This window comes from Desulforhabdus sp. TSK, from assembly GCF_022836495.1.
Taxonomy (GTDB): Bacteria; Desulfobacterota; Syntrophobacteria; order Syntrophobacterales; family Syntrophobacteraceae; genus Desulforhabdus.
In genome coordinates this window covers 57672-115342 of sequence record NZ_BQXM01000005.1, presented here as the reverse complement: position 1 = coordinate 115342, position 57671 = coordinate 57672, and the positions used below count along the sequence as shown (strand labels likewise).

Genomic DNA, 57671 nt, shown 5'->3' with positions numbered 1-57671 from the left:
CGGGACTTCCGCTTCCAGACTACGATATGGCTGTCCTCTGCCAGCATATGGTGGACGCCAGGACCGCAGGCGTGCTTTTCACCGTGGATCCCACAGCCCCGGAAGCCAATCGCATGCTCATCAGCGCCGTTGCGGGGCTGGGCATCCTGGCGGTGGGAGGAGAGGCCCCCGCGGATCTTTACAGGCCCCTCCGTGATGGAGCGGACCGGGAAGACCCTGGACAATGGAGGCACATCGCACGGAAGACGCACAGAGTCGTCCCTCTTGGCAGTGGAGGAGTTTCTGAAGAGGAAATTCCCGCTTCAGAAGGAGAGACGGCCCTGCTTTCTCCGAAGGAAGTCCTCTCTCTGGTGGGATATGGCCGCGCCATCGAGAGCCTCAAAGGCCTGCCGCAGGATATCGAATGGGCCATTGATTCCGAAGGCCAAATTTCCATCCTCCAGGCCCGCCCGGCCCATCTCGTCCACCGGGAAGGAAGAGGAAGAACGGTGGTACGGGAGAAGATTCTCATTGACAGCGGAGTATGCGCCTCCCCGGGACGCTGCGTCGGGAAAGCAAGGATCATCCAATCCCTGGACGATTTCAAAACGATATCAGAGGATAGCCGAAATCCGTTTATTTTGGTCTTAAGGCGAAGCATGGTCGACGCCGTCCGATGGCTTCCGTCTGTTGAAGGGGTGATCGTAGATTTCGGCAATCCCGCGGATCACCTGTCCTGTGTCGCTCGCGAATATTCCCGCCCCATGCTCACAGGAACGGGAAAAGCCACGGAAGTGATCCAAGACGGCCAATGGATTGTTCTGGAAGCCGACAGAAGCCTGGTATCGGAAGCCCCGGAGAGCGCCTGGTCCGATATCGCTCAGCACCAGAGTACGACTTTGCCCAAGATTACGAAGCCCGCGAAAGGAAACAGCTCCATTCATCCCAAGCTGGCCCAACTGAAGGAATGGATCGAACCTCTCCATCTCACGGACGCATACGGACCCACGTTCTCCATCATGGAATGCCGATCCATCCACGACCTCATTCGCTACGCCCATGAAAAGGCTGTCTTGGCCATGTTTACCGCTGGGGACGAAGTTTTGGAGCGGGCGTCGAATGTCGTGCTGCGGTTCGGGGATGAAGTTCCGTTCTATTTCCACATCATCGATCTCGGGGGCGGGGTCATTCCGGGGCGCAGCCGAAAGAAGACTTCGCCGGAAGACATCCTCTCCACCCCTCTGCGGGCACTGTGGAGGGGCATTTCCACTCCGGGATTGCCCTGGCAGAAAACCGTGCCTTCGGGAGGCATGTCGAACCTTTTCAGCAGATCTTTGCTCGACAGCGGCAGCGCACGCCCTGTGGGGTCACAAAACTATGCAATGATCACCCGTGATTACCTGAACCTCAACGCAAGAATGGACTACCATTTCACGATGATCGACACGGTCTGCGGACTGAATTCACGGGCCAATTACATTCGCTTTCGTTTCAAGGGAGGAGGGACCAGCCCGGTTCAGCGTCAAAGGCGGGCTCGCTTCATTGGCGAAGTGCTCCAATCCCTCGATTTTTTTTCGGATCAGCGGGATGATCTGGTGACGGGATCCCTGGTCGAAGTTTGCCAGGACGTGATCCAGGAACGCCTCGTCACTCTGGGGCGTCTCCTCGGCTTCAGCAGGCTCCTGGACGCAGCCATGCTCGACGACAGCGTGCCCCATAAAATCGCACAGGCCTTTCTGGCAGGAGATCATTCACGGGTAGCTCAGTGGCCGAAAGAGGGAGAGGATGGACCTCAGGCGTGATAGAAGCGCAGGCGTGGCAGTTCAACGGCGGTGAGCATGTTTCCGTAGACCGCACCCGTATCGATGCCGATCTTGTCCAGCGTGACGAAGGGCATTTCGAAAGGCGTATGGCCGAAAACCACAATCTTCCCAATGGTGACGGGGTGGCGGAGAAAGGTTCCCCTCAGCGTCAAAAGGTCTTCAAGCCGGCATTGCTCCAGCTCGGTTCCAGGTGGCACGCCGGAATGCACGAACAGGTAACCTCCCCGTTCGTAATAAGGGAGAAGATGTTCCAGGAAATCCTGATGGTCCGCGGGGAGAAAAGACAGATCGGCCAGGGTTCTCACCGGCTGGTTTGCATAACTTCGGAGGGTTTCTTCGATGCCCATCGACCGGAGTATCCGCAGGTATTCCTCGTCTCCAGTCCGAGCATATTCCAGGAGCGCATGCTCGTGGTTGCCTTTGAGAAAGATGATATTGCCGCCACGCCGGCTTAAATTCAGGAGGTAGGAAATGACTTCACGGGATTCAGGACCTCTGTCAATGTAATCGCCTAAAAAGACCAGAAAATCCTCGAAGGGATCGAAAGGGAGACGGTCCATCAAATCCACGAGCCGCCTGTAGCATCCGTGAATATCCCCCACCGCAAAGATTCTTTCCATGATTTCTTTCTGCCTGGCAGGTTCTTATACCCGTTAGGGGATGAAATGAACCCCAGTTCATGATGTGTCAGGGATTCATACCCACATTCCGCACCCCCCTTTGAATTTATTGGATATTTTGCTTGTTTATAAATATAAAACATCAATAAATTCAGAGTATTACATTATGGTTGCGGGATGTGGGTTCATAGCTTTGTCTTTGTAGGAGCGGCATCCTGCCGCGACCGGCCCGCTATCGCGGCAGAAGTCTCCCTTCGAAGGGGGATAGAGGGGATGTGCCGAGGTCTTCACACCCCCCTGCCCCCCTCGAGGGGGAATCGCACGCTCTCATGGGATGAAAACTTTCGCCAACCTCTATACCACCGGTGTACTACCGGTTTGATTTCCCTTTTACCGAAAGCATGAAGTAACTTTTGTTCGGATCGTCGGTACGCACCAGGGCCGTCTTGGTGCTCTCCCCGATGCAGCTCTCAGGGTTCAGTCGGATAACAATGCTTCCCTCGCGTCCAGGAGGGATTTCCCGATCATATCGGGGAACATAGGTCCCTCAGCCAGGCAAAACCTTGGTGATGCGCAAGGTGCGGGAGCTTCCATTCCTGACCCGAAAGGCGTGCACGTATTCCCCGCCCTTTTCCACCAACCCGAAGTCATAGCTCGTTTCCGGAATTTCGATGCCGGAAGTCGCCCCGGGTTGAGGGGGTGTCTGTACTGTGGTAGCAGCGCTCATGATGGTCTGTTGCGTTGAGAGGTCACAGGTTTTTTCCTCGGTGGTGTGAGCGCATCCGACGCACAGAAATGCGGTCAGGAGCCAGAAAAACGGTTTGAAGGATCGATTCATGCTCTACTTTTTCTCCAAATGTGGACAGCAAAAATACAAACAATACCGACAAGATCACTAGAACCAAAGAATACGGATTTCGAGGTATATTAATCAAACCACCATGGCAAATCAATGCCCGAATCCATAGCTGCGTGACTTGCCTGCTGCCTGTGTGCTCCTGGAAAAAAGAAGGGGCGACCCAAATGGTCGCCCCGTTTTCATGCCTTACCTGTTCCTGTCACGGCTGGAAGCCGTTCCTGCAAAGAAAGAGCCGCGTATTGACGATCTTCGGCAGTTAGCTGTTGAGGATCGCTTCCGCCTCTTCCCTGTAGGCATCCATCACATAAGGAATGCCTGTGACCTTCGTACATTCTTCCGTCAGGGACATGAGCTCCCTGCGGCTCACGGCCCCCAGGTTGAAGCAGCGGGCCCCGGCCATCAACTGCTGCAGGCCCACCTTGATCTTGTCGGAGTAGCTGTAGATACCGATGGCTCCCAGGGGAATGTTCTGAATTTCGGAGCTTCCCACCAGATCTTTAACCGCTTCGTAGTTCACGAAGATCTCTTCCACCGTGGAGCCGAAAGCGCTCACGGTCTTGGGGAGATCGTTCTTTTTCATCCATTCGGCGACATTCTTGCCCACCATGCCCGGAATCATGAGGGCACGACCCATGCAGATGGCCTTCACGAAAGGCGATCCCAGGGCAAGGGCCTTGAAGACACCGTCTTCACTGGAGAAACCGCCGGCGAAGGCGATGTCGGGCACTCGCTCGCCCCTGGCCGCCAGCTTGGAGCAGAACTCGTAGGCTGCAGAGTGGATATAAATGCTGGGAATTCCCCACTCTTCCATCATTCTCCAGGGGCTCATACCCGTCCCGCCGGGAGCGCCGTCGATGGTCAGCAGGTCGATCTTGGCCTTGGAGCCCCATTTAATGGCCATGGCAAGCTCACGCAGGCTGTAAGCACCGGTTTTCAGCGTGATACGCTTGAATCCCAGCTTGCGGAGCCTTACCACTTCGGCCATGAATCCCTCTTCGCTGACAAAGCCGAGGCGGCTGTGGCGTTCGAATTCCTTGATGGCGCCATCTTTGTAGGCGGCCTGAACGACGGGATCCGTGGGGTCCGGCGTGACGATGTAGCCCCGCCGCTTCAGTTCCTGGGCGCGCTCGAGCTCGTGGACCTTGATTTCGCCGCCGATGCATTTTGCACCCTGGCCCCATTTGAGCTCGATGGTCTGGAGACCGTGCTTGTCGATGACGTATTCGGCAACTCCCAGGCGCGTGTCCTCGACGTTCATCTGCACCAGGAGCTCACCGTAGCCCTTGTGGTAGCGCTTGTAGACTTCCACGCGGCGATCCATTTCCGGGGACTTGGAGATCTTGTTGTTGGCATTCAGCTCGAGTCCCGGATCGATCCCGCAGACGTTTTCCCCGCACACCAGGGTCACACCGCTGATGGCAGCGCCGATGGCGAAGTGCTCCCAGTTCTTGCGGGCAATTTCCGTGGAGCCCAGGGCGCCGGTGAAAATGGGAGCCTTCATTTTGACTTTGATGTCCCACCCATATTCCGTTTCCGTGCTGACGGCGGGAAATACCGCTGTGTCCGGCCCTGCCACGACGCCGGATGGAAGCCCACTGGCGCCGAGGGCATAGCCCTGAATGTTCAGATGCGAATAATCGACGGGGTATTCCTTATCGGCTCCCGCGGTGACTTCTCCGAACGGACCGGGATAAATCACCTCGCGGCCCCTGAAGGTCGATTTGAACACTTCGCAGTTGCCGCGGCAGCCGTCGACACAACGGGAACAAAGGCCGCTCATGGGGACCACGCTCTTGGAACGGTTGAAGGTCAATGTGGCGTCATTGGAATTGGGCCTGGACAAGTTCATCTTGTTTCACTCCCTGTAAAAATGATGGATTTTTCTGGTTCTGGTTCAACCGCGGCACTGCATTGGGACACTGTACAGACTCCCGCCTCCGGACTGAGGGAATCCTCCCTCACGTACCCACTGTAGACAGGCGCCCCGGCACATGAACGGATCGTTCTCTTCTACCGTTCCAAGGCAGGAGGGTGCGGGATCGCCAGACCCGAAGCAGCCTCCCTCGTGCAAAATGGCCTCCCAAAACATTTAACATGTAATTTTAACTGCATATTTTTTGATTGTGTTAGCTTCACTTAAGCCAACTAGGGTCATCTATTAGCCACACTTACTGCTCTTGTCAAGAAATTTTAGAGAGGCTGGAGGAGCTATTTGAATTTTAAAGATATAATGGCATTATTTATTGGATATTAAAGCCTATTTTGAAAAGCATCACAAGGCACATCGCAAAATACTTTAAGTGCTTTTAAGTATAATTGAAATCGGTATTTTACTCAGCAGTATTCCTCGTTCCCCAAATTCGCACTCACATGTGGGTGGAACAGATTCGATCAGTCCCTCTCCGCACCTCGAATCGGCCAACTTCCGGCTAAGCCCTCACACCCCTTGCCGCCTGGAATTCTTCAATTGTTTTCACTCTAGATTTTTGCTGCGGACTTCAAATGGAATCTGACGCAAAGGACTTTGGTATATTATTATAAATATTTGGATTCTCATCGAATTATGGATATTTAATATCTTCTCGCATCGCAAATTGAGAATAAGGAAAGATGGAGTCGATTAAAATTGTGACAGCTCACAGCCACAGACTGTTCAGGAAAGGTTCTATGGAAGACGGCTGCCCTCGGCTGTAGAGCTGAGGAAAGCACATCTACAGATCCCCCAATCAACTCCAGTGTAGTTAGAAAATGGTCCCGCCTCTCGTTGAAAGAGACTTTCACGTGCCCCAAAAGCTCCACTAAATCCTGGCTATAATAAGCACCGGCTCTAAAGAGTCGGGAGATGTTTTCCCTTTACAAAGCTGGAGCGAGAAAGCACCATAGATTACAGCAAGCTGCGTTTTCCCATGAAGACACCGTTCACGCGCTTAAACAGTGGAGCAGTTCATGAGAAGATTCTGCAAGGAAGTGGGTTTGGCCTTCTTCATCATCATCTTTGCCGGCTGCGCATCTGTTCCCAAAAAAGATGCACAGCTGATAAGTGACCAGGCTCTATGGGAAAAAGAGGTCTCGCTCTCGGAATCCCCGGAGGAAAAGCTCCCCGAGCTTACCGAGAAGTCGACTCTGAGCGATTATATTGCCTACGCAGCACTCAACAATCCGGGTCTCAAGGCAGCTTTTCTCAACTGGAAAGCCGCACTGGAAAAAATCCCCCAAGTCACGACCCTGCCTGATCCGCGCTTCACGTACGCGTATTACATCCAGGAGGTGGAGACCCGCGTAGGCTCGCAGCGCCAAAGCTTTGCTTTGACCCAGACCTTTCCGTGGCTGGGAAAGCTCCAGCTGCAGGGAAATGCCGCAGTGGAAGCGGCCCGGGCGGAGAAGGCGCGCTACGATGCCGCGAAGCTGAAGCTTTTCTATCAGGTTCAGGAAGCCTTTTACGAATACCACTACCTGGCGCAGGCCACAGCCGTGACGCAGGAAAATCTCAATTACGTGCAGTACCTCGAAAGCGTAGCACGGGCCGGTTACTCAGCGGGGATGACTCCATACGCAGATGTTGTTCGCGCCCAGGTGGAACTGGGAAGGCTCGAGGACCGGCTCAAAACCCTCAATGATGAGGCGGAGCCCATTGCCGCAAAACTCAATGCAGCCTTGAACCGGCCGTCTGGCGCCCAGCTTTTCTTTCCCGAAAAACTGGAAGAGGAAAAGGTGTCCTTTACACAGGAGCAACTGCTCACCTGGCTCAAGGAGAACAATCCGGACCTGAAGGCCATCAGTTCCCAGGCTGCCCAGGCAAAATGGAATATCGATCTGGCAAAGAAAAACTTCTACCCCGATATTACTCTTGGCATGCAGGGCATCGACACCAGCAATGCTCTGCTGCCAGACACCCCCGACAGTGGGAAGGACCCCATTATCGCCACTGCCTCCATCAATGTTCCCATCTGGTGGAACAAATACCGCGCGGAAGGGCGGGAAGCCTCCGCTCGGTACAAGTCATTCTTAAGAGATCGAGAGGACAAAGAAAATCGCCTGGTGGCAAACATCAAATGGGCCTTATACAAGTACCGCGACGCCGAGCGAAAAATCGCCCTCTACCGCGATGCCCTCCTTCCCGAAGCGAAGCAGGCCTTCGAAGTATCCATTCAGGGCTATGAGACCGGCAAGGGAACCTTCCCCAATGTGGTCGACTCCATCAGGACTCTCCTGGAATTCGAACTCTCTTATCAGCGTGCCTTTACCGACCGGGCGCAAAGACTTGCCGAGCTCGAGATGCTCGTTGGCAGATCATTTCCGAGCAGCGAATGATGCAGGTTGCGAGTTCCGTGTTGCGGGTGAATCGGTGGGTCTTTGTGGGGTAGGGGCGTTTCTACCCGCTCCAACCCGCAAGCCGTATCTCGCACCTATTCAAACTCGACCACCTCCTCCCTGGACGTCGGCTCCAAGGTGGACTCCAGGTGCGACCCCTTGAGGTAGAAGTAGAGAACGGGGTAGATGGTGAGCTCCAGGAGGAGCGACGTGACCACACCGCCTACCATGGGGGTCGCGATGCGCTTCATTACCTCAGATCCCGTCCCTGCACCCCACATGATGGGCAGAAGTCCTGCGAGGATGGCGCCTACGGTCATCATCTTGGGCCGGATTCGCCTGACGGCTCCGTGATAGATTGCCTGCATGAGGTCCCCATGAGTGTTCATGCGCCCCATCCGCTCCCAAAGTGAGTGGGATAGATCGAGGTAGAGAAGCATCACCACCCCCGTTTCCGCATCGAGACCAGCCAAGGCGATGAGTCCCACCACAACGGTAACCGAGACGTTGTAGTGCAGAAGGTAGAGCAGCCAGAAGGATCCCACCAGGGAAAAGGGTACCGCCAGCATCACCAGCACCACCTTGGAGAAGGACTTCGTGTTGAAGTAGAGCAGCAAGACAATGATCATGAGGGTCACCGGTATGGCGATCATGAGTCTTTGGCGAGCCTGCATCATGTATTCAAACTGACCGCTCCAGACGATGTTGTATTTGGAGGGAAGGTGCACCCTTTCGCTTACGATTTTTTTGGCCTGGGCCACATAGCCCCCGATATCTGAGGTGTTTAGATCCACATAGAGCCAGGCGGTCTTTCTCGAACCCTCTGTTTTGATGGAGGGCGGCCCCTGGTGGATGCTAAATTGGGCGAGCTGGGAAAGAGGAATCTGCGCTCCTGTAGGAGTCGGCACCAGCACCCGCTCGAGAGCCGGAATGTTGCTCCTGTAGTCTCTCATATAGCGGATGTTTACGGGGTAGCGCTCGAGCCCTTCCACTGTCTGGGTGACGTTCATGCCTCCAAGAGCGGATTCGATGACGTCTTGTATATCCGCAACAGTTAGCCCGTATCTCGCCGCCGCATCCCGGTCGATCTTGTAGTCCATGTAGTAGCCGCCCATGACGCGCTCGCCAATCACCGAACGGGTGCCCGGGACGTCTCGAACCACAGCCTCCACCTCCCTGGAGAGCGTGGCAAGGGTGTCAAGGTCCGGTCCCAGGATTTTTAAGCCCACAGGAGTTTTGATCCCCGTGCTGAGCATGTCGGTTCGGGTCTTTATCGGCATGGTCCAAGCGTTTACAAGCCCCGGGAAGTGGATGGCGCCGTTTAGCTTCTCCACCAACTCCTCCTGGGTCATTGGCCTCTCCTCGGGCCATATGTAGCGCAGGGGCTTTTTCGCCCACCCGGGCGCCCACGAGGAATACCAGCGATCTTCTTTAACCGTTCGCCACTTGCTGTGGTCCTGATGGAGCTGGATGACTGTTTCCAGCATGCTTAGAGGCGCGGGATCGGTTGCGGTCTCGGCCCGGCCGACTTTTCCGAACACAGACTTAACTTCGGGGAATGTCTTGATGATCCTATCCGTTTGCTGCAGCAGCTCCTTTGCCTTGGTGATGGAAACCCCGGGGAGGGTTGTCGGCATATAGAGAAGGTCCCCCTCGTTGAGTGGGGGCATGAATTCCGATCCCAGGTGCATGAGCGGGTAAACCGCGCTCGCCAGTATGAGGACTGCTGCCAGAAGGACCGTCTTTCGGTGGTGCAGCACCCACTCGGCCACCGGGTGGTAGCCCCATATGAGAAAGCGCGTAACCGGGTTTTCCTCGTCGGATCTAATACGACCGCGAATGAAAAAGCCCATGAGCACAGGAGCCAGCAGCACGGCCAGGAAAGCAGAGGCTCCCATGGCGTACGTCTTCGTGAATGCGAGGGGCTTAAAGAGCCTCCCCGACTGGCCCGTCAGTGAAAAGATGGGAAGGAAAGAAACCGTAATCACCAGGAGAGCCCAGAATAAGGCCGGCCCCACCTCCTTGGAGGCGGAGGCGATGATCTCCCAGTGGCGCGCCCTGTCATAGCCATGCTCCATCTTTTTATGGGCGTTCTCAATCATGATGATGGCCGAATCGACCATTGCCCCCATGGCGATGGCGATCCCTCCGAGGCTCATGATGTTGCTGTTTAAGCCCTGGAAGTACATGGCAATCAGTGCCGCCATGACCCCCAGAGGCAAGATGAAGATGGCGACCAGAGCGCTCCTGAAGTGGAACAAAAAGAGCATGCAAACCAGGGAGACGATGACCAGCTCCTCAATGAGCTTCTGGCGCAGAAATGAGATGCTTCGCTCGATGAGGGAGGACCTGTCATAGACTGGCACAATTTGGACTCCATCGGGGAGCCCCGCCTTCAAGTCTTCGAGCTTTTGTTTCACCGCCTTGATGGTCTCGAGCGCGTTTCCTCCGAAGCGCATTACCACAACCCCTCCGGCAACGTCCCCTTGTCCGTTGAGGTCGGCAACACCCCTTCGAAGCTCGGGGCCCAGGTGAATGTTTGCCACCTGGCCCAGAAGCACTGGAATGCCTCCCTGATCGACTCCAATGACAACCTTTCTAAGATCGTTAAGCCCTTGTACGTACCCGAGCCCCCGCACCATGTATTCCATCTCGGAGCTCTCCACCAATCCTCCACCCACATCCATGTTCGAGCGTTGGACGGCGCGCTTCACGTTGCTTAAGCTTATGCCGTAGCCGGCTAGCTTATTGGGATCGACCTCGATCTGGTACTGCTTTACGTAGCCGCCAATGGAAGCGACCTCCGATACGCCTGGGACGGTTTGGAGCTGGTACCGAAGGTACCAATCCTGAAGAGATCTCAGCTCATCAAGAGAATGCTTGCCCGATTTGTCGACGAGAGCATACTGGTAGACCCAGCCGACACCCGTGGCATCGGGGCCCAGTTGGGCCGAGACTCCACTCGGGAGCCGGGCCGAGACATAGTTGAGGTACTCCATCACCCGGCTTCTCGCCCAGTAGAGGTCCGTGCCGTCTTCGAAGATGACATAGACAAGGGAGAAGTTGAAAAACGAATAGCCTCGCACCACCTTGGCCTTTGGAACCGAGAGCATGGCGGTGGTAAGAGCATAGGTCACCTGGTCTTCCACCACTTGAGGGCTCTGCCCCGGATACTTGGCGTAGACGATCACCTGGGTGTCCGAAAGGTCAGGAATGGCATCGAGCGGGGTGTGATAGGTAACCCAGATTCCGGTCAGAACGAAAAGCACCGTCAGAACGAGTACGAGATAGCGGTTTCGGATAGACCAGTCTATGGCTGAAGAGATCATTTCGAATGGTCTCCATGGGACAGCATAGACTGAATGGCCGCCGTGAGCTGGCTTTCGGAATCAAGAAGAAACTGGGCTGAGGTCACCACACGATCCCCGGCCTCGAGGCCACCCTTTACCATGACTTTCCCGTCGTCACCCACTGGCCCCAGAACGACTTTCCGGCCGGCAAAGCGGCCATCGCCAAGGGCTATGAAAACCACGTTGTCAGTCGCCGATGCACGAATGACGGCATCTCCGGGTATCTGGACAGCCTTTTCGGCCACGGGGGCCTGAAGCCTGACGGTGCCGTACATCTGGGGAAGGATATGACCCTTCGGGTTCGGCAGGACGATCCGGACCTGCCCGGTGCGTGACTTTCCCTCAACGTAGGGATAGACATAGTCCAGCTTGCCTTCGAAAGACTCACCCGGAAGGTTGTCGAACACCACGGTTGCCTTCATCCCTGCTTTCACGAGCGGGATATCTTCTTCATAAATCGAGCCCATGACCCAGATAGGATTGAGTCCCGCGATTCTTACCAGGTTCGTGCCGGCCTTGACATAATCTCCCGCCATCACGTCACGGTGAGTCACAATGCCGCTGATAGGAGCATAAAGGGTAAGTGTTTTAAGCACATGGCCCGTCCTTCGCAGCTCTGCGATCTGCGCGTCACTGATGTCCCAGAGCTTAAGCCGCATGCGGGCCGCCTCGGGAAGCTTCATCGCGGCTTCGGCCATGATGTGCGATGGGCTGTTCCTCAGCGCCCGAGCATTCTCGAGGGCAGACAAGTACTCTTGCTGTGCGCTCACCAGCTGGGGGGAATAGATTTCGACGAGGGGCTGTGCTTTTTTCACCAGCTGCCCGGTTTCGTTGACGTTGAGCTTCTCGATCCACCCGTCTATCTTGGCGTTGAGAGCTGCCAGAGTAGCTTCGTTCCAGGAGCTGGTCCCATAGGTTCGAATCGTTTTGGTGAAGGGGCCGACCGTCGCTTCGGTCGTGGTCACTCCGATTTCCTGGACTACGGAAGGGCTGATGCGCACCTCACCCGATGAAACCTCGTCCTCGTACACTGGGACCAGATCCATTCCCATGGGTGACTTGCCGGGTTTGTCCCTGATGTAGTTAGGGTCCATGGGAGCGCGCCAGTAGAGTATTTTGCGCTCACCCCTGAGCTTTTCGGCGGTTGGTGCGGGAGCCTTGGAAGGCTCCTCATCGGCGTATACCGGAACCAGGTCCATCCCCATGGGTGACTTGCCGGGTTTGTCCCTGATGTAGTTGGGGTCCATGGGAGCGCGCCAGTAAAGTATTTTGCGCTCACCTTTGGACTCCTCGGAGGATGCCGCAGGTTGGGACGCCTCCATGGCCGGGGAGCCATCCTTTCCAACAACGGCCTCAGACGAACCGGATGCAGCACTCATTGCAGCATGCTCCGCGGCTGAATGGGTGCCTTCATCCATTTTCACCGTGGCGCGGCCCGCAATGAATGCAGCTGCTCCACCGAGGACGCATAGGACCATGAGCATTGCAAGACGAGTTTTCTTCACGGCATTGTTTCCTTACCGAGTCTCAGTGGGACTGTGCAGGCGGCAGCGGCTCAGGGTGAGGAACTAGGAACGCGTTCGGCCGAACAGGATTGCTACGCCTCAATCCTGAAGCCATTTTGCTCCCTTCTCCTCTCCGATAGAGCGTTCGTTCTAAACTCCTATGATTTCACTATCTAAATATAAATTATGCCAGAGAGCGGCGACCGGAGTCGCTACATTTTCTTCAATATAAGCTCACTTGATTTGATGATCATCCATCACCCCGGTGAAAGTTTCTTTCAGATTGGCCTGGATGCTTGATACTGGACGAAGAAGTGCTGCTGAGCATTCACTCCGGGAGTTCATGAAGGCTATATCGCCTTGCAAGAATACGAGGACACCCGCCGCAATCGGCACAGCCCCATCGGCGGGAGCGCACGAAGAGTCCCCCCAGAGAGGGAAATGCTCTGCTTCAAGTCATCGTGGTCTGCGGCTTGTGCATGAGCGTTCACTATCTCGAGCGACAAAGCGGACCCCTTATATTTGCCACCGAGCTGTAAAGATTTTTTTTCAACCACTCTCTTTCCACCTCCAGTTGCCCGATCTTCTGGTACAAAGAGGCAATGAGTCTTTCCGATTCCGCGACTGACTCACTATCGCAGCAGGATGCCACTCCTACAAGAAAGAGAGAGCTATCAAATCGAAAGTTTTATGCTTTGACTACACCTTTTCACGCACCTTCAACCATCAAACAAGGAGAACCAGATGGCAAAACGCGTCTTTATCCTACCGGTACTGGTATTCAGTGCTCTAGCCCTTTTTGCGAGCACCGCCATGGGCAAGGTAGCATGGCAGGCACTGCCTGACATGAAGATGACAAGCGGATTCAAGGACATCGCTGTCACTCTGGATGGGCGGTGGACATTTGTTCTGACCGCGAAAGGCGATGTTCTCATCTACTCGCCGGATGGAAAATTGGAAGACACCCTTGAAATAGGGGGGAGTTTTGACAGCATCACTTGCTCAACCGTTGGGGACAAGATCTATCTCGGCAACCGGAGCGAAGGAACGCTCCAGGCGCTCGAACTGGAGTTTCTCAAACAGATCGATACACAGGGCGCGCCTGTAGAAGGTGCCCCTGATGCACCCATCGAGATCGTAGTCTTCACTGATTTTCAATGCCCCTATTGTGCGGCACTGGTGCCTGTTCTAAAGCAGGTACTCGAGAAGTATCCAGGCAAGGTGAAAGTTGTTTTCAAGAACTTTCCACTGGAAATGCACCGCATGGCAGCCCCTGCAGCAATTGCGTCCCTGGCAGCCCAAAAGCAGGATAAATTCTGGCCTTATCACGATAAGCTTTTTGAAAATCAAAAGGAGTTGAGCGAACAGAAATTCACGGAAATTGCGACTGAGCTGAAGCTCGATCTGACCCATTTCAACGCCGATCTGAAGGCCCCTGAGCTCCAAATGAAGGTGAGGCAGGACATGCAGGATGGCCGTAATGCGGAAGTGCGCGGCACGCCGGCTGTCTTTATAAACGGCAAGCTTCTCAAGGACAGAAGTCTAAAGGGCTTCAGCGACTCGATCGAAAAATTGCTGCAGGCCGGCGAAGAGCAGAAGAAAAAATGAGATCCGGTTCCGAGTCTGCTGGAATATAGAGCTGAGCTCCACTGTAAAATCCCCCCTGCCCCCCTTTGCCAAAGGGGGGAAAGCGCAACTCCCCCTCTTTTGCCAGAAGGAAAAAGGGAAACTCTCCCCTTTGGCAAAGGGGGATTGAGGGGGGGGTATTGGTAAATCTTTCGGGAATCACGAACGGATAGTCGAAGAGCATGCCCAATTCTTGCCTGGTGCCTTAACAGCCCGCACCATCTCCCTGGCAACCCTTCCCCTGGGTGCAGCCATTTCTGCGGGCCTTGAGCCCCTGGAGGTTGCCGCCGCTGAAGACTGCTTCCAGCCCCATTTCTATGAATCCGCTCATTTCCACCGGCAGGATACCTGCCTGTGTCAGGATTTTTCTGGGGAATTCACCGATCCCGCTCACCAGGACGGCACGGCAGTCCATCAGGGTCCTTGCCAGTTCCTCCCACCTTTTGGGACCGCCTCCCGTCGGCGGAGCGCTCCTTTCGCCGACCTTCATGAAGCCTTCGGGCGTTTTCTTCCAGATGTGAAAACGGGAGGCTTCCCCCAGGTGCTGATTGACCAGCAGACCTTCCATGGTGCCCACGGCGACATAAGGCCTTTCGTCCGATGAGGGCAGCGATGTCGCACAGGTGGAAAGGCAGCTGCGAAACTCGCTGGTCTTGTCGTCATCCAGAAGCCCCACGGCATCAGCACGGCAACGGGTACAGTGGCGCATCTGGGGCAGGTGCTCTTCCGCCTTTTTGCGAATTGCCGTCATCTGTTCCCGACTGGGCTCCGGGACGGACTCGAAGGGTGTGTCTGCGTTGGGAAACATGGGCATGCAGTTGAGCAAGTCCACCCCGAGCTCCGCCATCTTTCTCGCCACATCCTCGATGTGATCGTCATTCACTCCCGGGATCACGATGGTGTTGATCTTGACAACGATGCCCTTCGCTTTGAGGGCCTCTATGGCTTCCAATTGGCGCTCCAGGAGGAGCTCGGCGGCCTGCAGCCCACGGTAAATCACTTTCCCATCCCGCACCCAGCTGTAGATTTTCCGACCGATTTCAGGGTCCACGGCATTGACGGTCAGGGTGACATGGGAAACGCCGATTTGAGCCAGTTCATCCACATGGGGCGCCAGGTTCAGCCCGTTGCTGGCCAGGCAGAGCAGCATTTCGGGATACTTTTCCCGGATGAGGCGGACGGTTTCCAGCATCTCGAAGGCGTTGGTGAAAGGATCGCCCGGCCCGGCGATGCCGGCCACCGTGATGCGCGGCTCCTTTTCCAGGACGCTTTCCATGTATCGGAGTGCCTGGACGGGGGAAAGCACGGCGCTCGTTACTCCCGGACGGCTTTCATTGACGCAGTCGTACTTCCGATTGCAGTAGTTGCATTTGATATTGCACTGCGGGGCCACGGGCAGATGGATTCGGCCGCATGCTCCCTTGACATCGGCATTGAAGCAGGGGTGTCGATCGAGATTCAGCTGGGTTAACATGGTCTTTGTCCTCATTTCTATGTTGCAGGCCACGGCGCCGCTAGATGTATCCATACCCCACAGGCGAATCCGCCTGTTTCTTCTCGATGAGCGCATTCACGATGCGATCCAGCAGGTGCTGCGCTCCCCTGTAGCCCAGGTGCAGAATGCGCTGACCTCCGAAGCGGTCGTGAATGGGAAACCCTACGCGTACGAGGGGGATATTCCATCGCTTTGCCAGGTGATACCCCTTGCTGTGCCCCACCAGGAGCTCCGGCGAGAGGGTCTCCGCCTCCTCAGCGAGCTCGTAGAAGTCCACTCCTTCCCGCACCAGGGGAGTCAAAGGAAGAATGTCCCGTGTCACTTCCTCGATGGCCTCTCTGAAGTGGCCGCTGCGTCCTCCCGATGCGCAGAGGACCGGCTGGATGCCGATTTCCACCAGGAACGCCGTCAAACCCACCACCAGGTCTTCTTCGCCGTAGACCACCGCCCGCTTTTCGCTGACGTACTTGTGGCCGTCCACGTAGGCATCGATGAGCCTCCCTCGTTCCGCACGATGTTTTTCAGGGGTTGGGACGCCCCGGATCTCTTCCAGAATTTGGAAGAATCCATCGGTTTCGCGCAGTCCGATGGGCATACCGACACCATGGAGAGGCACTCCGAAGCGCTCCTCCACCAGCTTCCCCGCAGTGGCAGACTTGCTCAGGGTTCTTCCCAATTCCACCGTCGCTCTAGAGCCTCCCATGTTCCGTATCTGCTGAATGGGTGTCCCTCCCGGCGGGATCTTTTCGTAGTCCTGGGCGGCAGGTCCGTCCAGGGTCTCGGAAAGGTCCGGGAGAATGATCCCTTTCAGGCCGAAGTCCTGGAGAATTTCCTTCAGGTAGCGGAGGTCCGCCGGAGAAACGAAGCCCGGCATCAGATTGACCGCTTCCGTCCTCTCGCGGAGGTCCGCCAGTTGGTCCGCCACCGCTCTGACTGCGGCCTGAAAACCCTCCATGTGTGTCCCCGAATAGCTGGGAGTAGCCACATTGACCAGGGAAGGAATCGCTTCACTGCGCACGGCTTCCCCCATTTCCTTACGGAAAGCTCTCACGATCATGGGGACATCGTCCCCGATGGTTTCCGTCAGGCAGGTAGTGGCGATACCGATGAGCCCGGCCCCATACTTGGCCATGACGTTCTGAAGTCCCTGTTTGAGATTGGCTTCCCCGCCGTAGACCGCATGCTTTTCGCCGAGGGATGAAGAAGCGATGTCCATGGGCTCCCGGTAGTGGCTGATGATGTAGCGCCGCATGTAGGTGGCGCAGCCCTGGGAGCCGTGCAGGAAGGGAACGGTTCCTTCGATGCCGCGAAAAGCGAGGCAGGCGCCCATGGGTTTGCACAGCTTGCAGGCGTTGGTGGTGGATACGTAGGGTGCAGGTGATTTTTTCATGGGTTTAGCCTCTCCTTCCAGCTGTCTTCCGGGGCACGAAGCGCCATACGGGACTCACGACGGATGCGTGGATTTCTTTGGCGAAGTTGAGCATCCCGATGAAACCTTCCAGGGGCTCCTTGCGCTCGTGGTTGTGATCGCAGAATCCCACTCCCAGCTTGTAGGCGATGGGCCGTTCCTTGACGCCCCCCACGAAGACGTCCACATCCTTTTCTTTTAGAAACGAGGAAAGCTCGAGGGGATTGGAATCGTCCACGATGATGGTTCCGTCGTCGGTGATTTCATGGAGCTCCTGGTAGTCCTCTTCCGTGCCTGTCTGGGAGCCGACCAGCACCACCTGCATGCCCAGGAGGCGAAAGGCCTTGACCAGGGAAAATGCCTTGAACGCTCCGCCCACATAGATGGCCGCTTTCTTCCCCGAGAGGGCTTTACGGTACTTCTGCAGCTGCGGATAGAGGATCGAAAGCTCTTCCTTCACCAGGGCTTGGGTGCGGGCCATTATTCCCGGGTCCCTGTCGCCGAAGAAGCGCGCCACAGCGTAAAGGGATTCGGCCATGTCTTCCACGCCAAAGTAAGACACCCTCTGGAAGGGGATACCGAAGGCTTCCTGCATCATTTTGGCCAGGTCCATGGTCGCTCCCGAGCACTGCACCACGTTGAGGGCCGCTCCATGAGCGCGGCGAAGGTCGTCGACCCTGCCGTCTCCCGTGACGTTGGCTACCGTTTCAATCCCCATGCGCCGGTAGTACTCCTGGATGATCCAGATTTCACCCGCCAGGTTGAAATCCCCCAGGATATTGACGCTGAGGGGGGAGATGCCCGTCGTATCCCCCGTCCCGATGAGCCGGAACATGGCATTGCAGGCGGCATGGTAGCCTTCACGCTTGTTCCCCTTGAATCCTTCCGACTGCACAGGAATGACAGGGATTCCCTTTTCACCGCTCACCCGCTTGCACACGGATTCGAGGTCGTCTCCGATGATTCCCACGATGCAGGTGGAATAGACAAAGGCGGCGTTGGGGGAGTGGCGGTCGATGAGCTCCACGAGGGCCCTGGTGAGCTTTTCCTCCCCGCCGAAGATGACATCCTTTTCCTGCAGATCGGTGGAAAAGCTCAAGCGGTGCAGCTCCGGCCCCGAGGAGAGGGCTCCACGGATGTCCCAGGTATAGGCGGCGCATCCGATGGGACCGTGAACCAGGTGCAGCGCATCGGCTATGGGATAGAGCACCACGCGGGAGCCGCAAAAGACGCAAGCCCTCTGGCTGACGGCTCCTGCCAGGCTTTCCTTGTTGCAGGAGATCTCGAAAGGCTCCTCTCCCTTGCGATGGATCTGGTCTTTGCGTTCCTGAAAGATGACGGAGTGGTCGGTATTCATGGCTTTCCTCTTTTCCACCGCCCGTTGCGGCATTCATCCCGTAAGCACCCGGTTGTGGCACGTCTCCCTGACCGTGCCACAGCCGAGCCATCAACACAGGAGATATTCAGTTGCTGCCTCTCCTGCCTCGAGGGCATCCAAAATGGCGTCCACAGCCTCTTCGCCCGCGACCCCCCTGTACCAGTGCCCCTGGGGGTAGACGATGACGACGGGGCCTTCTTCACAGAGCTTCAAACATCCCGTGGTGGTCACCATGGCGTTGATGCCCCGATCGGCAAGCTCCTCCTCCAGGTACGGGACCAGCCCCATGGATTCCTTCTTGATGCATTTTCCCTTGGCTTCCGTGCCCCTGAAGCTGGCACAGACAAAAATATGATGATCCGGCTTCTGCATGGCTTGTGTCCTCCCTACATGACCAATTCGAATCGCTCTTCGGGGGCATCCCGATCCTGGCGATCCAGGAGCGCATCCAGGATCTTTTCCAGGAGCCGCATCCCGCCCCTGTAGCCAACGGTGGGGAAGTAGGCGTGGCCGATGCGGTCGAGGATGGGAAACCCGAAGCGCACGAAGGGGATGTCCTCATCACGTGAAATGTATTTGAGGTAGGTGTTTCCCATCATGAGGTCCACCGGTTCGTTCTTGATCCACTGGTGCAGGAGGAACATGTCCCCCTCGGCACGGACCTTGACCTCGTGGGGCACCTCTCTCGTGAGCTCCCGGATCCTGGATTCAAACTTCTTCCCCGGCGTCCCTGTCACCACGTAAACCGGCATCATATCGATGGAAACCAGGAATTCCACGAGGGAGACCAGCTGGTCGGGGTCTCCCACGAGGGCCACTTTTTTGCCGTAGAAGTACTGATGCATGTCCGTGATGATGTCGAGGAGCTGCCCTCTTTCCAGGTTGATGGAGTCCGGAACGTGCACTCCGCCCAGCTTGCGCAGGGCATCCACAAACCGGTCCGTGGCGCTGAGTCCGATGGGCAGATCCAGGATTTCGCACGGCACCTTGCATTTGGTGTCGAGGGCCCGGGCCGCCGGACCGGACGCCATGGGACCGAGCGCCACAGTGGCTTTGCTGTCGCCCGTGCCCATCAGAGCGTCGACGGTGACTCCCCCACGCGGATACATCTCGAACTTGCCCGTTTGAGGACGGTTCAGCACGTTGGACGTGTCGGGAAAAAGGATCGTCTGTATGCCGAGCCTCCCGGCCATGCGCTTGATCTCCTCCATATCGGCGGGCTCTACGTAGCCGGGAATGATATTGATCCGGTCTTCCTTTTTGCCCGTCGAGGCTGCAAAGTAGTCCACCATAGCTTTGGTCATATTTGCAAAGCCCGTCACATGCGAGCCCACATAGCTGGGGGTGTTGGCATGGATGACGTATTTCCCCCTGGGAATCTTGCCGTCGGCCTCCGCCTTCCGCGCAATCTGGGGAATGTCGTCCCCGATGGTTTCCGAAAGGCAGGTGGTATGGACCGCGATGACTTCGGGCTGGTAGACCGTAAAAATATTGTCGATGGCCTGCACCAGGTTTGCCTGGCCACCGAAGACGGACGAGCCCTCCGTGAAGGAGCTTGTGGCGGCCATGACCGGTTCCTTGTAATGCCGTGTCAGGGTGCTGCGATGGTAGGCGCAGCATCCCTGGGAGCCATGGCTGTGGGGAAGACAACCGTGAATCCCGAGAGATGCATACATGGCACCGATGGGCTGACAGGTCTTGGCCGGATTGATGGTCAAAGCGCTGCGTTCTTTAACTTCTTTGGGGGTATGTCGGAGCAGCATGGGCCTTATCCTTCCTCATAATGTTCAATCACACGCATATTTTGCGGAGAGCTCGGGGGACTTCTGCCAGGGGGCCTTGAGGCTGTTCCACACCTTGCTGTTCACCATGCGATCGATTTCTTGGTAGAAATTTACGGCGCCCTTGAATCCCGCATAAGGTCCGCCGTAATCGTAGCTGTGAAGCTGCTTCAGGGGGATTCCCTGCTTCTGTACGACGTATTTTTCCTTGATGCCCGCACAGAAGATGGAAGGTTTATAGATTTCCAGGAGCTTCTCCGTCTCGTACTGGCTGATGTCGTCGATCACGAGGGCCTGGTTGTCCATGTCCCGCATCATTCCCTCATAATCCTTGAATTCAAACCCTTCCTGAGCAAGCCGCTCCAGTTCCTCCGGACTCTTCCTCGGGCGGAATCGTTCGGGATCCGGTGTGACTTCAAGCTCCTCAATATTACGGCTATCCGCATCGACTTTGATGGTGGGCAACACTTTTCGGCCTTCATAGTCGTCCCTGTGTGCAAATTCATACCCGGCGGAAATCGTCTTCATTCCCATCTCTTTGAAGAGCTCCTGGTAATGATGGGCGCGGGAGCCTCCCACAAAGAGCATGGCTGTCTTGCCCTGGCACCGCGGGCGGACTTCCTCTCGGACCTTCAGGATCTCCGGCATCTCTTCAGCGATGACGGCTTCCACCCGGTCGCTGAGCTCCTGATCCTGAAAATAGTGCGCGATCTTCCGGAGGGATTTCGCCGTAGCTTCAGCCCCGATGAAGTTGATCTTGATCCAGGGAATTCCGAATTTTTCCTCCATCATTTCGGCGACATAATTAATGGAACGATGGCACATGACGGTGTTGAGGTCCGCCGTGTGGGCATTGGCGAACTGATCGTACGTCGAATTTCCGCTGAAGGTGGAGACCACAGTGATGCCGCATTTCTCGAGAACTCGATCGATTTCAAAGGCATCCCCTCCGATGTTGTATTCTCCCAGGAGATTGATCTTGTACTTTCCTTCCTTCACGGAGTCATCGAGCCCCACCACGTGGGTGAATATCCCGTTGTTGGCGATGTGGTGGCCCGCGGACTGGCTCACTCCCTTGTAGCCCTCGCAGCTGAAGCCGAAGACGTTGATGCCCAGGGCCTCGCGCATCTCCCGCGCCACTGCGTGGACATCGTCTCCGATGAGCCCCACGGGGCACGTGGAGAAGATGCTGATGGCCTTGGGCTTGAAGAGATCGTAGGCTTCCTGAATGGCTGCCTTGAGCTTCTTTTCCCCTCCGAAAACGATGTCTTTGTCCTGCATGTCCGTGGAGAAGCAATAGGTCATGAAGTTCTCATCGTTTTCCGTCGGGGGCCGGGTCTGATTCCTGCGAGTCAGCCAGCTGTAAAAACCGCACCCGATGGGACCGTGGGTGATATTGACGATGTCGCGGGTCGGCCCCAGGATGACCCCTTTGCAGCCGGCATACGTGCAGCCCCTTTGAGTGATAATCCCCGGGGTCGTTCGCACATTGGCACCGATTTCCAGGCCTTCACTGCAGGAGGCGAGCTTGTTGACGACAATCTGCTTGGCCCGTTTGCGCGCCACCTTGGTAGGGTATTTTTCCAGAAGCTCCTTCTTAAGCACCTCTGGATCGACTCCTTCAGTTTCCTCTTCGAGATTCAATTTCTCTTCACATATGGAGGACATCGTATTTCTCCTCATGTCCAATCAACCGTTTCAAACCTCGTCCAGCACGCTGTCGCCGCCCTCGCCCGTCCTCACGCTGTAGGAGTTGTTTGCCGGCATGACAAAAATCTTTCCGTCACCGGATTTCCCGGTCTGATTGACCTTGATGATGGTTTTCACCACCCTGGGAACCAGCCTGTCGGGCACCACCACAAGGATCAGCCTCTTGGGAATGAGACGCTGACTCTGCCCCAACTGGGCGATGGCTTCTTCGTAGCCCTTTTCGGCGCCCTCCAGCAGCTTTGTGTCCACCAGTCCCTTGCCGCGCCCCAGAACGTCCTTGGCGGTCATGGAAGAGATGCCCGCGTCTGAAAGGGCCCGCTTGGTCTGGTTCATCATGTTCAACCGCACGATGGCCATGACTTCTTTCATATCTTCACCTCTTCGGGTTCCGCTCCCGTTCTTTCCTTGATCCCGGAGCTGATGGTGTAGACCTCTTCGACGGGCGTGATGAATATCTTGCCGTCCCCGAAGGCCCCTTTCTCCCCTGTCCTGGCGGCCTTCATGACGGTCTTGACGACAAATTCCTTGTCTGATTCCTTCACCACGGTCAGCAGCAGCTCCTTGGGAATCTCGTCATAGGTGACCTCACCGATCTTGATTCCTCTCTGCTTGCCCCGGCCGACCACGGACATCTTGGTGACGGCCGGAAATCCCGCCTCCATGAGAGCGGCAAGGACGTTGTCCACCTTTTCAGGTCTTACGATGGATCTGATCATCAACATGGGGTGCTCCTTCTTGCTGGGCTTGCGTTAATGTCCTGAAGGCTTCATCCGGCCAGGCCGTATTCGATGAGCAGCTTCTCCAGTTCGTCCGTGTGCATGGGCTTGGGGATGACGTGCATGGTATTGTCTTCCACCTTTTTGGCCAGGGTCCGATATTCATCGGCCTGGGCGTGCGCCGGGTCGAAGGAGATAACGGTCTTCCGGTTGATTTCCGCTCGCTGAACCATATTTTCCCGCGGCACGAAATGGATCATTTGGGTGCCCAGCTTCTTAGCGAAGGCCTCGATCATTTCCTGTTCGTTGTCCACGTTGCGGCTGTTGCAGATGATTCCCCCCAACCGCACACCACCCGCTTCAGCAAACTTGACAATCCCCTTGCAGATGTTATTAGCGGCGTACATGGCCATCATTTCACCCGAGACGACGATGTAGATCTCCTGGGCCTTGCCCTCGCGGATGGGCATGGCGAACCCACCGCACACCACATCCCCCAGAACGTCGTAGAACACGTAATCCAGGCTCTCACTTTCTGCGTACGCTCCCAGCTGCTCCAGCAGGTTGATGGAGGTGATGATCCCGCGTCCGGCACAGCCGACTCCCGGCTCGGGGCCTCCCGATTCCACGCAGATGGTGCCGGCGAACCCGATTTTCCGAATGTCGTCGAGCTCCACATCCTCGCCTTCGGCACGCAAAGTATCGAGCACCGTGTTCTGGGAGAGCCCCCCCAGGAGCAGGCGGGTCGAATCGGCTTTGGGGTCGCACCCCACCACCATGACCTTCCGCCCCATTTCCGCCAGCCCCGCCACTGTATTCTGAGTCGTCGTGGACTTGCCGATCCCGCCTTTGCCGTAGATTGCGATCTTTCTCATGGTGCTTCTCCTTTTCAGTTTCATTCACTTCAGTTGACCGCTTTATTGAGCAGGGAGCATGCCAGGCATTGAAAGAGGAGGGGCAATGGACGCCAAGATTCCGTAATCAATGGTTTTATCGTATGTACATCTCTCGATGAAGGTGGGACGGCGAAGAGAAAAGGTTCACAATAATGTAAACATGTACCTTTCCTTTCTGTAACATTTTGGAGGCGTGCCTTCTCCGGAGTGGGAAGCCACCGGATCAATTTCATTCAGATGTTTCGGAAGTGGTGGTAAAGTACGATCTTTAGGCTGGGAGGATTTTCCCATCGGGAAGAACCGGCCCCCCTGACAACAATCCGGGAGAAATGCCTTCGATGAGAATCATGCTTTACAGCCAACACGTTTTGGGAATCGGACATTTTTTCAGAAGCATGGAAATCGCCAGGGCGCTGGATCGGCATGAAATCCTGTTCGTGGAGGGGGGAGACCCGTTGCCGGGATTTGTTCCCCCTGCCCATGTCAGGCGGTTCATCCTCCCGTCCATCATGATGGATGCGGACTTCAAAGCCCTGGAAATTCAGGAGGGCACCCTCCAAGAAACCAAGCTCACGCGACGGCGGATGCTCATGGAGGCTTTCCGGGATTTTGCTCCCCATGTCCTCCTCACGGAGCTTTTCCCCTTTGGACGGAAGCAATTTCGTTTTGAACTGGAGCCCCTGTTGGAGAAAATCCAGCAGGAGAAACGGCGCACCAAGGTAGTTTGCAGCCTGCGGGACATCCTGGTGGAGAAAAAGGATCAGGCGGCTTACGAACAGGGAGTGCTCGCGCTGTTGAACCGCTATTACGACCTGCTGCTGGTCCATTCCGACCCGCACCTGATTCCCCTGGAAGAAAGCTTTGAACGGATCCATGAGATCCGCATACCGGTCCGGTATACCGGATTTGTCGTGAGGGATTCGGAACCGCAGCGGAGAAAATCCGGAGCGGAAAAAATCATCGTGGCGAGCAGTGGCGGCGGCAAAGTGGGAAGGGATCTCCTGGCAGCCACCATCCAGGCGGTTCAGAAGCTGACGTCGGTAAATCTCCAGCTAAGAGTTTTTACCGGTCCGTTTATGGAGGAGGCGGACCGGGAGCTTCTCTCGGCTCTGGCAGCGGAAGATTCCCGGGTCCAGTTGTTCCCCTTTTCCCTGGACTTTCTGCAGGAGCTGGCCGAGGCCGACCTTTCCATCAGCATGGCGGGATACAATACCTGCATGGATATTCTCAGCACGGGAATTCGCGCCCTGGTCCACCCTTTTCCACAAAACCGCGAGCAGGCTCTACGCGCCGGGAAGCTGGCAGGGTTAGGGCGCCTCAGGATCCTCCCTTCCCTGGATGTTTCCACACTGTCTGGATGCATCGCCGAAGAACTGGACGGCGGAGGAATAACCGCTCCGACAGGGATCGACCTTCAAGGAAAGGCAAACACAGCCCGTTGGATAGAGGCGTTTTTCGAGAAGGGGAAATGCACATCCCGTTTCCCTTGAAAAATTGCAGCGCAATCATTAATATCTGAGTTGTTCTTGCCTGATTGAAAATACTCGCACTGTTGGCCTGATTCACTTTTCACTGGATTCCGAAGCGCCCCGTACGGGGTATGACCGCTGTAGAGCACCACAGCGGGCGGACGGTTCTTCCTTTGCTCATTTGACTTTTATGGGTGAACGCCGGTGCCGAAATCTGTTCAAAGACAAGTTGTTCTTCCCTGGAAGCAGGTTTTGAAGATCTCCTTCAATTCCATCAAGGTCAGGTTCTTTCGATCGCTCATCACCACTCTGACACTCACTCTTGCCATCGCTTTTGTGGCTTATATCCGGTCCGGTTACGAGCTCTTGAACGCCATTTGGACTCATGCGGATCTGTCGCTTCAGGAACGGATTCTCGCCGGCGGCTACGAGGCAGTCGACGGCCGGTTCGGCACCAGCCCCAAGGACACCTGGCTGGCGATCCTGTCCCTGATCGTCTGTGTCGTGGGCATCGTCAACGCGCAGCTCATGGCCGTCACCGAAAGGTTCCGAGAGATTGGGACCTTCAAATGCCTTGGGGCCTTGAACAGCTTTGTCGTGCGGATTTTTCTGGTCGAAGCGTTTTACCAGGGGCTTCTGGGGGGGCTTTCGGGAAGTGTTGTGGGAATAGTCGTCTCCACGGTCTCCATTGCCTGGAAGGTCGGCTGGCCTGCCTTTCGATGGTGGCCCTTCACGGGAATGCTCCTGACCCTGGGCTGGGGCCTGTTCATGGCGGCATCCCTCTCGCTGCTGGGAGTCATTTATCCGGCCCTCGTGGCTGCGCGCATGCAGCCGGCAGTGGCCCTGCGCACGGAGCAATAGAGGCCGTCAAAAGACTTCTTCTCAGGTGCTCCAGACATCGGGCTCTCTTATACTCTGCACGGATGAGATCGTGACTTTTTGACGGCCCTGTAGGAGCGGCTTCCAGCCGCGACAAAACAGCCGACTCCCAAGAGAGTCGCGGCTGGAAGCCGCTCCTACGAAAGTGCAGATTTCAACCGTTTACAGTATAACTTCCCGGAGGTTGCAGCATGGATCGGGAAATTGTGCATAACGTGGTGCGACTTTCGGAAGTGACGAAGGTCTTCAAGATGGGAGGCCTCCAGGTGGAGGCGCTCAAAGGGATCGACTTCGCCATCAAGGCGGGGGAATATCTTTCCATCATGGGTCCGTCGGGATCCGGGAAGTCCACTCTTTTCAACATGATCGGCGCCCTGGACAAGCCCACCACGGGGCGGGTCTTCATCGACGAAGTGGACGTGGCCCAGCTCGATGCCTATGAGCTGGCATGGCTCCGCTGCCGGAAGATCGGGTACATCTTCCAGACCTTCAACCTCATCCAGGTCATGACGGCCATCGAGAATGTGACGCTGCCCATGATTTTCGCGGGAATGAGTCGGGATGAATACCTGGAGAAGGGAATGGAGCTCTTGAGGCTTGTGGGGCTGGCGGAACGCTACCACCACAAGCCCTCGGAGCTCTCGGGCGGGCAGCAGCAGCGCGTGGCCGTGGCAAGGGCTCTGGCCAATGATCCGGCCATTATTCTGGCGGACGAGCCCACCGGAAACCTGGATCTCACCACGGGGGAGGAAATCATCTCCCTGTTGAAGCAGCTCTCCACCGAGCGCAAGGTCACCATCATTTCCGCCACTCACGACATCAAAATGTTGAATGTTTCCGACCGGGTGGTCTGGATTCGGGACGGCCGCATCGACCGTGTCGAGGAGCGGGCGAAACTGAAAATATCCGTGGGCGAGGTCGTTTGAAGCCATGGGAAAAAGACGGAGTGTCTTCCCGGGTTTTGTCGTGTTCATCCTGCTGCTGGCAATCCTGCCGACGTTGGGGTGGACCGGTGAAGCACCCCCTCAGCAGGTGCTCGATGACCTGACCTTTTTTGGAAGCATCCCCGATCGATCCACGGGGACTTCAGGCAGTGAGCGGGCGGCCGATTATATTCTGAAGGCCTTCGAAGAGGCGGGTCTCTCCAACATTGGGGTTCAGAAGTTTATGACCCCGGTCCCCGAAATGCTTTCAGCCACCCTGGAAATCGAAGGTCAAACCCTGGAAATCCACCCATGGGGTCCCAACCTGGTGTACCTGCCCATGACCCCCGAAGCGGGGCTGAGAGGCCCCCTCGTCTATGTGGGGACGGGGGACCTGGACGAGTTGAACGGCAAGGAAATAGAGGGGGCCATCATCCTCATGGACATGGCGTCCTTTGACAACTGGCCCAGGCTCTACGGCCTGGGGGCGCACGCTCTCGTATTCCTGGGAAATGAGGAGGCCAACATCGGCGAGTTCCGCGAGAAGGAAACCCCTACTCCCCTGGCCTTTCCCAGGTTCTGGGTCCCTCCCGAAACGGGGGAGAAGCTCAAAGCCATGGCTTTGGACCGGACGGTGGAAGCCGTCGTCAAATCCAGGTCCCAATGGCAAAACAAGATCGTGCGGAACTGCTACGGCTTCATCCCCGGGAAGGACCCGAAGCTCAGCAAGGAGCTGGTTGTTCTGGACGCCTTTTACGATGCGTCTTCGGCAGTGCTCGGCGCAGCCCCGGGAGCCGATGAAGCAACGTCCATCAGCGTTTTCCTTGCGGCCGTCCGCAGGTTGGCTCAAAACCCACCCGATCGCTCTGTGCTCTTCCTCGCCACAACGGGGAACGGACAGAGCCTGGCGGGCATGAGGCAGTTCATCTGGTCCATCACCACCCGCAAGAAACGGCTCCGCAACGAGGCGAAAGAGCTCCAGGCCAAGAGGAGGGAGGTGGATCGGCAGTTGGATCTCATTCGGTCGGCCGACCCCCTTTCCGTCCAGGAACCGCAGGATCGGGCACTCATGTGGGAGCTGCTCCTGGAAAAAGCCAAAGACAGAACGGACGCTCTCACTCGGGAGAGTCAATACCGCAAAATGCTCGGAGAGGATGTCGCCCCTGAGGACATCGAAGCCGCCCGCGCTTTTCGACGCCTCTCATGGCTCAACGACATGGAGTCCATGACGCCTGAGCAGCGCCCCCTGGCCATCCAGCTCCTGAAGGAGGCCGCCCCGGATCTCAAGAAAGTCCGCAAGGAGCTGAAAGACCGGAGGGATGTGTTCAATTCCACCCTGTCCCTGAGAAACATCGTGGATGAATACACTCCCATCTTTTTCCTCAGTCTCTATCTCTCCTCCCATTCACCCCATGTGGGACTGGTGGAAATGGGGGACACCTATCCCGTTCGCGGGAACGTGAGGCGCACGATGCGGGCGGGCAGGCTCGTCAACCTGCTCAATGCCATGGGGCCGAGAATTGCTCGAGAAAGCGGGCTCCCGAACATCCTGCGGGATACCTCCCGTGGAGGCGGCCAGGAGGGCGGCCTGGGCAAGTCTCCGGCAGTCCATCATCCGTGCTGTGACGTGGGGGCCCTGGCCGGTCTGCCCGCCGTCTCCCTCATGACCCTGGACGATTACCGGACACACTGGTCCACGCCCCAGGATACGCTGGACCGCGTCCACAAGGGCAATGTGAAGATGCTGGCTCAGTTTTTTCCGCCCCTGCTGGAAGAGCTTTTTTCACATCCTGCGCTGGCCACTCTGTCCGAGGGAGGAATCCGTGGGCTGGCCAGCCTGGAGGGACAGGCCAAGTTCATCCGCCAGGGAGAGCTCTTTCCCGACCAGCCAGCCCCCAATACCGTCATTTCCATCCTGCAGGGAGATTCGATTTTCAGGGCCATGGTGCACCAGGATGGGACCTTCTTCATCCCCGGGTTGGCCAACTCGCGGGTCGCTCTCGAAAAGCTGATCCTGGAACCGTACGGTCTCGATCCGGAAACGGGCCGGGTGGCATGGACGGCAGACAAGGCCCAGACGGGAAAAACCAACTACCGCATCAAGGTGAAGAGCGACCTGGCCAGTACGTCCCTCGTCATGTTTCACTGCCTTCAGACAGACGTGATAGGGGCCTTCAATCCCCGCAACCTGGGCCATCTCACCAAGGTACAGCTTCTCGACCGATCGACCGAAGCCACGCCTCTCCGCTACTGGTATTCCAGGATCGACGGCCGGAATACCAATGCCATTTCCATTTTTCTGGAAAAGGGAACCCGCTTCAAGCTCATTTTGTCTGAAACCCTTCTCGGAAAGGACTTCTTCCTCCTCAACAGCACTCCGGAATTCCCCACGGGCAAGGGTTTCCTCATCGGCAGCCCCCCGCAGATTTTTTTCCCGCCCGCTCAAGTGGCAAAAGACCTGAGTCTGCTGCTGGGGGAACGCCTCCAGAACCTGTTCAAGCACGGAATCACCAACCGCCACCTTCAGAACCTCTACGCCACGTCCATCGATGAACTGGAAAATTCCCGGAAGGACCTGGAAAAGAAGCAGTACGGCGCGTACTGGGAGCGGATACAGTCCGCCTGGGCCAAGCTGAACGTCGTCTACGCCGAAATTGAAAGCACTCAGCGGGATGTTCTGACGGGGGTCATGTTCTTCATTGCCCTCTTTGTGCCTTTTGCGTATTGCATGGAGCGCTACCTGTTCTGCTTCCGCGGCGTCTATCAGCAGATCGCTGCGTTCCTCCTGATTCTCATCCTGACCATCCTCGTCATCCGCGCCCTCCACCCGGCCTTTTACCTGACGTACAGCCCCATGGTGGTCATCATAGCCTTCTTCATTGTCGGCCTGTCCTTCCTTGTGTCCTGGATCATCTTCATGCGGTTCGAACATGAAATGGCCGGCCGGCACTCTCCCCTGGGAGGAACCCACCCGGCAACACCGCAGGCGAGCAAATGGCAGTCTTTCGGAGCGGGATTTTCCATCGGGGTATCCAATCTCAACCGCAGAAAGCTCCGAACGGGGCTGACCTGCATCACCTTGATCATCCTGACCTTCACCGTCATGTCCTTCACCAACGTCAAGAGTCTCCACACCACCACCCGCACGCGCATCGCCGACGTCGCCCCCTACCCCGGTGTGCTGGTGCGCCATCAGTATCGCCTCCCCCTGACGCTGCTGACACTGGAATATCTGCGCGCCCGCTTCGAACCCACCGCGACGGTCTGGCCCAAGGGCTGGATCGATCGATCCAACAATTCCGATCGCAGCCTTGCACGCATCTATCGGGACGGTGTCTATTCCTCCCTGGAGGGCATTCTGGGCCTGGGATCAAATCCCCCTGAAATCTTCAAGGACATTGTCCGGCACGGGCGGTGGTTCAACCCTCGTGAAACCCGGGTGGTGATTCTGCCCCTGGCCCTCGCGGAAAAGCTGAAGCTCCATCCGGAAAAGGACCTGAATGTGCCCGTTACGCTCCTGGGTGACACCTTCAAAGTCATCGGGTACTTTGACGGCAATCGTGTGGAAACCCTGAAGGACCTGGACCAGAATCCCATCACGCCCGCCTACATGGAGATGAGCCATAGCGAGGAGCTTTCCGAAGTGGAGATCGAGGCCATGCAATCAGGGGAAGAGATGCTGCCCCAGTCGGAGCGGTTCCGATTCGCCAACCCCAACACGACGGTCCTCATCCCGTTCCACGATTCCATCGATTATGGAGGGGAGCTCCGGACAGTGACCGTCCTGCCGTTTGCCGGAACGAGTCCCGTGGACATTGCCGACCAGCTTTCGTCCTGGCTCACCTATCCCCTTTTCGTGGGGGACAACGGCTCATGGTACCAGAGCGCCAGCAACACGCTGCGCTACCAGGGAGTGACCAACCTCTTCGTTCCCATTTTGATCGTCATCTTCATCACCCTCAACACCATGATCGGCCATGTGCATGAAAGGCAGCGCGAGATCTCGACGTACACGTCCGTCGGACTGGCTCCGACTCATGTGGGGTTCCTCTTCATCGTGGAAGCCCTCTCCATGGCCGTCATTTCGACGGTCATCGGGTACATACTGGCCCAGCTGAGCGCCCGCTATCTCGGGAACACCGCCCTCTTCTCGACGCTCACTTTCAATTATTCCTCTCTCGCCAGCGTCGCCTGCATGTTCCTCGTGTTTTCCGTGGTGTTCCTTGCCGCGCTCTATCCCGCGCGCATGGCCGCGGAAATGGCCATGCCCGACGTGGAGCGCACCTGGTCGCTGCCTGAGCCCGATGGGGACACACTGTTCATGAACCTGCCCTTCCTTCTGAAATACGAGGAGGAAAAAGGCATCATGGGTTTTCTGAACACATTCTATCTCGCTCATCAAGACATCACCCACGGGGCTTTTGCCGTGGACAGCGTGAGCCTCGACGAGGATGCCCCCCTCATGGAGCCCGGTGAAATGCCGGCACCGGTCTGCCTGATGATTCGAACCAACGTGTGGCTCGCTCCCTTCGACTTCGGCATCAAGCAGAGAATCCAGCTCTACTGCTGCCCCTCCCCGGATAATCCGGGATACCTGGAAATTGCCATTCGTATGATCCGCCTTTCAGGAGAACAGTCCGCATGGGTCAGGGCCAACAAAAATTTCATCAAGGCCTTGCGCAAACAGATGCTCCTGTGGCGCTTGATGGACCAGGAGGCCAAGTCGGCCTTCAGTGTATAGAAGCCGTTCCAACTGATGCGCTCCCCTCGCCGCCTCTTCGTATCCTATTATTTGGACACCGGCGGCACGATCGAGGATAATCCCGCATGCGAGAGACACACGTACGCTTGCCCGCCCTGCTGACGGGCTTCCTGCTGGCCGGTCTGGTGTGCGCCTTCACGCCTTATAACAACATCAAGATCCTGAACAGTCCCCTGGCGGGAGGGCATTTCCCCCTAGCCGCCTTTGGGTGCCTGCTCCTTCTGCTACTGGTCTTCAATCCTGTCCTGACTCGGGTGAGGCGGAGCTGGCGCTTCCATTTCGCCGAACTGCTCCTCATCTGGTCCATGATCACGGCCGCCTCCGGGATCGCTTACACGGGACTCCTCCGAACCTTCATCATCAACATCACGACCCCCAAGTGGTTTACAACCACCGCAGGCAACCTGGGAGAGATCCTCGTCCCCCTCACCCCGCCCTCCCTCTTTCCACAGGATCCCGAAATGCTTGCCGACCTTTACAGCGGCATGGACGGGGGGCTTGACATGAGCTGGTGGGAAATCCTCACCCGTATCCCCTGGTCCGCCTGGATGGTCCCTCTCTTCTGGTGGGGCCTGTTCGTTCTGCTGCTGTACACGGCGATGCTCGGCATGGTGGGGCTCTTCTCCCACCAGTGGATCGAAAATGAAAAGATGAATTTCCCGCTCCTGCGCGTTTTGGAGATGATGGGGGAGGCCGTCGAGGAAGGGGGCCTCTGGAAATTTTTTACTCAAAACCACTTCATCCTGGGGTTCAGCATTCCCGTCGTCCTGCACCTTTTCAACGGGCTGCACACCTATTTTCCAGAAGTACCCCAAATCCCCACCCTGATCCTCGCTCAGCCCTACATCCCCAAGGAAGGCCTGCTGTCGGGATTTTACAAGGCGAAAATCTACATTTACCCGGCTTTCATCGGCTTCGCCTTCCTGGCATCGAAGCAGGTTTCCTTCAGCTTCTGGTGCTTCTTCATCCTGGGCGGATTCCTGCCGGGGGTTTTACAGTTCGCAGGCTGGAGACTCCCGGCTGCAGCCCTGGGGACCACTTTCAGTCCGGTGCTGTCCCGCGTGGAGGAAATGCAGATGATGGGCGCCTTCGCCATTTTCTTTTTCTTCATTGTCTGGCTCGCCCGGGACCATCTGCGACTGGTCCTGCAATCCATCTTCAGAAAGCAGCCTCTGGCCGATGACTTTCGTGGACTCCTGGACCCACGAACGGCGTTTTTTCTTTTCGTGGGGGGCATTCTGGGAATGACCGGATGGCTCTGCTTCATCGGCATGGATCTCCTTCCGACCCTCCTGTTCCTGGGGGTCTGCTTCATGGTACAGCTGGTGATGACGCGACTGGTCTGTCAAGGGGGATTGCCGTACTTTACACTGGCCTTGGCCCCCTCGGATGGATTCCTGGCTTTTCTCAACACGCGCATCCTCTCCCCTGTGACCCTCTATATGTCCGTTGTCGTTCAAAAGGTGGCGTTTCTCGATATGCGGGAATCTCTCATGCCCTCACTCTTCCATGCCTCCAAGCTGTCGGAGAGGGCTGCGCCCAGGCGCCGGTTTCTCTGGGGTGTCCTGGCGTCGGTTTTCCTGGGGCTGGTCGTATCGTTTGCGGCCCTGCTGGCGGTCTACTACAAATACGGCATCAACACGCTCCCGGACGACTGGGCCTTGGAGACCGCCCGGCGCGTCCATGAAAATGCCGCCCAGCTCCTGAGCCATCCCGAAGAATACAAGCAATGGAGCATGACCTTCTGCATCATCGGTGCAGCCGTCATGGGATTCCTGGTTCTTGGATATCACCGCTATATCTGGTGGCCCCTGCACCCCATCGGTTATCTCACCGCCTACACGTCGGCCATGCAGGTGCTCTGGTTCGGCTTTTTCATCGGCTGGCTCTGCAACACCCTCGTCCTGCGCTATGGGGGAGTGAAGCATTATAAGGAAGTGCGCGGTCTTTTCTTCGGGTTGATCGTGGGGGACATGGTGATGGCCTTGATATGGCTGGTGGTGGGGTTTTTCGCTTCCATCAGTTATCACGTTCTCCCTCTGTGATGCAGCAGGGTCCATGGCGAAGTCTCTGAAGGCTTTCCTTCAACGGCAAGCCATTCCGGAAAGGTCTGAGGATGTACGAGGATAAAGAGCTCAAAGAATATCGAGATCTTTTACAGCCCCCCGAGAAATTCGAGGAAGGGTTCGGATGGAAATCCATCATCGGGGCAATCTTCATAGGATTCCTGATGATGCCCGGATCCATGTATCTGGGCCTGGTGATCGGCACAGGGGTAGGTCCCGCGGCTCGCTGGGTCACCATCATCATTTTTGCCGAAATTGCCAAGCGATCCTATACCCGGCTTCGCCAACAGGAAATCTTCGTCCTCTATTACATGGCGGGCGCGGCCATGGCCTCCCCCTTTTCCGGACTCCTTTGGAACCAGTACCTGGTGCAATCCGAAGCCGCGCGCATGCTGGGACTGACGCAGTTCATCCCCGCCTGGATAGCGCCTCCTCCCGGATCCGAATCCCTTGTGGATCGCACCTTTTTCCACCGAGACTGGATGGTTCCCATCCTTCTCATGATGGGCTTCGAAATCATATCCGCCGTCGACCATTTCGGTCTGGGCTATGCCCTCTACCGCTTGACTTCGGATGTGGAAAAGCTCCCTTTTCCCATGGCCCCTGTGGGAGCCCTGGGCAACATGGCGCTGGCGGAATCGGCGGACCGGGCGGAAACGAGCTGGAAATGGCGCGTTTTTTCCATCGGCGCCATGATAGGGCTGGCATTCGGAGCGCTTTATGTGCTGCTCCCGGCGGCTTCGGGGGTGATCCTTTCGGAGCCCATTCATCTCTTTCCCATCCCCTGGATCGACCTGACTCCTGTCACGGAAGATTTCCTGCCTGCCGTAGCCACGGGCATTCAGCTGGATCTGGGGCTCCTGTTCATCGGCATGGTCCTGCCCTTCTGGGCGGTCATCGGAGGGGGAATCGGGTTCCTCATCACCCTCATCGCCAATCCCATCCTTTACGAGCACGGCATTCTCCACCGCTGGCACAAGGGGATGGGGACGGTGGATACGGTCTTCGCCAACAACTTCGATTTCTATATGAGCTTCGGGATCGGGCTGGGTCTGGCCATTGCCGCCATCGGCATCTTCCACGTTTTTTTCAGCTTTCGCCAGAAATTCCAGGAATCCCTGAAGGAACGCTTCAAGATATTGTTCACACCGCCTCCAGGCCGCGGCGACTTCAGCATCTGGATCGCCATTGGCATCTATATCGTTTCCACGACAGCCTATATCCTGTTCTCCGCCTGGCTGGTGCCGGGCTTTCCCTGGATCTTTCTCGTGGCGTACGGTTTCATTTACACGCCCATCATCTCGTATGTTTCCGCGCGAATGGAGGGCATTGCGGGGCAGTTTGTGAGCCTCCCCATGGTGCGTGAAGCGAGCTTCATCGCCGCGTCCAAATTTTTCGGATACACGGGAATCGGCATCTGGTACGCTCCCATCCCTTTCCACAACTACGGAAAGGCCACCCAGCGGTGGAGGGAAATCGAGCTCACGGGCACGAGCTTCCGGAGCATCGTCAAGGCGGAAATCCTGGTCATTCCGGTGGTGCTCATCGCCAGCCTGCTTTTTTCTCAATACATCTGGCGCCTGGCTCCCATCCCCTCCACCCAGTACCCCTACGCCCAGGAGCTCTGGCACCTCCAGGCCCTGAACACCCTCCTGCTTCAAAGTGCCACCCTGGAGGGGAATTCGCCATTTTTCCAGGCCCTCAATGTCGACTACATGGCCCTGGGAATGGGGCTTGGCGTTCTCACCTACTGGGCACTCGCATCCCTTAAGCTCCCCGTCATGCTGGTGTATGGAGTCACCCGGGGACTGGGGCAATCCACTCCCCACGGCATTTTTCTTGAAATCATCGGAGCGCTGCTGGGACGGTATTATTTCATGAAAAAATACGGTGTCGCCTGGCGGCAGTATGCCCCGGTCCTGCTGGCCGGGTTCTCCTGCGGAATGGGCCTCATGGGCATGCTGGCCATGGGATTCACCCTCATCATGCGCTCGCTGGGAAGCCTTGCCTACTGAGGCAGGGAAGCCGGCCGGTGTCTTCATCCGTTTCAGACGCTCGATCCCGGGATATGGCCGCCACAGCAAGGGCAGTCCTGGTTTTCATGCGCGTACCCGAAGCAGGGCAGGTGAAATCGCGCCTGGCCGCCGGGGTGGGCGTGGAAGAGGCGGCGCGCATCTACCAGATCATGGTACGAAGAACCCTGGGGGTTTTGTCGGACTTCAAACGATCCAGGCCCGATGTGACGCTTTTCGTCTTTTTCACGCCGGCGGACAGAGTCGAGATCCTTCAAAAACATTACCCCGGCCCCTGGAGTTTTCTTCCCCAGGTGGGGCACCACCTGGGAGAACGGATGGACCGCGCCCTGCGTCAGGTCTTCGCCCTTGGATTTCAACACACCGTGCTGGTGGGTACCGACCTCGCCCACCCGGAAGGTGCAATATTGGAGGACGCCTTCCATGCTCTGGAAAAGGGGCTGACTCCCCTGGGGCCGGCCAGGGACGGCGGTTTCTATCTCGTGGGATTGCACCGACCCTGCTCCGCCCCGTTCCAGTTCGAGGAATGGGGAACCGATACCGTGTACGGGAGGACGGAAAAATCTCTCGCCGCCTCCGGACTGCAGGTCCTAAAGCTCAAGGAAAAGCAGGATGTCGATCGCCCCGAGGATTTCGAGCCTCTCCGGGACCATTTTTTCTTCAAAGAAAAGCTTTCCATCGTCATCCCCACGGTGCGGCCCCCCGAAGCCGTCAGCTCCTTCCTTCACCGCCTGGAACCCCAGCTCTGGCCCGGAGATGAAATCGTCGTGGCCCTCTCCGAAGGGATAACACCTCCCCGGAATGAGGAAGAAAGTGCCTCCATCCGTTGGATTGTCTCACGCAGGGGGCGTGGAATGCAACTCAATGCAGGCGCCCGGGCGGCAGAAGGAAGCATCCTCCTGTTCCTCCACGACGACTCGGTGCCCCCCCACCAGTTCGCCTATCATGTGCGCAAGATATCGCAGGACCCCGCCGTGAGCGTCGGCTGTTTTCAGCTTGCGTTCTCTCCATCTACACCCGCCCTGGATTTGATTGCCAGGTGGGCGAACCTTCGGGCGGGCCTGTTTGGGCTGCCGTACGGAGACCAGGGACTTTTCTGTCGCCATGCCGTCTTTTGGGAGGCAGGGGGATTCCGAAATCCCTTTCTCATGGAGGATGTGGACTTTGTGCGGCAATGTAAAAAAAGAGGGCGCGTGCTGAAGATTCCCGAAAGCATCCACACCTCCCCCCATCGGTATTTTAAAAGAGGCCTGCTGCGGGCTTCGCTCCAGAATCATTGCCTCATGCTGCTGTATTTCCTGGGAATGAGCAACCGGGGATTGTACAGGCTCTATTATGGGCGCGATCCCCAAGAGCCTGATGCACATCGGGATGGCATGGGCTGAGGCAGCAAAGCATAAACCGCCATCCTCCACCTCACGCGTACTTGGCAGAGAAAATCATCATCCAGAGCGGAAGGTTTTGAAGCCCCCCTTTGAAGGGGGATCAAGGGGGATGTGCAGCGGCTTTCACTGGATATGATACCTGGGGTCTTGCAGGTGCTCACCTTTGCAGCGGGGGCAGCGGCCTGGCTTGGAAAAGCGTCTCCGGTCTTCAAAGGTGAAGCCGCATTCCATGCAGCGCGCAGGGATGACTTTCAATTTTCTCTTCTGCCCCTGAACGGACCGGGCAATGTGCTCGAGATGGTACACCACGTCTTTTTCCGAAATCCCAAGGAACTGCGAGAGATCCCGGTCCGTATATTCCCCGCCGGCGAGCAGTTCTATCATCCGTTGCCGTATGGTTTCGTCCATGGAACGACTTCCCCTCCCCACTTTAGACTCATTTAAACTGATCCATCTTTACCCTTCGACGCAGGCTCCCTTGCTTTATCGTTCGTGCATGGCTAATTTGCAAGATACGTCTGAAGAATCACACTGTTCTCCTGCATCGTGATGGCCCATTTGAAACGATACAGTCTGTCTTGCGGTGGACGACACTTTTGAAGGAGTGATTGAGCTTATGCTGGAATTCATCAAGAAAGGGTTGCTGGCGGGGATTGGAGCGGTGGTGCTCACGAAGGAAAAGGTTGAAGAGGCCACACGGCGACTGGTGGAAGAGGGGAAGATTTCAACGGAAGAATCCGAAAAACTGACTGAAGAGCTCATCAAGACCGGGGAAAAGCAGTGGGAGGAAATCAACTCCAAGACCTCCGATACCATGAAGAAATGGGTGGAAAACCTTGAATTTGTCCGTAAAAAGGAATTGTCTGAATTGCAGGAACGGATCGAAATCCTGGAGCGTCGCCTGGCAGCCTTGGAATCGCGTGACAAGGAAGCCGGTACATCATGAGTTGAGGTGACACGCTCATGCAGCATTGTCCCCCACAGTGCACACCGTGTGCCTCATTCATCCAGAATATCATGCACCGAGGAGCTCATCGTGCAACCCAACGACATTTCCATGAGGCTGTTTGGAAAAACCGGAAGCGAAGTCACCTGTGTGGGGCTCGGAGGCGAGGGGATCCTGAGGACCTACGGGCAGGAAGAAGCTGCGGAGGCTGTCATACGGGAAGCGCTGGACCAGGGCATCCAGTATTTCGACTGTGCACGGGCCTATGCGGGCAGTGAGGGCTATTATGGCCGTGCCTGGTCGAAGAATCCCCACCAGCGGGCAAAAGTGTTCCAGGCGGGCAAATCGGCGCAGCGGTCCAGGACAAAGGCCATGGAAGATCTGGAGGGCACCCTCAGGACCATGGCCATAGACCATCTGGACCTGTGGCAAATCCACGATGTGAGGACCGAAGGCGATTTACAGGCCATTTCCGGGTCCGAGGGCGCCCTCGAAGCCTTCATCCAGGCGAAGAAAGAGGGAAAAACGCGCTTCATCGGAGTCACCGGCCACCATGATCCCGCCATTTTGAGTCGTGCTGTCGCAGAATGGCCGGTGGATTCCGTCATGATGCCCATCAACCCTGTGGAAGGGGTTCTGGGAGGGTTCATGGATTCCACCCTTCCCCTGGCCGTGGAAAGGGGTGTCGCCGTCATTGCCATGAAGGTTCTGGGTGCCTCCCACTATCTTTCACCGGAGATCGGGCTGACGGCGGACCTCCTCATCCGATTCGCTCTCTCCCAGCCCATCACGGTGGCCATCGTCGGCTGTTCCCTGCCCGAGCATGTACAGGTGCTGGCCAACGCCGCGCGAAACTTCACTCTTCTCGACCGCGAAGACCAGACGGACCTCATCGATCTCTTCAGCCCTTACGCTCGCAGACTTGCCTACTATCGCGGGGTCCTTTGAGCGGCAGAACACCGTCTATTATTCCCGTTGGCAGGGCAACCTGGAGGCCCATTGCCGGCGGGTCTCCACCCAGAAGATCACAAACGCCAGCACCAGGGCCATGCCGGCGGTCAGGAAAAGGCTGGGAAATCCAGCCCATCGCCCAATATAGCCCAGCGCGATGGAGCCCACGAACACCCCCGCATCGATGCTCCCAGTGAACACGCCCGTGATTTTGCCTTTCATGTGAGCCGGCTCCCCTCGAATGGCAAGAACGTTGAGAGAGGGATAGAGGAGGCCATGCCCGCAGCCTCCCAGGAACCCTGACAGGAGGAGCATGAGCTCTCCTCCCGGTAGGGTCAGCGACAGCAATCCTGCGCCCACCATGAGGAGGGCATGGGGAATGATCCGCTCCTCGCCCAGGTGATCCCCCATTTTGCCCCCGAAAAACCGCGTCAGAACCGCGGCGGATGAATAGGAGACATAAAACAACGAAATGAACACCAACCGTTTCTCTTGAGCGAAGGGCGCTATGAAATTGTTAGACGCCGCGATGCCGAAGCCAAACAACAGGGCCAGGATCCCCACGAAAAGAATCCGCTTCATTTTGAACACCATGAAAAAAGAGCCGGACGGGATTTTGGAAACATGTACATAGGTTTCAGAAAGGGGCAGATGAATGAGCAATCCGATGCAGGCGATTCCCGCGGCAAACCCGAACAGGATGGGAAAACCGTAATGCTTCAGAATCAGCTCGGCAATGACGGGTCCGACAGCCGACCCCACGAGCCCCGAGACCCCAAAAATACCGACCCCTTCATTGAGCCGCTTGGGGGGTACCAGGTCCGCCACAAAGGTGAAAGCGGACGTGATGCAAATGGCAAATCCCACCCCATGGACGATTCGGGCGACGAGGAGCGGATAATAAAAGTTGGCGAGATCTCCGCGAAAGAGCAGATAGAGGAGAGGACAGGCCGTCATACACGCCGCCCCGACGGTATAGCTCTTCTTCCGGCCGATGCGGTCGATCATTCCGGAAATGAAGGGACGGCAGAGGACGGACGCGAGAGCAAAGGCCCCCATGATGACCCCGATATCCGCTTCATTGCCACCCCGCTCGGTGATGAAAAGGGGGAAAAGGAAAAAAGTCCCGAAGCTGGACAGCATGCACAGATTGGCGACGGCCATGGCGAAAAATGCAGGAGTATAAAGTGCGGGCGTTGCGATGGGCTTCCTCTACTGTTAAAGATCCGGAAATTTTTGCCAGGCACACACATAACACAGGGATTTCCATTCGGACAAGGATCAGTTAACCAAAATAGGATTGCCATTTTTCTCTCGAACGGTAAAAATTTGTGCATTCGCCGCCTCCCCGGTTCCTTGAAAAGGGGAGCCCCTCCAACTGAGAGGCATGTGAAACGCTTCGGAAAATCTCGGCTCTGCAGGGGGGCGACAATGGCATCGCCCAGGTATTCCCGAATCACCCCACTTCATTCAAGAGCATGACGGTCGATCTATGCAAGATGAGCTCAAGACCAAAGCACAACTCATAAAGGAATTGAAGGACCTGCGGCTCAGGGTCTCGTTGGCCGAGTGTCCTCCAGGTGGAAAATCGGTTGCATCCCGCACCGGTGCCGAAAGCCCTGGCGAGGACGCAGAGGCGCTCCTTAGAGGTACGGTGGAATCCTGCGTGCAGGAATGCCGGGACCAAGAGGCCTCGGCAACTGCTCCCGCCCAGGCAAACTCCCTCATGCCGGCACAGACCGAATTCATCCGGCTGGCCCAGTTGCTCCTGGACACCCTGCCCCATCCCACCATGCTCATCGACAAGGATCGGCTTATACTGGCTGCCAATGAAACGGCGCGTAAGATGGGCGCCAGAGTCGGGGGCCTCTGCTGGCGGGAATTTTCCCACAGCCTTTATATTCCTGCAAACGATAGAAAGTACATGGAACAGCATGGAGGATCACCTCCCCCTGGCGGGTCGCGATGCGTTTTTTGCCGGGCGGAAGACGCCCTCACCGACAATACATCGAAAAATGTTCGCGAGATCAACACATTCGGGCGAACGTGGCACATATGGTGGGTCCCCATCGATGCAAACATGTTTCTCCACTATGGCATCGACATTTCAGATTTCAAGCGCTCTGAAGAAAAGCTCAAAGCCAGCGAGGCAAGATTCAGAGAGCTCTTCAACCGTATGCGCAATGGGGCCGCTGTATTCGATGTACTGCCTGGCGGATCAAACCTCGTGTTTCGCAACTTGAATCGCGCCGCTGAAAAGATTGCCGGGCTCCCCAGGGAGCTCATCCTGGGAAAAAGCCCCCTGGAGGTCTTTTCCAATATCAAGCCATTGGACGTCATGGAAATTCTCCTGCGAGTCTGGACGACTGGAAAACCCGAACATCTCCCCATCACCTTTCGAGATAGAAATCAACAAGATCGCTGGTTGGAAAGTTATACCTTCAGACTTCCATCAGGTCAGGTCGTCGCCATTTTCGACGACATCAGCGATCGCAAACGGGCCGAAGATGCCCTGCGCTACAGCGAAGCCCGGTATCGCGCCGTCGTGGAGGATCAGACAGAGCTCATCTCGCGCTTTTCCGCGGATGGAACGATCACTTTCGTGAACGAGGCTTACTGCCGCTATTTCCAGGAATCGCGGGAAGATCTGGTCGGCCACAAGTTCTGGTACCATTTGCCCAAATCGGATCACTCCAAGCTCAAAAAGCATATCGCCCGACTCACCCCGGAAAATCCTGTCGCTGGCATAGAGCATCGCATCGTAGGCCCGACGGGAGAAATCCACTGGGTGCGGTGGACCGATCGAGCCATCTTTGACGAACGGTCCAGGCCCGTGGAATATCAAGGTGTGGGTCTGGACATCACGGACGCCAAGCACGCCGAACTGCTTTCAAGATTACGCGCTGAGAGGATCGATCTCCTCAACAGGATCATCGGCTGGGGCAACAGAGCCCCTCATCTCAATGCGCTGCTGGAAAAATTTCTGGATTTCACTCTGCGCTTGATGCATTTCGAAGGGGGAGCCATCTGCCTTGCCCAGGATTCCGCAAGACCCCTTGAACTGCTTCATCAAAAAGGGCTCCCCGATGCATTTCAGGAAGAACTGCAGGAGCATCGATGCCAGGCGCAGCTGGAAGCGGTGCGCTTCAGACTGCAGCGACTTCTTTTCTGGGAGGATTGTTCGACCCAGTTCCCAGTCCTTTCGGAGCGCTGGGGGCTCAAATCCTGCGCCATCATCCCCCTCTTTTCCAACTCCCGCTACATCGGGACCCTCTACCTCTTCAGCAAGAAGAAACGGACGTTTACTCCCGAAGAAAAAAGAACGTTCCAGACCATAGGCCGGAAGATGGGAAGCGGCATCGCCAAAATGCAGGCAGAGGATGCCTTGAGGCAGTCTGAGAAAAAGCTTCGCAGCCTGTCCAATCAGCTTCTGACCGCTCAGGAAAGAGAACGCAGCCGGATTTCCAGAGAACTGCACGACGAACTGGGCCAAGCTCTCATGGTTCTGAAGCTGCAGCTGAAGCTGGTGGAAAAACAATTGCTCCAGGACCAGCAGAGCCTGAGAAGCGGCTGCAAGAGCAGCCTTCGATCTGTCGATGAAATCATTGAAAAAGTAAGGCGGCTCTCCCGCGATCTCAGCCCATCCATTCTGGAAGACCTGGGACTCTCGGCCGCCCTCCGCCGGTTGTTCGACGATTTCAGCAAGCGCCTCCATGTGCAATGCGTCCTGGAAATGGACCCCTTCAAGGAGTCCTTTTCCAAAGAAATGAACATCGCCATCTACCGTATTTTTCAGGAATCTCTAACGAATATCGCCAAGCATGCCCAGGCGAGCACCGTGTGGATCACCATCGAAGAGAAGGACGGTTTTTTCCTTAGCACCATCGAAGACAATGGACAGGGGTTCGATTTAGATAATCATTTGCAGAAACGGGCCACCGAGAGGGGCATGGGCCTTTCAGCCATGGACGAACGCGCGCGCATGCTGGGAGGATCGCTGGATATCTGGAGCAAAGTGGGCAAAGGCACCCGCATCATCCTCCGCATCCCCATAGAAGAGAAAGGAGTCGGATGATGGATCCCTATCTCATTGTCCTGGCCGACGACCATATGATGTTTCGACAGGGAGTGCGCCGCATCCTTGAAGAAATTTCCGCTTTCAGGGTGACGGGAGAAGTGAAGGATGGTCTCGAGCTCTTGAGGCTGCTGCAGGCGGCACCGCCGCATCTGGTCATCCTCGATATTTCCATGCCCAATCTGCGGGGGATCGAAGCGACACGGGAGATCAAGAGGAGCCATCCGGACATGAAGGTGCTCATCCTCACCATGCACAAGGACAAGGAATACCTTTATCATGCTCTGGGGGCAGGTGCCGATGGCTACATTTTGAAAGAAGATGCGGATGACGAGTTGGTAGCGGCCATTGAAAGCATTCGCAAGGGAAACGTCTACATCTCCTCATTGCTTTCGAGCCAGGTGTCTCAGTTGATCGTGCAATCCTCCCGGAGCACCTCGCCCACTGCGGAAGATTTGTCAAAAACCGAGCCCCTGAGCAACCGGGAACGGGAGGTGCTGAAGCTCATCGCCGAAGCGAAATCGAACAAGGAAATCGCCGATCTCCTGTGCATCAGCATTCGAACGGTGCAGCATCATCGGTCCAATATCATGAAGAAGTTGGACATTAAGAAGAGCACCGACCTGGTGAAATACGCCATTCGAAAGGGCTATGTATCCATCAGCCTGTGAGGGGAGCTTGAAAGCAGGCTTTCTGCCGTCAGTGAGGTAGGTATTTATACCTATCTAAATTTAGGTATCCTGATCCATTTTCTTTTCGCCGGAGTTCTGTAAACTGCAATCAGATTCCTTCCCCACCATTCCCTGAGAGCAGAGGGGCCGGCCTCCCGCCAAAGCAAATCCGGACCCCTCTATTTCCAATCTCAAGCCTCCCACAACCCGATTCAGTAAAGAACCGCCTGACCGCCCTGCCCGGTGTGCGCGATGGACCCATTTTTCAGGTAAGCCTGTGTGAATGATGCCCCGGGGCTTCATGATAATGCGCCGGCCTTGGGGGGTATGGCAGCGGACGGGAATCTGACCCGAAGGTCGCTCCTGGATTCCCGCCGCAGTTCAGCCAATGGGGCTGAAAGTGTTGCCGGTCAATGATTGCTCGCGATTCACTCAAATCAGAAGTGTCGTCAAGCCCTATTTGACAGCCTCGTAGAGGCGCAGAGGAGGGATATTCATAATTTCATATTTGGTATCGACCCTGGAGAAAACTCGGTCCAGGTGAATCTTCAGATGGTGGTCCATTTGAAAGCAGGTTTGATACACCAGGAATTTCCCCCCTTTTTTGAGGGCGCGGTGGGTATTGTAAAGAATTTTGTTTTTCAGATCTTCCTTGATCATGATGAAAGGAATTCCGGATATGATGTAATCCGCCTGGGATTCCTTGCAGGACCGCAGCGTTTCCAAAACATTTTCGGCACTGTCGTTTACGATAATGACCCGGGGGTCATGAATTTTTTCTTTCAGGATGCAGCCAAAATTTTTGTTCCGTTCAATCAGGATGAGGCGGGAATCGTCCCGCATTTTCTTCAAAAGGTAATGGGAAAAAACCCCGGTCCCTGGTCCGTACTCGACGATCAAGTTGGTGCAATCGAAATCGATCTTACTGCAGACCCGCTTCACTCCAATGTTGGAAGTGGGCGTGATGGAGGCGATATTTTTATCTTTAATGAAATTCTTTAGATACGTGATTGTGTCCATTTGAACTGCTCCCCAATAGTGAATGGCCCTTCTCAGGATTCAACGTCGTACTCACAGGAGTTTCCCGCAAATTTTCTGCACTTGCGCTACCCCACCAGTGCTTCGTTCCCATACCTCAGTACACTTCCACAGAATAGGATGTCCATTCCGCCCCTCGTCATGCCGGCAGTTTTTAAGCCGGCATCCAGTTTTTTCCTGTGGATTCCGGCTGAAGGACTGACGACTCGAGTGGTGGACACTCTAATGTATCGAGTCGTACTCAGCTGTGTAGCACAAAACGGCTCAGGGTGGAAAAGGCGACAGAAACCTGCCCGAGTCGTGAATAACTCCATGTTTAATATATATTTTCATCATTTGCACTCAAAATCTCCACCCGTCGTCATCCTTCATCGCCAAAGTCCAACAAACCTCCCGTCATTAGGCATCCGCCGACTGGTTCGGCGCAACCGATGGGATGGGTGCTCTATCATCTCCTGAGCAACTCAACGGCGGCTTTTATAGCAGATTTTCGCCGGTGTGGGTATCCAAGTTTTCATGGGACTCCCCTGCCCTGTCGATCACCATGAGACCCATGCCGTGTCTGGATGGATGGATGGTTCTGCGATGGAGAGCAGATCTGCCGGTGATTCATCGTCATACGAGTTGCCGCTGCCAGGGAATTTTGATAGAGAGTCTCCCCAAGGAGATTCCGATGATAGAGCCTCGATGGCGCATTTTAGACGAGACAAAACCGGCAGGAGTGCGGGACGTGCTGGAGGTGCTGCTCCGAAACCGAAATGTCGGAGACACGTTCCTCAATGGCACCCTCAAGGACCTCCAACCCTATCTCACGGTTTGCGGCATGAATGAGGGCGCCGAGCTCATGGCCGGCCACCTTTCCCGCGGGAGCAAAATCGTTCTGGTAGGAGATTATGACTGTGACGGCATCACATCCCTGGCCCAGATGTCACTCTTTCTCAACGACATTGGCTACAGCAACTATGACGTCGTTATCCCCAGGCGCTCGGAAGGCTATGGCATCCCAAAAGATATTGCAGGAACAGCCCCCGATGCCCGGCTCCTGGTGGCCATGGATTGCGGGACGCTGGATTCGGGTCCGGTATCCGAAATGCGCGCGAGGGGAGCCGATTGCATTGTCATCGACCATCATGAAGTTCCGTCTCGGGGAGTCGCACCGGCATCGGTTCTGATCAACCCCAAGCAGCCCTCCTGCCCTTCCCGTTTCAAGGAATTCTGCTCTGCGGGGCTGACGCTCCTCTTCTTGACAAGACTGCGCAAGGCCCTTCCGCCAAAATTCACCGCACCCTCTCTGGGTGGGAAGTATCTCGTCCTGGCTGCCATTGGAACGGTCGCGGACATGGTTCCCTTGGTGGAAGGCAACCGAATCCTCGCACGCAGCGGCCTGGCCAGCATCAACGCGAGGACTTACGCCCCCGTTCTGAAGCTTGCGGATCTTGCCGGGCTTTCCGGCAAAAAAAACCTTTCCGCAGGGCACCTGGGATTTTACATTGGGCCGAGAATCAACGCGGCCGGGCGCATGGCAGACGCTCGCACGGCTTTCGATCTGCTCGTTGAGGACGATCCGGACCAAATCCTGAGGCTGGCGCAGGAGTTGAACCGTCTCAACGCGGGCAGGCAGCAGGAGGAGGATGAGATCCTGTCCGAAATCCGCAGGCAACTGGCGGCAAAACCCGCGGAGGGGCGCACTTTGGTCGTGGGAGATCAAGACTGGTCGCCGGGGGTCATCGGCATCGTTGCATCACGGATTCAGCAGGAATTGCACTATGGACCCACGGTCGTGTTTTCAGTGGATGAAGAGGCGGGCCTAGCCCGGGGCTCAGCCAGGAGCGTCCCCGGCTATGATCTCTATGCCGCCCTTGCAGCGTGCGACCCCTATCTCTTGAAATGGGGCGGACACAAAATGGCTGCAGGCATGACCGTCGCCCTGGAACAGATGGATGCCTTCAAAGCCCGCTTTGAAGAAGTGGCGCAGGACCATTCCCCTGAAGTCTTTGTCCCCAGAGCCCGCGTGGATCTGGAGCTGGATCTGGACCTGGTCTCCACGGAGCTCCTGGACGTCCTGAATCAGCTGGAGCCCCACGGACTGGGGAATCCCACGCCCACCTTCGCCGCCCGCAGGATCCCGGTGACTCTCAAAAAGGCCTTCGGACGGGAGCAAAAGCACCTGCGATTAGTCGTGGACAATCGCATCGAGGGCATATTTTGGAGAGGAGCGCCCTCCTGCAGCGAGCGCATCTGGAAGGAGCAACCCCTCCTGGATGTGGTGTTTCAGGTGGAATGGGACGATTATTCGGGCAAACCCGTGCTCAACATCAAAGCCATGGGCGACTTGTTCCGCGAGTAGCACCCTATCGCGCCGCCACATTCCGGGGCATCAGGCGGTTTCACCGCGCGGAAGTCCCAGGATGGTGCGCAGGACATCCTCCTTCCCGATGACCCCCACCAGCTTCCCGCCATCCAGGACCGGAAGCGTGTGATATTTTTTCTCCACCATGAGCGTTGCAATCTCTGTCAGCTCCGTTTCCGGCGTGACGGTGACCGGGTCTGTGACCATGGCCTGTCCCACCGTCGTGGCTGTTATTTTGCGGATCTCCTGCTCGAAGTTTTTGGGCGCGCGAAGCGGGATCAAACCGTCCAGCAGGTTGAAAAGAGACGGCAGTGCGATCTTCTTCTGCTGCATCACCAGATCGCTTTGACAGATGAGCCCCACGAGACGACCGTCGCTGTCCAGGACGGGAAGTCCGTTGACTCGCTTGTCCAGCAGGATTTTGGTGGCCTGGGTGATTTCCGTGTCGGGCGATACGGTGATGAGATCCGTGGTCATGATGTCCTTGGCCTTGAGCATACGGCGACTCTCCTGATGATCGTTTTTGGTCTTCGTGGCCCTCATGATCCCACACGGGATAATCATAACCACGGGATTGGGCTCGACTGCAAACCAGATGGTTCTCTTTATTGCAAATACGCAGCAAAGGCAAGGGGACCGCACGCTAAAATCCGGGTCTGACCGGTGAGCCAGCCCCGTCACCGCATGAGCCGCCGCCCCAGAGGCCCTGCTTTCATGAGGAAGGGCCGGACAAGGACGGGCGTGAAATAGCTGGAAAGAAGGGCGAAGAGCAGGCCGAAACAGAGGCCGCTCGCAGTGATGATGCAAAAAGAGACCAGATAAGGCGAATACGCACTGCCCATGGGCTGCAGACGCACGAGGAGCAAAGCCGGCAAAGCAGCCACCAGGGAGAGTACGAGGACTTTGAGCTGCCCGACAGCCAATCCCGAAAAGGTATCACCGCCGAAGCGAGCCCTCCACCAGAGGGCCAGAACGCCCGTGTAAATTCCCATGGACAGGGCGCTGGCTACCGCCACACCGGTGGCGTCCATCCATTGGGTGAAATAGTAGAATAGAGGAAGAGAAACCAAGGTAGTGAGCGTCCCCAGGACGGCGGGGGTGATGGTGTCCTGACGCGCATAAAAGGCCCGCCCGATGATCTGCTGGATTCCCCAGCAGCAGACGGCGAGCAGGGAGATCTGGAGCAGTCCGGCGGTCTGCAGCGTATCCGCCTGGCTGAAGTGGCCCTGCTGAAAAATGAGCGTGATGGTCGGTTCCGCAATCACCATCATCCAGATGGAAAGAGGAATCAGCAGGGTCAGAACACTTTGGAGGGCGGTATTCAGGGTCTGGTGAAAGCGTGAATATTCCTCGCGGGCCACCAGTTCGGCCAGGAAGGGATAGGAAGCCACTCCGGCCGCCTGGGCCACCACGCCCACGGGAACGAGCATGATGCGCCGGGCATAATTGAGCCAGCTGATGGCTCCCGTGCCGGCCAATGACCCGAAAATCCTCACCAGCTGCTCATCTAGGACCACGATGGATTGCCCCAGCATGAGAGGAAGAGCCAGGAGCACAAATTTCCGGAACCCCTTGTGGCGCAGGGAAAAGAAGAGACGAAGTCCTTCTCCCCCCTTCAAGGCGATATATGGGAGGAGGAAGTTCCCCAGCACGGCACCGGCCAAGACGCCCCAGCAAAATCCCTCCATGCCCCTTTGTCGAAGAAGAATCCCGCCCAGGATGATGAGGAAATTGTAGACCAGAGGAGTCAGGGCCGGCACAAAAAACTGCTTTCTCAGGTAGAGAACCGCAGTAAAGCACGAGCCCAAAAGAAAGCAGACCTGGGCCGGCATGACAATGCGCAGGAAGAGCACCAGCCGAGGCAGAGAAGCTGCGTTCACACCGGGAGCCGCAATGCGCGCCAGGCAAGGCGCGATGAGCATGGCCAAAGCCGTCAGAGGTGTAATGACAAGGGCGATCCAGGTGAATACCGTGGAAAAAAAACGCCAGCCTTCTTCCTCGCTCTCCTCGAAATAGACGGCAAGGAGGGGAATGAGGGTTATGGAAAAATAGGCTCCAGCCAGCAGGTAATTGATGAAATCCGGAATGACAAAAGCCGCAAAATAGATGTCCGACTCACGGGTCGCCCCAAAGAGGAACGAAATGACTTTGTCGCGAATCAAGCCCATGAAACGGGAGAGCAGTACGCTCATCCCCATGATGAGCGCGGCCCACCCCATCTGTTGACGGCGGCTGAAGAAAGACATGAAGAAGTTCCTTGATCGTTGTTTCGTGAGTATCTTGCCGTTCCGATTCCATTCGAGCTCCCGATGCTGCATGCACCCTGAAGCCAGGAAGACTTATTCCCCAAAATCAGGAGCGGATCAAGTTTTTCTTCTTGCCACCCAAAGCAAACTTTGCTACATAGGGCCGATCAAATCATGCGCCTGTAGCTCAGCTGGATAGAGTGCCGGACTACGAATCCGTAGGTCACAGGTTCGAATCCTGTCAGGCGCGCCAGAAAAATCAAGGGGTTAGCTCATACAAGGGCTAACCCCTCTTTGCTTCTTCTCTTTTTTATCCCGCTCCTGTCCCGCTTTTTTCCCATACGATACGGAAAAGCCCCTACATCGATGGTCCATGAAGATTGAAACCCGGCGAATAAGAAAGCCCCCACGGGAGAAGAAACTTCGTTAAGTTAATCGATATCTTTCCCGAAGAGTGCCAGTACGTGATAGAGGTTCTGGCAAAGGTCTACCATCGTGATGCCTTGGCCAAGGAACGGAATCTTTCCTGTCGACGAGAGGCTCAAACTGCATCAGGAAAAGAGCGGTCCTTCGATGGATGAGCTCAAGGAATGGATGGAGGAGAAGCCCACGAACAAAGAAGTTGAACCGAACTCAAGACTTGGAGGAGCCATCACATACATGACCAGTAGGTGGGAGAAGTTCACTCTCTCCCTTAGAGTCCCAGGAGCCCCGTTAGACAACAACCTCGTGGAAAGAGCTCTGAAGATGGCCATCCGGCATCGACGCAACTCCCTTTTCTATAAGAACGAGAGAGGTGCATGGGTAGGGGATCTCTTCATGAGCCTCATACACACCTGCAATCTCATGAAAGTCAATGCCTTCGACTACCTTACCACTCTTTTTCGCAATGTAGAGGAGATTGCGAAGAATCCGAGCCACTGGATGCCCTGGAATTACAAAGAAAATCAACCGGAGCCTCATGCCTGAATCCGGATCCCTGGAAAGATACATTCTCACCACAATCACATCATTCGGCCATGCCGGCTTGGCATTGTCAACCAAGGCGACGTTTTGCCATATGACAAGCAAAACGATTCATTCTTCCGTGCCATCCGAATCTTAACGGTAGAAGAACCGATTCCAGCTTTCTCATGCCTGTCCACGGGAGATCCTTGAAGAAAAAACAACCGGTACCTTTGCCAATAGCAGATTTTTTCCACTATACTCTGCCTTGCCGGAAAGACACATCCAGCATCGCCCGTTTTTGTGTGAGTCTCGGCCTTGCGTCTACCGTGGCGAACATCACGAACGAATGGTAAGCATCGGTGATCCTCAACTTGAAATTGTCCTCGATGCTCGGCAATTGAAGAATCTCCGCCATGTGCTCCCATGCGTCATCATCAAATGGAAAGGGGTTGAAAGAACCACCCATCTTCCATACGAGGCAAGGTTTGACCTTATTGGCGGCCATGTAATGTTCATCCCCCACAAAAGAGAATTGGAAATCAACGGTAGACTTTGCGCCGGTGACCGATCCTCATCACAAGCACGGTTACGGATTCATCCCGGATATCACAGATGATTCTGTAATCGCCCACCCGGTATTTCCAAAGCCCGCCCAGGGTGCCCTTAAGGGAATCACCAATGGTGCGCGGGTCCTCAAGCAATGCCACGCGCTCATTCATAAAATCCTGAATTCGCCGTTGGTCTTTCCGGTCAATGGCACGCAAGTCTTTTTCGACGTGGGGGTTGTATTCAATCTTCCAGGCCAAGCCGCCGCTCCATTTCCTGCGCTGAAATGGATGGAAGGTTTTCCCTCAACCGTTCTTCCGCTAAGGCAAGGTCTTCCATTTCATCAAGGTATTCGGTCAAGGCTTCATTGATGTATTCCGCCTTTGGTCTCCCGGTCTTTTTGGAGAGGCGTTCAAACCTGGCGTCAATATCCTTGGACACTTCGATGGCAAACATGCTCATCCTCCATTAACTCCGCTCTGAAATAGCATCAGCAAGTTTATCAATGGCATTTCTCATGGTGCTTTGCCCAATGTGCGAATATCTCTCGGTCATTTGTATTGACCGGTGCCCCAACAGTTCTTTCACCACAAACAGATCCGTACCGTTCTCCATGTGCCAGGAGGCGTGCGTGTGCCTCAGGGTGTGAAACACAACCTTCTGTCGGTCGTCCGTGATACCTTCATTGAATTTGAGCGCCTGAAGCACACGGTCAAAGGTGTCACTCATGGCGCGGCGCCTTCCCCCGTTTCTGTCGGGAAAGAGAAGGTCGTCATTGCCCTTGCCTTCGAGATCGAGCAGCATTTCTCGCAGGGTGGCGGTCATGGGCACATGTCGTGAATACCCGTTCTTTGGGTCTCGAATCCATAAGGTATTTCTCTCCAGGTCGATGTCGCCGTAGGTCAACCCGGCAATCTCACCGAACCGCAAGCCGGCATGCAGGGACAGGAGGCAAATCCTCCAACTGTTAATGCTCCTGGCTTTGATTTCATCCAGGAGTGCGGCGGCTTCTTCATGGGTCAAATATCGCATGCGCCGGTTGTCCGCCGTGGGCTTCTTAACCTTCATGGTAGGGTTGGCCCCGTCAAAGATGTCTCTTCGAATGGCGAAGTTGAACACTTGGCGTACTACGGCAAGGCAGTAGTGGATAGAACGGGGAGACAGGCCGGCCTTGCTCATCGCATGTTTGATTTTCTCCAGGTGGAAAGCTGTCACCTCCTTGAGTGGTCTCTTGCCTATGACTGGCTCGATCCACAACCGGAAGAGACTCTCTTCCCGGTCGCAGGACTTCTTCCCGTCAAGGTTGCATTGCTCCAGATAGATTTTCCAAATCGCGGCAAACGGCGTGGATGCTTTTTCAGCCAAGGCCCTTTCACGTTCTTCCGCCTCCCGCTTCGCAGCTTCGGCTTCGCGTTTCTCCTGCAAGGAATGGTGTCCTTCTCCTGTCCGCCGGTTGTTCTTGAGGTTTGCAAGCTCCAGTGCCGCCTTTTCCGCCGTCCAGCCTTCGGAAGCCCATCCAAGGGCCTCTTCCCTGTCTTTCCCGTCGTGCTTGTACCGGATGGAAAAGTATCGATCCTTCTGGATGCCGTGCTTTCGGGTAGCATGCTCCCGGTATCTGACACCCGTGTATTTCGTCTTGACCCACACGCCCATTGGAACCTCCCTAGAGACAACAGCCATGCCAGACCCAATTTTTGAATATCCGTGGGTCACAGACCCCCAAATTTTGTCCCGCTCCTGTCCCGCTTTTTTCGATGAAACAGCGTTAAATCGTGTGAAGCGTACTCAAAATATAATACACGTAATCTATTTGAATGTAAAGGGATTTGTGATAAGGAGTGAAAATTAGTGAAGGTCAAAAATAGGGACTGAGAATCCGCAGGTCACAGGTTCGAATCCTGTCAGGCGCACCAGAAAAATCAAGGGGTTAGATCAAAAAGCTAGCCCCTTTTTCTTTTTTGGTTGCGGATAGGTAGCGGATAGTTGAGTTTGACACAAAGATAGATTCACAGCATGCGCGCGTGTATTCCTTAACGCCAATAGCACTCTAATATCCCCAGACCGGTGAACGCTGTCCGGAGCGATGGTGCCGCCACCGAAAACCATACATCTTGCTTTTGCTGCGCTGTTTTATGCCCCCCTGTGTCAGGGAGTTCACGTCGATGAAAATGTGAACCATCCCATCGCCATACCTGCTCCCTTCCTTCATTTCTTCCACTTTTCCTCGATCGTGCGTCTCAAAGTGGGCAAAACGATCTGGTCTTTTTCATGCCCACTTCTTCTTTGACGGTGATGATGGTTTCCAGGTTGAGCACGCGCAGTGGCATGGTCCCTACCCTCAGCTCCTCCGGGTGCGGTTGCGGAGCTTCAAAGTCATGATCTCGCCCGATGGTGCCGAGGATGTCCAGGGGACCGAGCCGCGTCATCAGAAGATGGTAGCCCGAGGATGCAAGATGTCCCGTGGTTGGTCTCAACTTCTGGTCACCTCGCCCCCGGTAACAGGCATCCAGGTCCTTCCGGGCGGACACGAGCAGTTTAAGGTTCTCCGAGGTACGCAAATGGACCAAGTCCAGGTCGAAAATCGTCACCGGAGCCCCGTGAAGGACTGCCGCCACCCCACCGACCACAACGAATTCGCCCCCTTGGTCCATGAGGCCCTGCAGGATCGCCGTAAAATCAGGAGTGAACGATGTCATCTTTCAACTTCGCAAGAGACCGGACCGCACCCTGCAGGACCTCCAGCCGTTCCGTGGGAGTGAGGGACAACATCCACCGGATGAGCGTGAGATCAACCCCATCTTCGCTGTAATCGGGATCGGCGACAGGGAGGGCCGGCTCGTGCGCTTGAAGCTCTGATCGGCATGATTATTCCTTGCGCTCCTCCATGATCATCCTTCTTAAAGGGTTCCCGATAACCTGTATACGGTCGAGGGTGTCAGTCCAGGGTCGTTTCCAGGCGCTGGCGCTCCTCCAGTTTGCTCAACTGATCGAGGTACTGCACTTCCAAATTGTTCCACAGGCATGCCCGCACCCCGGTGGCAAGCTCCAGCCGGTTGACCGTTTCGCAGGTGATGGGCTGCTCCCCTTTGAAAATTCCATGGAGCGACTGAACCGTCAAGCCGGTGCGATTGGCCAGTTCCCTCTGCCCCATCCCCAGAGATTCCATCACCTCCTGGAGTGTCTCACCGGGGGGAACGGCAAAGTCCGGCTCAAACTTAAGTACCTGAGCGTATATTTCTTAACATTTTGTCTTGCTGTCCGTTCGCCCTGAGCCTGTCGAAGGGCACAACCAGACATGCCCTTCGACAGGCTCAGGGCGAACGGTTCGTTTTGTTAGAAAACTTTTGCTTGGGTACTTATATTTTTTGATTGCCGTCAGCATGGCTGTCTTCCCCCCCGATGCATGTGTGTAATCTCAATGATCTCTATTTCCGTGTTCTGTCCCATCCGACACGACCTCACTCGCTTTGGATTTGCTTGAAAATGTTTTCCATGCTCTGCGCGGCGGCGCATTTCTGGTCCGGAATCAACTTTCGCCGTCTATCTTTTCGAGGAATTGCCGGGGAGTGAGGATAGGTATATTGAAACTGCGCACCTGAATCAAATGATCATCCCCGGAGATGATCCCGTCAGCCTTTCCTCTCTCAGAACACCAGAGAAACATGTTGTCCGATGGATCGGCTGCAACGAGAGGACTACCGGCAGGAGCTTCGATTACTTCAAACCAAGGGAGGATTTCTTCGTAAAGAAGGAATCAAATCTCTTTCCTGGAGAGTTGGAACTTGGGATAAGCAAGAACACGGAGCACCTACTCGATCATCTCTTGTGAACCAATGGGCTGGATGCGGCCGGTCTTCCAAAGCGGTATGAGACGCGCAGGTGTCCCACCAAACAGAAGTGCCGAAACGAAGACGTTGATGTCAATGACAACCCTGATTACCCTGATCTTGCCCATTGGATTGCTTCTGAAACACTCTCTTGGTTCAGACCCAACTGCCTCATTTTGTCACGGATCGGCTCCAGGTTTGTATCCAGAACGGCTACGGGCTTCATGATAATCGCACCGTCTTTCCATTCTACATCAATATATCGTGTGTCCGGAATCTGAGCGAGGATCTTTCGAGGCACGATAACCTGATTCCTGGAGCTCAGCTTAACCAGCATTTCCGTTCTCCTTGAAGTAAAGATTTCAAAATTTTTGAGAATTGTAGTCCTTACCGTTCTGAACGGTCAACTACGGGTTGAGTCAGCTTTGAAGGATATGGAAGATGAGCCTCTTGTCTATTCTGAAGCTGATTTGAAAGAGCGCATTTAAAATGAAGTGACCCGGCCATTTTCTCATTCTGCCCCAGCTCATGCGTTACGGCAGAGCGGCAGGTGCTTTATCACGCAGGTCTTGCCGCCTACCCGGCCGTGAGCGGCGGTCAGCTGCCGGGCGAGCTCCTTTGCCAAGAACTCTTCGAGAAAGCGGGATTCCTCCACGCAGGACTTGCCGGTAAATCCCCGCGTTTCTCTCATGCCCTTTCTTTTCAATCGTGCTTCGCCATGTCCGAAAAGGCCGGTCTGAGCTGCTCACAGAGTATTTGCAGCCTGCCGGCGAAAATCAGTGCACCGATGATACAGCAGGCGGCACCCGAAAGCAGGGTGTATTGGACTCCTATTCTGGTTGCAACGCTTCCGGCAATCAGGCTTCCGAGAGGCATGACACCCATGAGCGACATAGCATAGAGACTCATGATCCTGCCGCGTTTGTCCTCGTCGACGACGGTCTGGATGACGGTATTGCTGGATGCGATTTGAGTCATCATGCCAAAGCCGGCGGTAAAGAGGCAGATTACCGAAAGGCCGATGCTTCTGGAAAGAGCGAAAGAGGTAATTCCTAAGCCGCAGGCAATGGATGCCACTGGTATCACTCTGATCAGACCGTCCGCATTCTTTCGAGAGGCCAGGTACATCGTGGCCGCCAATGCCCCGATGCCTGCCGCGGACATGAGGAATCCAAATGTATGTGCTCCTCCATGCAGCACATCCTTCGTGAATGCAGGCAGAAGCACCAGGTAGGGAGCACCGGCGATGCTGAAGAGTGAAAGCAGGGCGAGGATGGCTATAATCGGTTTGAAATCATAGGCATACCGAATGCCCTGGTAAAACTCCTGCCATACAGCGCCTCCACGATTATGGCCTTGTTTCGGAGCCACCTTTATTGCCGCTAAGCCGGCCAGCACCGCCAGGAAGCTGATCCCGTTCAAAAGGAAGCATCCCCCTTCCCCCACGGTGGAAATCAGAATTCCGGCAACCGTAGGGCCAATGAAACGAGCACCGTTGAATATGGCTGAGTTGAGAGCGATCGCGTTGCTGAAGTCTTCTTTTCTCTCTACCATCTGCACGACAAAAGACTGACGGACAGGGATATCGAAAGCATTCACTATTCCGATGAAGAGGCTGAGTGCAATGATGTGCCAGGTCTGAACAGCACCCGCAAGCACGAGCCCGGCCAGAATGAGGGCCTGGAGCATGGAAAGGGACTGAGTCCAGATCAGGATCCGTTTGCGCTCCCACCTGTCGGCGACAACGCCGGCGAAAGGTCCCAGCAACAGCGTGGGTATCTGGTTTGAAAAGGCAACGACACCCAGCAGAATCGTCGATCCCGTAATGCGGTACACCAGCCAGCTCATGGCAGTCTGCTGCATCCAGGTGCCAATCAAGGAGATCCCTTGCCCCATGAAGAACAGTCGGTAGTTCCTTGAGCTGAGCGCCCGGAAAAGGAATCTGGCTCGGGAAGCCCTGGCTCTCTTGACTACAGGGTGATGATGTTCCATATAAAATCCTCTGTGGCCCTAACGGTCATGATCACTCCTCAGCGGGAAGCAGGCTATGCGGCCCCGCTTTCTATTCAGGTAAATGCCATCCAGGATGGTCATGCAATTCCCCCCTCCCCTGCACACGCACCCCTAAGGCAGTGTCATGAGAATCAGGGGAATGTGAAGCAAAGTCCAGACGGAGTAGCGTATCAGGGCTTCTTTGCGCGTTGGTTTGGCCAGCACCCCAAAATATATGCCTTTGAACAGGGTATTGCTCATGGTGGAAATGAGGATGGCCGACGCCACAAGACCTTCCGCAGGCGCCGAGCTCCGGATAAAGGAAAGCACATAGGGATCGATGTCGGTTACCCCCACCATCGCCGAAAGCACCAGGAGTCCCACGCTTCCGAAGGTCCAGGAGACCCATTTCGTCAAGACCGAAAGCAGGGTGAAGAGCAGGGCGAACAGCAGGGCCGGACGGATTTCAAAGGGGTTATGCGCAGGGGAAACGGAATCTTGCGATTCAGGCGAAGCCCCTCTTGAAAAACGAAACGAAAGCAGGATTCCGATGGCCGCCAGCAGGGCAAATTTCCAGGCGAGATACGAAAAGTATTCAGGATTGATGATCACAACGAAGGCGAGGATGCGCAGGTACATGACACTGCCGGCGAGAAGGGAGGCCTGGAGCGCATTACCACTCTGGGCCGGATCTTTCTGAGCGATCCTGCCCACGGCGACGCTCACGGCGGTGCTGGAGACGATGCCTCCCAGCATGCCCGAAAACCAGAGCCCCAGCTTGCTCCCGAAATTTTTGGAAAGAACGTAGCCGACAAACCCAACGGAAGAGACCATGATGACGATCTGCCAGGTATGTGCGGGATTCAGGTGAAAAGGAGTGTAATCCCGGTCGGGCAGCACGGGGAGAATGATCAGTGTCACGAGGAGAAATTTGATGACAGCGAGGAATTCTGCCTTGTCGAGCCGTTCGACGTAGCTCTCGAGCTCCGCTTTTTCGGAAAGAAGAATGAGATTTACGATGCCCACCGCCAGGGGCACCCAGATATCGGCCAGAAGCGAGAGGGCCCCCACGGCAAAGGTGAGGAGGGCTGCTATTTCACTGGTCCA

General features: G+C 56.0%; 45 protein-coding genes and 1 tRNA gene (2 of these 46 cut by a window edge). 17 read left to right on the top strand and 29 right to left on the bottom strand.

All coding sequences use genetic code 11. The features are described from left to right. Window positions 1-1781, top strand: partial view of a PEP/pyruvate-binding domain-containing protein gene (locus MWC30_RS04825; protein WP_244083024.1) — the 3' portion only. It extends 883 nt beyond the left edge of the window; only the last 1781 of its 2664 coding nucleotides appear in the window; its start codon lies beyond the left edge, outside the window; its stop codon occupies window positions 1779-1781. Here the strand turns inward: MWC30_RS04825 and MWC30_RS04820 are convergent. From MWC30_RS04820 to MWC30_RS04810, 3 genes are all read right to left on the bottom strand, one after another. Continuing rightward, window positions 1772-2422, bottom strand: a complete 651-nt coding sequence (locus MWC30_RS04820; RefSeq protein ID WP_244083023.1) for a metallophosphoesterase family protein — start codon at window positions 2420-2422, stop codon at window positions 1772-1774. The genes MWC30_RS04825 and MWC30_RS04820 overlap by 10 nt on opposite strands. Window positions 2423-2969: 547 nt before the next feature. Beyond that, window positions 2970-3260: a DUF1573 domain-containing protein gene (locus tag MWC30_RS04815; protein ID WP_244083022.1), complete on the bottom strand. Its 291-nt coding sequence runs from the start codon at window positions 3258-3260 to the stop codon at window positions 2970-2972. 277 nt (window positions 3261-3537) lie between these two features. Then, the gene (locus tag MWC30_RS04810; RefSeq protein ID WP_244083021.1) at window positions 3538-5130 is read right to left on the bottom strand and encodes an FMN-binding glutamate synthase family protein; all 1593 of its coding nucleotides are present in this window, start codon (window positions 5128-5130) and stop codon (window positions 3538-3540) included. A gap of 1097 nt (window positions 5131-6227) precedes the next feature. On the opposite strand from MWC30_RS04810, the gene MWC30_RS04805 reads away from it, so the two are divergent. Further along, window positions 6228-7592: a TolC family protein gene (locus MWC30_RS04805; protein ID WP_244083020.1), complete on the top strand. Its 1365-nt coding sequence runs from the start codon at window positions 6228-6230 to the stop codon at window positions 7590-7592. Window positions 7593-7687: 95 nt separating this feature from the next. Here MWC30_RS04805 and MWC30_RS04800 read toward each other — a convergent pair whose 3' ends face one another. Further along, window positions 7688-10921: an efflux RND transporter permease subunit gene (locus tag MWC30_RS04800; protein ID WP_244083019.1), complete on the bottom strand. Its 3234-nt coding sequence runs from the start codon at window positions 10919-10921 to the stop codon at window positions 7688-7690. After that, on the bottom strand, window positions 10918-12447 hold the full coding sequence (locus MWC30_RS04795) for an efflux RND transporter periplasmic adaptor subunit (RefSeq protein ID WP_244083018.1): 1530 nt from the start codon (window positions 12445-12447) through the stop codon (window positions 10918-10920). Before MWC30_RS04795 ends, MWC30_RS04800 begins: the two co-directional genes overlap by 4 nt. Window positions 12448-13191: 744 nt before the next feature. On the opposite strand from MWC30_RS04795, the gene MWC30_RS04790 reads away from it, so the two are divergent. Next, window positions 13192-14055, top strand: coding sequence for a thioredoxin domain-containing protein (locus MWC30_RS04790; protein WP_244083017.1), 864 nt, complete (start codon window positions 13192-13194; stop codon window positions 14053-14055). Between the two features lie 223 nt (window positions 14056-14278). Here MWC30_RS04790 and MWC30_RS04785 read toward each other — a convergent pair whose 3' ends face one another. The 9 genes from MWC30_RS04785 to nifH form a co-directional block, all read right to left on the bottom strand. Beyond that, window positions 14279-15547 carry a radical SAM protein gene (locus MWC30_RS04785; RefSeq protein WP_244083016.1) on the bottom strand — a complete coding sequence of 423 codons (1269 nt, stop codon included), beginning with the start codon at window positions 15545-15547 and terminating at the stop codon, window positions 14279-14281. Window positions 15548-15587: 40 nt separating this feature from the next. Next, a complete protein-coding gene (locus MWC30_RS04780) occupies window positions 15588-16958 on the bottom strand; it encodes a nitrogenase component 1 (protein WP_244083015.1) in 1371 nt (456 codons plus the stop codon). A gap of 4 nt (window positions 16959-16962) precedes the next feature. Then, complete coding sequence (nifE, locus tag MWC30_RS04775; protein ID WP_244083014.1) at window positions 16963-18333, bottom strand: nitrogenase iron-molybdenum cofactor biosynthesis protein NifE; 1371 nt, start codon at window positions 18331-18333, stop codon at window positions 16963-16965. Between the two features lie 90 nt (window positions 18334-18423). Next, window positions 18424-18726 (bottom strand): ferredoxin, encoded by a 303-nt coding sequence (locus tag MWC30_RS04770; protein WP_244083013.1) that lies wholly within the window; start codon window positions 18724-18726, stop codon window positions 18424-18426. Window positions 18727-18740: 14 nt separating this feature from the next. Continuing rightward, window positions 18741-20117 (bottom strand): nitrogenase component 1, encoded by a 1377-nt coding sequence (locus tag MWC30_RS04765; RefSeq protein ID WP_244083012.1) that lies wholly within the window; start codon window positions 20115-20117, stop codon window positions 18741-18743. A gap of 24 nt (window positions 20118-20141) precedes the next feature. Beyond that, window positions 20142-21803 (bottom strand): nitrogenase molybdenum-iron protein alpha chain, encoded by a 1662-nt coding sequence (gene nifD, locus MWC30_RS04760; RefSeq protein WP_244083011.1) that lies wholly within the window; start codon window positions 21801-21803, stop codon window positions 20142-20144. Window positions 21804-21833: 30 nt separating this feature from the next. Beyond that, entirely contained in the window at window positions 21834-22214 is a 381-nt protein-coding gene (locus MWC30_RS04755) for a P-II family nitrogen regulator (protein WP_244083010.1), read from the bottom strand. Then, entirely contained in the window at window positions 22211-22567 is a 357-nt protein-coding gene (locus MWC30_RS04750; RefSeq protein ID WP_244083009.1) for a P-II family nitrogen regulator, read from the bottom strand. The genes MWC30_RS04755 and MWC30_RS04750 overlap by 4 nt, the downstream gene beginning before the upstream one ends. A gap of 44 nt (window positions 22568-22611) precedes the next feature. Beyond that, window positions 22612-23436, bottom strand: coding sequence for a nitrogenase iron protein (gene nifH, locus MWC30_RS04745; RefSeq protein WP_244083008.1), 825 nt, complete (start codon window positions 23434-23436; stop codon window positions 22612-22614). Window positions 23437-23795: 359 nt separating this feature from the next. On the opposite strand from nifH, the gene MWC30_RS04740 reads away from it, so the two are divergent. From MWC30_RS04740 to MWC30_RS04710, 7 genes are all read left to right on the top strand, one after another. Further along, complete coding sequence (locus MWC30_RS04740) at window positions 23796-24947, top strand: glycosyltransferase family protein (RefSeq protein ID WP_244083007.1); 1152 nt, start codon at window positions 23796-23798, stop codon at window positions 24945-24947. A 231-nt stretch (window positions 24948-25178) separates the two neighbouring features. Continuing rightward, entirely contained in the window at window positions 25179-25787 is a 609-nt protein-coding gene (locus MWC30_RS04735) for an ABC transporter permease (protein WP_244083006.1), read from the top strand. A 209-nt stretch (window positions 25788-25996) separates the two neighbouring features. Further along, entirely contained in the window at window positions 25997-26731 is a 735-nt protein-coding gene (locus tag MWC30_RS04730) for an ABC transporter ATP-binding protein (protein ID WP_244083005.1), read from the top strand. A 4-nt stretch (window positions 26732-26735) separates the two neighbouring features. Next, a complete protein-coding gene (locus MWC30_RS04725; protein ID WP_244083004.1) occupies window positions 26736-31469 on the top strand; it encodes an FtsX-like permease family protein in 4734 nt (1577 codons plus the stop codon). Between the two features lie 86 nt (window positions 31470-31555). Further along, on the top strand, window positions 31556-33535 hold the full coding sequence (locus MWC30_RS04720) for a DUF6785 family protein (RefSeq protein ID WP_244083003.1): 1980 nt from the start codon (window positions 31556-31558) through the stop codon (window positions 33533-33535). 71 nt (window positions 33536-33606) lie between these two features. Then, entirely contained in the window at window positions 33607-35571 is a 1965-nt protein-coding gene (locus MWC30_RS04715; protein ID WP_244083002.1) for an OPT/YSL family transporter, read from the top strand. Between the two features lie 17 nt (window positions 35572-35588). Then, window positions 35589-36974: a TIGR04282 family arsenosugar biosynthesis glycosyltransferase gene (locus MWC30_RS04710; RefSeq protein WP_244083001.1), complete on the top strand. Its 1386-nt coding sequence runs from the start codon at window positions 35589-35591 to the stop codon at window positions 36972-36974. A 123-nt stretch (window positions 36975-37097) separates the two neighbouring features. On the opposite strand, the gene MWC30_RS04705 is transcribed toward MWC30_RS04710, so the two are convergent. Continuing rightward, complete coding sequence (locus MWC30_RS04705; protein ID WP_244083000.1) at window positions 37098-37382, bottom strand: transcriptional regulator; 285 nt, start codon at window positions 37380-37382, stop codon at window positions 37098-37100. Window positions 37383-37590: 208 nt separating this feature from the next. Here MWC30_RS04705 and MWC30_RS04700 point away from each other — a divergent pair, with 208 nt between their 5' ends. Both MWC30_RS04700 and MWC30_RS04695 read left to right on the top strand, forming a co-directional pair. After that, a complete protein-coding gene (locus MWC30_RS04700) occupies window positions 37591-37920 on the top strand; it encodes a phasin family protein (RefSeq protein WP_244082999.1) in 330 nt (109 codons plus the stop codon). A 90-nt stretch (window positions 37921-38010) separates the two neighbouring features. Further along, window positions 38011-38868 (top strand): aldo/keto reductase, encoded by an 858-nt coding sequence (locus MWC30_RS04695; RefSeq protein WP_244082998.1) that lies wholly within the window; start codon window positions 38011-38013, stop codon window positions 38866-38868. Between the two features lie 18 nt (window positions 38869-38886). Here the strand turns inward: MWC30_RS04695 and MWC30_RS04690 are convergent, their stop codons facing one another. Then, a complete protein-coding gene (locus tag MWC30_RS04690) occupies window positions 38887-40035 on the bottom strand; it encodes an MFS transporter (RefSeq protein WP_244082997.1) in 1149 nt (382 codons plus the stop codon). A 328-nt stretch (window positions 40036-40363) separates the two neighbouring features. Here MWC30_RS04690 and MWC30_RS04685 point away from each other — a divergent pair, with 328 nt between their 5' ends. Both MWC30_RS04685 and MWC30_RS04680 read left to right on the top strand, forming a co-directional pair. Next, entirely contained in the window at window positions 40364-42946 is a 2583-nt protein-coding gene (locus MWC30_RS04685; RefSeq protein WP_244082996.1) for a PAS domain S-box protein, read from the top strand. Next, complete coding sequence (locus MWC30_RS04680) at window positions 42943-43617, top strand: response regulator transcription factor (protein WP_244082995.1); 675 nt, start codon at window positions 42943-42945, stop codon at window positions 43615-43617. The genes MWC30_RS04685 and MWC30_RS04680 overlap by 4 nt, the downstream gene beginning before the upstream one ends. Before the next feature lie 456 nt (window positions 43618-44073). On the opposite strand, the gene MWC30_RS04675 is transcribed toward MWC30_RS04680, so the two are convergent. Beyond that, complete coding sequence (locus MWC30_RS04675; RefSeq protein WP_244082994.1) at window positions 44074-44637, bottom strand: class I SAM-dependent methyltransferase; 564 nt, start codon at window positions 44635-44637, stop codon at window positions 44074-44076. Between the two features lie 691 nt (window positions 44638-45328). Here MWC30_RS04675 and recJ point away from each other — a divergent pair. Next, a complete protein-coding gene (gene recJ, locus MWC30_RS04670) occupies window positions 45329-47002 on the top strand; it encodes a single-stranded-DNA-specific exonuclease RecJ (RefSeq protein WP_244082993.1) in 1674 nt (557 codons plus the stop codon). Window positions 47003-47032: 30 nt separating this feature from the next. Here the strand turns inward: recJ and MWC30_RS04665 are convergent, their stop codons facing one another. Further along, window positions 47033-47503 carry a CBS domain-containing protein gene (locus MWC30_RS04665; protein WP_244082992.1) on the bottom strand — a complete coding sequence of 157 codons (471 nt, stop codon included), beginning with the start codon at window positions 47501-47503 and terminating at the stop codon, window positions 47033-47035. A gap of 179 nt (window positions 47504-47682) precedes the next feature. Continuing rightward, on the bottom strand, window positions 47683-49251 hold the full coding sequence (gene murJ / locus MWC30_RS04660) for a murein biosynthesis integral membrane protein MurJ (protein WP_244082991.1): 1569 nt from the start codon (window positions 49249-49251) through the stop codon (window positions 47683-47685). Between the two features lie 176 nt (window positions 49252-49427). Between murJ and MWC30_RS04655 the strand changes: the two genes are divergently transcribed. Further along, window positions 49428-49504: transfer RNA gene (locus MWC30_RS04655), tRNA-Arg, on the top strand. A 245-nt stretch (window positions 49505-49749) separates the two neighbouring features. Continuing rightward, on the top strand, window positions 49750-50220 hold the full coding sequence (locus MWC30_RS04650; RefSeq protein WP_256461220.1) for a transposase: 471 nt from the start codon (window positions 49750-49752) through the stop codon (window positions 50218-50220). 232 nt (window positions 50221-50452) lie between these two features. Here MWC30_RS04650 and MWC30_RS04645 read toward each other — a convergent pair whose 3' ends face one another. The 10 genes from MWC30_RS04645 to MWC30_RS04600 all read right to left on the bottom strand — a co-directional run. Next, the gene (locus tag MWC30_RS04645; protein ID WP_244082989.1) at window positions 50453-50704 is read right to left on the bottom strand and encodes a hypothetical protein; all 252 of its coding nucleotides are present in this window, start codon (window positions 50702-50704) and stop codon (window positions 50453-50455) included. Window positions 50705-50738: 34 nt separating this feature from the next. Continuing rightward, a complete protein-coding gene (locus MWC30_RS04640; RefSeq protein WP_244082988.1) occupies window positions 50739-51005 on the bottom strand; it encodes a type II toxin-antitoxin system RelE/ParE family toxin in 267 nt (88 codons plus the stop codon). Further along, complete coding sequence (locus MWC30_RS04635) at window positions 50989-51201, bottom strand: ribbon-helix-helix protein, CopG family (protein ID WP_244082987.1); 213 nt, start codon at window positions 51199-51201, stop codon at window positions 50989-50991. The genes MWC30_RS04640 and MWC30_RS04635 overlap by 17 nt, the downstream gene beginning before the upstream one ends. A 12-nt stretch (window positions 51202-51213) precedes the next feature. Beyond that, on the bottom strand, window positions 51214-52398 hold the full coding sequence (locus MWC30_RS04630; protein WP_244082986.1) for a site-specific integrase: 1185 nt from the start codon (window positions 52396-52398) through the stop codon (window positions 51214-51216). Between the two features lie 584 nt (window positions 52399-52982). After that, a complete protein-coding gene (locus MWC30_RS04625) occupies window positions 52983-53441 on the bottom strand; it encodes a hypothetical protein (protein ID WP_244082985.1) in 459 nt (152 codons plus the stop codon). A 239-nt stretch (window positions 53442-53680) separates the two neighbouring features. Beyond that, complete coding sequence (locus MWC30_RS04620) at window positions 53681-53911, bottom strand: helix-turn-helix domain-containing protein (protein ID WP_244082984.1); 231 nt, start codon at window positions 53909-53911, stop codon at window positions 53681-53683. A 770-nt stretch (window positions 53912-54681) separates the two neighbouring features. Continuing rightward, complete coding sequence (locus MWC30_RS04615; protein WP_244082983.1) at window positions 54682-54909, bottom strand: hypothetical protein; 228 nt, start codon at window positions 54907-54909, stop codon at window positions 54682-54684. A 189-nt stretch (window positions 54910-55098) separates the two neighbouring features. Further along, entirely contained in the window at window positions 55099-55263 is a 165-nt protein-coding gene (locus MWC30_RS04610; RefSeq protein WP_244082982.1) for a DUF2997 domain-containing protein, read from the bottom strand. 11 nt (window positions 55264-55274) lie between these two features. Beyond that, window positions 55275-56564: an MFS transporter gene (locus MWC30_RS04605; RefSeq protein WP_256461219.1), complete on the bottom strand. Its 1290-nt coding sequence runs from the start codon at window positions 56562-56564 to the stop codon at window positions 55275-55277. Between the two features lie 132 nt (window positions 56565-56696). Beyond that, window positions 56697-57671 carry the 3' portion of an MgtC/SapB family protein gene (locus MWC30_RS04600; protein WP_244082981.1) on the bottom strand. It continues 282 nt past the right edge of the window, so 975 of the gene's 1257 nt are visible here — the last part of the coding sequence; its start codon lies off the right edge, out of view; the stop codon is at window positions 56697-56699.

What these genes read in the sequence shown, in the direction of transcription:
- MWC30_RS04730 (WP_244083005.1), top strand. Translation starts at nt 25,997, where the DNA reads ATGGATCGGGAAATTGTGCATAACGTGGTGCGACTTTCGGAAGTGACG.
- MWC30_RS04620 (WP_244082984.1), bottom strand. Translation starts at nt 53,911, where the DNA reads ATGGAATCTCTGGGGATGGGGCAGAGGGAACTGGCCAATCGCACCGGC.
- MWC30_RS04700 (WP_244082999.1), top strand. Translation starts at nt 37,591, where the DNA reads ATGCTGGAATTCATCAAGAAAGGGTTGCTGGCGGGGATTGGAGCGGTG.
- MWC30_RS04610 (WP_244082982.1), bottom strand. Translation starts at nt 55,263, where the DNA reads ATGAGAGAAACGCGGGGATTTACCGGCAAGTCCTGCGTGGAGGAATCC.
- MWC30_RS04705 (WP_244083000.1), bottom strand. Translation starts at nt 37,382, where the DNA reads ATGGACGAAACCATACGGCAACGGATGATAGAACTGCTCGCCGGCGGG.
- MWC30_RS04645 (WP_244082989.1), bottom strand. Translation starts at nt 50,704, where the DNA reads ATGGCCGCCAATAAGGTCAAACCTTGCCTCGTATGGAAGATGGGTGGT.
- MWC30_RS04780 (WP_244083015.1), bottom strand. Translation starts at nt 16,958, where the DNA reads ATGAAAAAATCACCTGCACCCTACGTATCCACCACCAACGCCTGCAAG.
- nifE (WP_244083014.1), bottom strand. Translation starts at nt 18,333, where the DNA reads ATGAATACCGACCACTCCGTCATCTTTCAGGAACGCAAAGACCAGATC.
- MWC30_RS04820 (WP_244083023.1), bottom strand. Translation starts at nt 2,422, where the DNA reads ATGGAAAGAATCTTTGCGGTGGGGGATATTCACGGATGCTACAGGCGG.
- murJ (WP_244082991.1), bottom strand. Translation starts at nt 49,251, where the DNA reads ATGTCTTTCTTCAGCCGCCGTCAACAGATGGGGTGGGCCGCGCTCATC.
- MWC30_RS04805 (WP_244083020.1), top strand. Translation starts at nt 6,228, where the DNA reads ATGAGAAGATTCTGCAAGGAAGTGGGTTTGGCCTTCTTCATCATCATC.
- MWC30_RS04810 (WP_244083021.1), bottom strand. Translation starts at nt 5,130, where the DNA reads ATGAACTTGTCCAGGCCCAATTCCAATGACGCCACATTGACCTTCAAC.
- MWC30_RS04715 (WP_244083002.1), top strand. Translation starts at nt 33,607, where the DNA reads ATGTACGAGGATAAAGAGCTCAAAGAATATCGAGATCTTTTACAGCCC.
- MWC30_RS04770 (WP_244083013.1), bottom strand. Translation starts at nt 18,726, where the DNA reads ATGCAGAAGCCGGATCATCATATTTTTGTCTGTGCCAGCTTCAGGGGC.
- nifH (WP_244083008.1), bottom strand. Translation starts at nt 23,436, where the DNA reads ATGAGAAAGATCGCAATCTACGGCAAAGGCGGGATCGGCAAGTCCACG.
- MWC30_RS04790 (WP_244083017.1), top strand. Translation starts at nt 13,192, where the DNA reads ATGGCAAAACGCGTCTTTATCCTACCGGTACTGGTATTCAGTGCTCTA.
- MWC30_RS04725 (WP_244083004.1), top strand. Translation starts at nt 26,736, where the DNA reads ATGGGAAAAAGACGGAGTGTCTTCCCGGGTTTTGTCGTGTTCATCCTG.
- MWC30_RS04690 (WP_244082997.1), bottom strand. Translation starts at nt 40,035, where the DNA reads ATGGCCGTCGCCAATCTGTGCATGCTGTCCAGCTTCGGGACTTTTTTC.
- MWC30_RS04630 (WP_244082986.1), bottom strand. Translation starts at nt 52,398, where the DNA reads ATGGGCGTGTGGGTCAAGACGAAATACACGGGTGTCAGATACCGGGAG.
- recJ (WP_244082993.1), top strand. Translation starts at nt 45,329, where the DNA reads ATGATAGAGCCTCGATGGCGCATTTTAGACGAGACAAAACCGGCAGGA.
- MWC30_RS04815 (WP_244083022.1), bottom strand. Translation starts at nt 3,260, where the DNA reads ATGAATCGATCCTTCAAACCGTTTTTCTGGCTCCTGACCGCATTTCTG.
- MWC30_RS04785 (WP_244083016.1), bottom strand. Translation starts at nt 15,547, where the DNA reads ATGTTAACCCAGCTGAATCTCGATCGACACCCCTGCTTCAATGCCGAT.
- MWC30_RS04625 (WP_244082985.1), bottom strand. Translation starts at nt 53,441, where the DNA reads ATGACATCGTTCACTCCTGATTTTACGGCGATCCTGCAGGGCCTCATG.
- MWC30_RS04680 (WP_244082995.1), top strand. Translation starts at nt 42,943, where the DNA reads ATGATGGATCCCTATCTCATTGTCCTGGCCGACGACCATATGATGTTT.
- MWC30_RS04720 (WP_244083003.1), top strand. Translation starts at nt 31,556, where the DNA reads ATGCGAGAGACACACGTACGCTTGCCCGCCCTGCTGACGGGCTTCCTG.
- nifD (WP_244083011.1), bottom strand. Translation starts at nt 21,803, where the DNA reads ATGTCCTCCATATGTGAAGAGAAATTGAATCTCGAAGAGGAAACTGAA.
- MWC30_RS04605 (WP_256461219.1), bottom strand. Translation starts at nt 56,564, where the DNA reads ATGGAACATCATCACCCTGTAGTCAAGAGAGCCAGGGCTTCCCGAGCC.
- MWC30_RS04615 (WP_244082983.1), bottom strand. Translation starts at nt 54,909, where the DNA reads ATGCTGGTTAAGCTGAGCTCCAGGAATCAGGTTATCGTGCCTCGAAAG.
- MWC30_RS04750 (WP_244083009.1), bottom strand. Translation starts at nt 22,567, where the DNA reads ATGTTGATGATCAGATCCATCGTAAGACCTGAAAAGGTGGACAACGTC.
- MWC30_RS04665 (WP_244082992.1), bottom strand. Translation starts at nt 47,503, where the DNA reads ATGCTCAAGGCCAAGGACATCATGACCACGGATCTCATCACCGTATCG.
- MWC30_RS04650 (WP_256461220.1), top strand. Translation starts at nt 49,750, where the DNA reads ATGCCTTGGCCAAGGAACGGAATCTTTCCTGTCGACGAGAGGCTCAAA.
- MWC30_RS04755 (WP_244083010.1), bottom strand. Translation starts at nt 22,214, where the DNA reads ATGAAAGAAGTCATGGCCATCGTGCGGTTGAACATGATGAACCAGACC.
- MWC30_RS04765 (WP_244083012.1), bottom strand. Translation starts at nt 20,117, where the DNA reads ATGCTGCTCCGACATACCCCCAAAGAAGTTAAAGAACGCAGCGCTTTG.
- MWC30_RS04740 (WP_244083007.1), top strand. Translation starts at nt 23,796, where the DNA reads ATGAGAATCATGCTTTACAGCCAACACGTTTTGGGAATCGGACATTTT.
- MWC30_RS04675 (WP_244082994.1), bottom strand. Translation starts at nt 44,637, where the DNA reads ATGGACACAATCACGTATCTAAAGAATTTCATTAAAGATAAAAATATC.
- MWC30_RS04635 (WP_244082987.1), bottom strand. Translation starts at nt 51,201, where the DNA reads ATGTTTGCCATCGAAGTGTCCAAGGATATTGACGCCAGGTTTGAACGC.
- MWC30_RS04800 (WP_244083019.1), bottom strand. Translation starts at nt 10,921, where the DNA reads ATGATCTCTTCAGCCATAGACTGGTCTATCCGAAACCGCTATCTCGTA.
- MWC30_RS04685 (WP_244082996.1), top strand. Translation starts at nt 40,364, where the DNA reads ATGCAAGATGAGCTCAAGACCAAAGCACAACTCATAAAGGAATTGAAG.